This is a genomic window from Solwaraspora sp. WMMD791 (assembly GCF_029581195.1).
Classification (GTDB): Bacteria; Actinomycetota; Actinomycetes; order Mycobacteriales; family Micromonosporaceae; genus Micromonospora_E.
Window position 1 is genome coordinate 4,892,654 of record NZ_CP120737.1, and the last position, 56,779, is coordinate 4,949,432.

At 71.4% G+C, this 56,779-nt stretch carries 51 protein-coding genes and 2 pseudogenes (2 of these 53 cut by a window edge); 27 read left to right on the top strand and 26 right to left on the bottom strand.

The window, feature by feature from the left end:
* The 4 genes from O7623_RS21815 to O7623_RS21830 form a co-directional block, all read left to right on the top strand.
* Positions 1–940, top strand: partial view of an LLM class flavin-dependent oxidoreductase gene (locus O7623_RS21815; RefSeq protein ID WP_282224871.1) — the 3' portion only. 203 nt of this gene lie to the left of the window's left edge; only the last 940 of its 1,143 coding nucleotides appear in the window; its start codon lies beyond the left edge, outside the window; its stop codon occupies positions 938–940.
* Between the two features lie 2 nt (positions 941–942).
* The gene (locus O7623_RS21820; protein WP_282224872.1) at positions 943–1,605 is read left to right on the top strand and encodes a CE1759 family FMN reductase; all 663 of its coding nucleotides are present in this window, start codon (positions 943–945) and stop codon (positions 1,603–1,605) included.
* Between the two features lie 96 nt (positions 1,606–1,701).
* On the top strand, positions 1,702–3,300 hold the full coding sequence (locus O7623_RS21825; RefSeq protein ID WP_282224873.1) for a peptidase: 1,599 nt from the start codon (positions 1,702–1,704) through the stop codon (positions 3,298–3,300).
* Positions 3,301–3,460: 160 nt separating this feature from the next.
* Positions 3,461–4,753, top strand: coding sequence for a serine hydrolase domain-containing protein (locus O7623_RS21830; RefSeq protein ID WP_282224874.1), 1,293 nt, complete (start codon positions 3,461–3,463; stop codon positions 4,751–4,753).
* A 7-nt stretch (positions 4,754–4,760) separates the two neighbouring features.
* On the opposite strand, the gene O7623_RS21835 is transcribed toward O7623_RS21830, so the two are convergent.
* On the bottom strand, positions 4,761–5,324 hold the full coding sequence (locus tag O7623_RS21835) for a Uma2 family endonuclease (protein WP_282224875.1): 564 nt from the start codon (positions 5,322–5,324) through the stop codon (positions 4,761–4,763).
* 158 nt (positions 5,325–5,482) lie between these two features.
* On the opposite strand from O7623_RS21835, the gene O7623_RS21840 reads away from it, so the two are divergent.
* The 4 genes from O7623_RS21840 to O7623_RS21855 all read left to right on the top strand — a co-directional run bounded on the left by O7623_RS21840 (position 5,483) and on the right by O7623_RS21855 (position 11,943).
* On the top strand, positions 5,483–8,665 hold the full coding sequence (locus O7623_RS21840) for a hypothetical protein (RefSeq protein WP_282224876.1): 3,183 nt from the start codon (positions 5,483–5,485) through the stop codon (positions 8,663–8,665).
* Positions 8,666–8,762: 97 nt separating this feature from the next.
* The gene (locus tag O7623_RS21845; protein WP_282224877.1) at positions 8,763–9,230 is read left to right on the top strand and encodes a hypothetical protein; all 468 of its coding nucleotides are present in this window, start codon (positions 8,763–8,765) and stop codon (positions 9,228–9,230) included.
* A complete protein-coding gene (locus O7623_RS21850) occupies positions 9,215–11,233 on the top strand; it encodes a sensor histidine kinase (protein ID WP_282224878.1) in 2,019 nt (672 codons plus the stop codon). Before O7623_RS21845 ends, O7623_RS21850 begins: the two co-directional genes overlap by 16 nt.
* Positions 11,234–11,244: 11 nt before the next feature.
* Positions 11,245–11,943, top strand: coding sequence for a response regulator transcription factor (locus O7623_RS21855; protein WP_282224879.1), 699 nt, complete (start codon positions 11,245–11,247; stop codon positions 11,941–11,943).
* On the opposite strand, the gene O7623_RS21860 is transcribed toward O7623_RS21855, so the two are convergent.
* The 7 genes from O7623_RS21860 to O7623_RS21890 all read right to left on the bottom strand — a co-directional run bounded on the left by O7623_RS21860 (position 11,937) and on the right by O7623_RS21890 (position 20,436).
* Complete coding sequence (locus tag O7623_RS21860) at positions 11,937–12,608, bottom strand: 50S ribosomal protein L11 methyltransferase (protein WP_348775168.1); 672 nt, start codon at positions 12,606–12,608, stop codon at positions 11,937–11,939. The genes O7623_RS21855 and O7623_RS21860 overlap by 7 nt on opposite strands.
* 71 nt (positions 12,609–12,679) lie before the next feature.
* The gene (locus tag O7623_RS21865; protein WP_282224881.1) at positions 12,680–12,883 is read right to left on the bottom strand and encodes a cold-shock protein; all 204 of its coding nucleotides are present in this window, start codon (positions 12,881–12,883) and stop codon (positions 12,680–12,682) included.
* A gap of 299 nt (positions 12,884–13,182) precedes the next feature.
* Positions 13,183–16,083 (bottom strand): DUF5682 family protein, encoded by a 2,901-nt coding sequence (locus tag O7623_RS21870; RefSeq protein WP_282224882.1) that lies wholly within the window; start codon positions 16,081–16,083, stop codon positions 13,183–13,185.
* A complete protein-coding gene (locus O7623_RS21875) occupies positions 16,080–17,195 on the bottom strand; it encodes an AAA family ATPase (protein ID WP_282224883.1) in 1,116 nt (371 codons plus the stop codon). The genes O7623_RS21870 and O7623_RS21875 overlap by 4 nt, the downstream gene beginning before the upstream one ends.
* A gap of 87 nt (positions 17,196–17,282) precedes the next feature.
* Entirely contained in the window at positions 17,283–18,611 is a 1,329-nt protein-coding gene (locus tag O7623_RS21880; protein ID WP_282224884.1) for a VWA domain-containing protein, read from the bottom strand.
* On the bottom strand, positions 18,608–20,020 hold the full coding sequence (locus O7623_RS21885; protein ID WP_282224885.1) for a hypothetical protein: 1,413 nt from the start codon (positions 20,018–20,020) through the stop codon (positions 18,608–18,610). The genes O7623_RS21880 and O7623_RS21885 overlap by 4 nt, the downstream gene beginning before the upstream one ends.
* Positions 20,020–20,436: a hypothetical protein gene (locus tag O7623_RS21890; protein WP_282229508.1), complete on the bottom strand. Its 417-nt coding sequence runs from the start codon at positions 20,434–20,436 to the stop codon at positions 20,020–20,022. Before O7623_RS21890 ends, O7623_RS21885 begins: the two co-directional genes overlap by 1 nt.
* Before the next feature lie 309 nt (positions 20,437–20,745).
* On the opposite strand from O7623_RS21890, the gene O7623_RS21895 reads away from it, so the two are divergent.
* Positions 20,746–21,222 carry a helix-turn-helix domain-containing protein gene (locus O7623_RS21895; protein ID WP_282224886.1) on the top strand — a complete coding sequence of 159 codons (477 nt, stop codon included), beginning with the start codon at positions 20,746–20,748 and terminating at the stop codon, positions 21,220–21,222.
* Entirely contained in the window at positions 21,215–21,574 is a 360-nt protein-coding gene (locus O7623_RS21900) for a DUF4180 domain-containing protein (RefSeq protein ID WP_282224887.1), read from the top strand. The genes O7623_RS21895 and O7623_RS21900 overlap by 8 nt, the downstream gene beginning before the upstream one ends.
* Here O7623_RS21900 and O7623_RS21905 read toward each other — a convergent pair.
* Positions 21,567–22,175, bottom strand: coding sequence for a TetR/AcrR family transcriptional regulator (locus O7623_RS21905; RefSeq protein WP_282224888.1), 609 nt, complete (start codon positions 22,173–22,175; stop codon positions 21,567–21,569). The two genes, O7623_RS21900 and O7623_RS21905, sit on opposite strands and share 8 nt — an antisense overlap.
* A 93-nt stretch (positions 22,176–22,268) precedes the next feature.
* Between O7623_RS21905 and O7623_RS21910 the strand changes: the two genes are divergently transcribed.
* The 6 genes and pseudogenes from O7623_RS21910 to O7623_RS21935 all read left to right on the top strand — a co-directional run bounded on the left by O7623_RS21910 (position 22,269) and on the right by O7623_RS21935 (position 26,803).
* Positions 22,269–23,021 carry an SDR family oxidoreductase gene (locus tag O7623_RS21910; protein ID WP_282224889.1) on the top strand — a complete coding sequence of 251 codons (753 nt, stop codon included), beginning with the start codon at positions 22,269–22,271 and terminating at the stop codon, positions 23,019–23,021.
* A 203-nt stretch (positions 23,022–23,224) separates the two neighbouring features.
* Positions 23,225–23,446 (top strand): annotated as a pseudogene (locus O7623_RS21915) (cyclase family protein); the annotation flags it as partial.
* Between the two features lie 95 nt (positions 23,447–23,541).
* Entirely contained in the window at positions 23,542–23,748 is a 207-nt protein-coding gene (locus O7623_RS21920) for a hypothetical protein (RefSeq protein ID WP_282224890.1), read from the top strand.
* A gap of 95 nt (positions 23,749–23,843) precedes the next feature.
* Positions 23,844–24,530: a DUF2202 domain-containing protein gene (locus O7623_RS21925; protein WP_282224891.1), complete on the top strand. Its 687-nt coding sequence runs from the start codon at positions 23,844–23,846 to the stop codon at positions 24,528–24,530.
* Between the two features lie 223 nt (positions 24,531–24,753).
* Positions 24,754–25,446 carry a response regulator transcription factor gene (locus O7623_RS21930; RefSeq protein ID WP_282224892.1) on the top strand — a complete coding sequence of 231 codons (693 nt, stop codon included), beginning with the start codon at positions 24,754–24,756 and terminating at the stop codon, positions 25,444–25,446.
* Positions 25,436–26,803, top strand: a complete 1,368-nt coding sequence (locus O7623_RS21935) for a HAMP domain-containing sensor histidine kinase (protein WP_282224893.1) — start codon at positions 25,436–25,438, stop codon at positions 26,801–26,803. The genes O7623_RS21930 and O7623_RS21935 overlap by 11 nt, the downstream gene beginning before the upstream one ends.
* A 9-nt stretch (positions 26,804–26,812) precedes the next feature.
* Here the strand turns inward: O7623_RS21935 and O7623_RS21940 are convergent, their stop codons facing one another.
* The gene (locus O7623_RS21940; protein WP_282224894.1) at positions 26,813–27,553 is read right to left on the bottom strand and encodes a VIT family protein; all 741 of its coding nucleotides are present in this window, start codon (positions 27,551–27,553) and stop codon (positions 26,813–26,815) included.
* Positions 27,554–27,743: 190 nt separating this feature from the next.
* Here O7623_RS21940 and O7623_RS21945 point away from each other — a divergent pair, with 190 nt between their 5' ends.
* Positions 27,744–28,199, top strand: coding sequence for a hypothetical protein (locus O7623_RS21945; protein WP_282224895.1), 456 nt, complete (start codon positions 27,744–27,746; stop codon positions 28,197–28,199).
* A 52-nt stretch (positions 28,200–28,251) separates the two neighbouring features.
* Here the strand turns inward: O7623_RS21945 and O7623_RS21950 are convergent, their stop codons facing one another.
* On the bottom strand, positions 28,252–28,875 hold the full coding sequence (locus O7623_RS21950) for a response regulator transcription factor (protein WP_282224896.1): 624 nt from the start codon (positions 28,873–28,875) through the stop codon (positions 28,252–28,254).
* A 155-nt stretch (positions 28,876–29,030) separates the two neighbouring features.
* Here O7623_RS21950 and O7623_RS21955 point away from each other — a divergent pair, with 155 nt between their 5' ends.
* Positions 29,031–30,170 (top strand): transposase, encoded by a 1,140-nt coding sequence (locus O7623_RS21955; RefSeq protein WP_282224897.1) that lies wholly within the window; start codon positions 29,031–29,033, stop codon positions 30,168–30,170.
* Between the two features lie 13 nt (positions 30,171–30,183).
* Here the strand turns inward: O7623_RS21955 and O7623_RS21960 are convergent, their stop codons facing one another.
* Complete coding sequence (locus O7623_RS21960) at positions 30,184–31,341, bottom strand: histidine kinase (protein ID WP_282224898.1); 1,158 nt, start codon at positions 31,339–31,341, stop codon at positions 30,184–30,186.
* Positions 31,342–31,475: 134 nt separating this feature from the next.
* On the opposite strand from O7623_RS21960, the gene O7623_RS21965 reads away from it, so the two are divergent.
* Complete coding sequence (locus O7623_RS21965) at positions 31,476–32,366, top strand: ABC transporter ATP-binding protein (RefSeq protein ID WP_282224899.1); 891 nt, start codon at positions 31,476–31,478, stop codon at positions 32,364–32,366.
* 53 nt (positions 32,367–32,419) lie between these two features.
* Complete coding sequence (locus tag O7623_RS21970) at positions 32,420–33,139, top strand: hypothetical protein (RefSeq protein ID WP_282224900.1); 720 nt, start codon at positions 32,420–32,422, stop codon at positions 33,137–33,139.
* A gap of 45 nt (positions 33,140–33,184) precedes the next feature.
* Here O7623_RS21970 and O7623_RS21975 read toward each other — a convergent pair whose 3' ends face one another.
* Positions 33,185–34,942: a glycoside hydrolase family 3 N-terminal domain-containing protein gene (locus tag O7623_RS21975; protein WP_282224901.1), complete on the bottom strand. Its 1,758-nt coding sequence runs from the start codon at positions 34,940–34,942 to the stop codon at positions 33,185–33,187.
* 148 nt (positions 34,943–35,090) lie between these two features.
* Between O7623_RS21975 and O7623_RS21980 the strand changes: the two genes are divergently transcribed.
* The gene (locus O7623_RS21980) at positions 35,091–36,272 is read left to right on the top strand and encodes a glycosyltransferase (RefSeq protein WP_282224902.1); all 1,182 of its coding nucleotides are present in this window, start codon (positions 35,091–35,093) and stop codon (positions 36,270–36,272) included.
* Between the two features lie 65 nt (positions 36,273–36,337).
* Here O7623_RS21980 and O7623_RS21985 read toward each other — a convergent pair.
* The 3 genes and pseudogenes from O7623_RS21985 to O7623_RS21995 form a co-directional block, all read right to left on the bottom strand.
* Positions 36,338–38,128, bottom strand: a pseudogene (locus O7623_RS21985) (glycoside hydrolase family 15 protein); the annotation flags it as partial.
* A gap of 27 nt (positions 38,129–38,155) precedes the next feature.
* Positions 38,156–39,340 carry a hypothetical protein gene (locus tag O7623_RS21990; RefSeq protein WP_282224903.1) on the bottom strand — a complete coding sequence of 395 codons (1,185 nt, stop codon included), beginning with the start codon at positions 39,338–39,340 and terminating at the stop codon, positions 38,156–38,158.
* Between the two features lie 4 nt (positions 39,341–39,344).
* The gene (locus O7623_RS21995) at positions 39,345–39,896 is read right to left on the bottom strand and encodes a sigma-70 family RNA polymerase sigma factor (RefSeq protein ID WP_282224904.1); all 552 of its coding nucleotides are present in this window, start codon (positions 39,894–39,896) and stop codon (positions 39,345–39,347) included.
* 390 nt (positions 39,897–40,286) lie between these two features.
* On the opposite strand from O7623_RS21995, the gene O7623_RS22000 reads away from it, so the two are divergent.
* Both O7623_RS22000 and O7623_RS22005 read left to right on the top strand, forming a co-directional pair.
* Positions 40,287–40,835, top strand: a complete 549-nt coding sequence (locus O7623_RS22000) for a peptidase inhibitor family I36 protein (protein ID WP_282224905.1) — start codon at positions 40,287–40,289, stop codon at positions 40,833–40,835.
* A gap of 227 nt (positions 40,836–41,062) precedes the next feature.
* Positions 41,063–41,842, top strand: a complete 780-nt coding sequence (locus O7623_RS22005; protein WP_282224906.1) for a trypsin-like serine protease — start codon at positions 41,063–41,065, stop codon at positions 41,840–41,842.
* 71 nt (positions 41,843–41,913) lie between these two features.
* On the opposite strand, the gene O7623_RS22010 is transcribed toward O7623_RS22005, so the two are convergent.
* The 5 genes from O7623_RS22010 to O7623_RS22030 all read right to left on the bottom strand — a co-directional run bounded on the left by O7623_RS22010 (position 41,914) and on the right by O7623_RS22030 (position 47,280).
* Positions 41,914–44,469 (bottom strand): SpoIIE family protein phosphatase, encoded by a 2,556-nt coding sequence (locus O7623_RS22010; protein ID WP_282224907.1) that lies wholly within the window; start codon positions 44,467–44,469, stop codon positions 41,914–41,916.
* A gap of 85 nt (positions 44,470–44,554) precedes the next feature.
* Positions 44,555–45,877: a low temperature requirement protein A gene (locus tag O7623_RS22015; protein WP_282224908.1), complete on the bottom strand. Its 1,323-nt coding sequence runs from the start codon at positions 45,875–45,877 to the stop codon at positions 44,555–44,557.
* 132 nt (positions 45,878–46,009) lie between these two features.
* Complete coding sequence (locus tag O7623_RS22020) at positions 46,010–46,201, bottom strand: phosphatidylethanolamine-binding protein (protein WP_282224909.1); 192 nt, start codon at positions 46,199–46,201, stop codon at positions 46,010–46,012.
* A gap of 201 nt (positions 46,202–46,402) precedes the next feature.
* A complete protein-coding gene (locus O7623_RS22025) occupies positions 46,403–46,828 on the bottom strand; it encodes an organic hydroperoxide resistance protein (RefSeq protein ID WP_282224910.1) in 426 nt (141 codons plus the stop codon).
* Positions 46,825–47,280, bottom strand: coding sequence for a MarR family transcriptional regulator (locus O7623_RS22030; protein ID WP_282224911.1), 456 nt, complete (start codon positions 47,278–47,280; stop codon positions 46,825–46,827). The genes O7623_RS22025 and O7623_RS22030 overlap by 4 nt, the downstream gene beginning before the upstream one ends.
* 133 nt (positions 47,281–47,413) lie before the next feature.
* Here O7623_RS22030 and O7623_RS22035 point away from each other — a divergent pair, with 133 nt between their 5' ends.
* Positions 47,414–47,623: a cation transporter gene (locus O7623_RS22035; protein ID WP_282224912.1), complete on the top strand. Its 210-nt coding sequence runs from the start codon at positions 47,414–47,416 to the stop codon at positions 47,621–47,623.
* Positions 47,624–47,629: 6 nt separating this feature from the next.
* Here the strand turns inward: O7623_RS22035 and O7623_RS22040 are convergent, their stop codons facing one another.
* The 3 genes from O7623_RS22040 to mltG all read right to left on the bottom strand — a co-directional run bounded on the left by O7623_RS22040 (position 47,630) and on the right by mltG (position 51,787).
* Complete coding sequence (locus tag O7623_RS22040; protein ID WP_282229509.1) at positions 47,630–49,930, bottom strand: heavy metal translocating P-type ATPase; 2,301 nt, start codon at positions 49,928–49,930, stop codon at positions 47,630–47,632.
* Between the two features lie 235 nt (positions 49,931–50,165).
* Positions 50,166–50,459 carry a metal-sensitive transcriptional regulator gene (locus O7623_RS22045; RefSeq protein ID WP_282224913.1) on the bottom strand — a complete coding sequence of 98 codons (294 nt, stop codon included), beginning with the start codon at positions 50,457–50,459 and terminating at the stop codon, positions 50,166–50,168.
* A gap of 56 nt (positions 50,460–50,515) precedes the next feature.
* Positions 50,516–51,787 carry an endolytic transglycosylase MltG gene (gene mltG, locus O7623_RS22050; protein ID WP_282224914.1) on the bottom strand — a complete coding sequence of 424 codons (1,272 nt, stop codon included), beginning with the start codon at positions 51,785–51,787 and terminating at the stop codon, positions 50,516–50,518.
* A gap of 177 nt (positions 51,788–51,964) precedes the next feature.
* Between mltG and O7623_RS22055 the strand changes: the two genes are divergently transcribed.
* Complete coding sequence (locus O7623_RS22055) at positions 51,965–53,293, top strand: NYN domain-containing protein (protein WP_282224915.1); 1,329 nt, start codon at positions 51,965–51,967, stop codon at positions 53,291–53,293.
* Positions 53,294–53,355: 62 nt separating this feature from the next.
* On the opposite strand, the gene O7623_RS22060 is transcribed toward O7623_RS22055, so the two are convergent.
* Positions 53,356–53,670 (bottom strand): amphi-Trp domain-containing protein, encoded by a 315-nt coding sequence (locus tag O7623_RS22060; RefSeq protein WP_282224916.1) that lies wholly within the window; start codon positions 53,668–53,670, stop codon positions 53,356–53,358.
* 200 nt (positions 53,671–53,870) lie between these two features.
* Here O7623_RS22060 and O7623_RS22065 point away from each other — a divergent pair, with 200 nt between their 5' ends.
* Positions 53,871–54,827 carry a serine/threonine-protein kinase gene (locus O7623_RS22065; RefSeq protein ID WP_282224917.1) on the top strand — a complete coding sequence of 319 codons (957 nt, stop codon included), beginning with the start codon at positions 53,871–53,873 and terminating at the stop codon, positions 54,825–54,827.
* Between the two features lie 156 nt (positions 54,828–54,983).
* Here O7623_RS22065 and O7623_RS22070 read toward each other — a convergent pair whose 3' ends face one another.
* Complete coding sequence (locus tag O7623_RS22070; RefSeq protein WP_282224918.1) at positions 54,984–56,411, bottom strand: non-reducing end alpha-L-arabinofuranosidase family hydrolase; 1,428 nt, start codon at positions 56,409–56,411, stop codon at positions 54,984–54,986.
* Positions 56,412–56,705: 294 nt separating this feature from the next.
* On the opposite strand from O7623_RS22070, the gene O7623_RS22075 reads away from it, so the two are divergent.
* A protein-coding gene (locus O7623_RS22075) for an SCP2 sterol-binding domain-containing protein (RefSeq protein WP_282224919.1) crosses the window boundary here: on the top strand, positions 56,706–56,779 show its beginning. Its footprint extends 301 nt past the window's final position; 74 of the gene's 375 nt are visible here — the first part of the coding sequence; its start codon is at positions 56,706–56,708; its stop codon lies off the right edge, out of view.

A 56,779-nucleotide genomic window follows, 5' to 3' on the forward strand; every position in this document is an offset into this window, starting at 1 on the left:
GGCGAAGACCGAGCGGCTGCTGCTGTCCACCGCGACCACGCTGATCACCACCAACGACCCGGTGAAGATCGCCGAGGACTACGCGATGCTGCAGCACCTCGCCGACGGCCGGGTCGACCTGATGATGGGGCGCGGCAACACCGGACCCGTCTACCCGTGGTTCGGCCAGGACATCCGCAACGGTATCCCGCTGACCATCGAGAACTACGACCTGCTGCGCCGGCTGTGGCGCGAGGACGTCGTCAACTGGCAGGGCAAGTTCCGTACCCCGCTGCAGAGCTTCACCTCGACGCCGCGTCCGCTCGACGACGTACCGCCGTTCGTCTGGCACGGCTCGATCCGCAGCCCGGAGATCGCCGAACAGGCCGCCTACTACGGTGACGGCTTCTTCGCCAACCACATCTTCTGGCCCAAGGAGCACACCCAGCGGATGGTCGGCCTCTACCGCGAACGGTTCGCCCACTACGGCCACGGCACCGCCGACCAGGCGATCGTCGGCCTCGGCGGGCAGGTGTTCATGCGCCGCAACTCGCAGGACGCGGTGCGCGAGTTCCGGCCGTACTTCGACAACGCCCCGGTGTACGGGCACGGTCCGTCGTTGGAGGACTTCAGCTCGCAGACGCCGCTCACGGTCGGCAGCCCACAGCAGGTCATCGACCGTACGCTGTCCTTCCGCGAGTACGTCGGCGACTACCAGCGGCAGCTGTTCCTGATCGACCACGCCGGCCTGCCGCTCAAGACCGTCCTGGAGCAGCTCGACATGCTCGGCGAGGAGGTCGTGCCGGTGCTGCGCCGCGAGTTCGCCATCGGCCGGCCGGCGCACGTACCGGACGCCCCCACCCACGCCTCGCTCGTCGCCGCCGCCCGGCAGGCAGCCGAGGCACCGGCCGGTGCCACGGCCGACCACGCCGACAACGCTGCGACCCCGGCGGCGGTGTGACGATGCCGGGCCGACGCCGCCTGGCGGTAGTCACCGCCGGCGTGAGCCAGCCGTCGACCAGTCGGCTGCTCGCCGACCAGCTCGCCGCGGCCGCCCGCGCCGAGCTGGTCGGCCTCGGCACCGAGGTCGAGACCACCGTCGTCGAGGTACGCGACCACGCCCACGAGGTCGTCGACAACACACTCACCGGCTTCCCCGCCCCGGCACTCAAGCAGGCGCTGGACGCGGTGACGGCGGCGGACGGGCTGATCGCGGTCAGCCCGGTCTTCAACGCCTCGTACAGCGGACTGTTCAAGGCCTTCTTCGACGTACTGCCGGAGGGCGCCTTGACCGACAAGCCGGTGCTGATCGGAGCCACCGGCGGCACCGCCCGGCACTCGCTCGCCGCCGACCACGCGTTCCGGCCGATGTTCGCCTACCTGCGTGCCGTGGTCGTGCCGACAGCGGTGTTCGCCGCCCCGGAGGACTGGGCCGGTGCAGCTGACAGCGGGCGCGGCGGCGACGACAGGGGCGGGGGTGCCGGTGGGGCGCTGCGTCGGCGGATCGTCCGGGCCGGGCAGGAGCTGGCCCGCGAGGTGCACCGGCGGGAGCCGGCGCAGGTGGCGGACCCGTTCGCCCTGACCACCGACTTCGCACAACTGCGGACCAATTCGAAACTCACCTGAATACCGGGTTACCAAAGGCTTGCCGAGTGTAAATGGGGCAGCGCGACTATGTGCACTGTCGCTATAGTCGCGACTTCCCCCGCACTCAGGAGCAGCATGAAGCTGAATACTGCAAGCTGGGCCCGGATCGGCGCCAGCGCGGTCATCGCCGGCGCCACCGTCGTCGCGGTCGCCGCGCCGGCAGCCGCCCAGGAGCCGAAGCCGGACCTGTCCGCCTCGTTCGACCGGTACCCTGCCGTCGAGGTGGACAACTCCGACCTCTACCTCGGGACCTACGTCAACAACTACGGCGAGGCCACCGCGAGCGACGTCACGATCGTCATCGACGCCACCGGGGTCGACGACCGTGTGGAGCTCGCGTCGGCCGACCAACCCGGCTGCGAGCTCACCGGCCGGACCGTGACCTGCCTGTACGGCTTCCTCCCCGCCGGTGTCGGCGACTACTTCCACCCGGTGATTCTGACCAGCCGGTCCGGCGCGGCACCCGGTGACGCCGGCACGCTGCGCGTGACGATCAGTTCCGCTGAGGAGGACGCCAACCCGGGCGACAACTCCGAGTCGGTCCCGGTGACCGTGCTGGCCTCCGGCCCTGACCTGGTGGCCGTGGCCGACGACCTCAACACGGCGGCGGATCCGGTCGGGCCGGGCGACACCGCCCCGCTCTACGCCGCCGTGGCCAACGAGGGCGACAGCACCGCCGACAGCTGGACGATCGGGCTGAACCTGCCGACCGGTATCGGCTTCGTCGACCAGTACGACGACTGCGAGTACACCTCCTACTGGCCGAACGACCCGAAGCTCGACGGGTACGCGTACGGCCCGAGCCGGGTCACCTGCGCGCTGACCCTGCCGCTGGCCCCGGGCGACGTGCTGTTCTTCGTCGACGAGCAGGGCGAGTCCCTGTTCGACCTGTACTTCGGCAACAACCTGGCCGGCCCGGAGGAGACCAGCGGATCGTTCGAGACCTGGCTGGGCGCCGGCGACCCGTCGCAGGCACGGGCGTCGACGGCCGGCGGAAAGTCGATCAACGAGGCACTGGCGAAGGCACAGGAGTCGGCGGGTCGCGCCGCCGCGTCGCGCCTCGATGAGATCGACACCGACGACAACGTCGCGTGGTTCGCCGTGCACACGAAGCCGAACACGTTGGACGTCGAGGTGACGGCCCCACCGGTGACCGGGGAGCCGGGCGACACGGTGGACCTGACGTACACGGTGGTCAACAACGGTCCGTCCGACGGTGGCGGCCCGGGTGTGACGATCACCGCGCCGACCGGTACGGTCCTGCTGCCGGCCGACTGGTGCTACACCGAGGGTGAGCCGGGCACCCAACTTCCCGAGTCGCCCGCCCTGCGGTGCAACTTCGAGAGCATCTTCCCGGCCACCGCCTCCGGTGCCGGGCGGATCACCCACACCGTACGGCTGAAGATCCTCTCGACGCCCGGCGACGATGGCACGATCACCGCCGGCAGCGGGGGACCGTCGACCGAGTCCGACCCGTCGGACAACACGGTGCCGATCGTCTTCACCGCCCCTGGTGGCGGCCCCGGCGGCGGGGGTGGTGGTGGCGGGGACGACGAGCTGCCGATCACCGGCGCCTCGACCGGGACGATCGCCGCCGTCGGCGGCGCGGCGGTGCTGTTCGGCCTGCTGCTCGTCGCTGGTGCCCGCCGACGGGCAGCGGTGACCACGCGCTGACGGCGCCGACCACGTCCCGGCGGTGGCCGCCCTCCTGACGAGAGACGGCCGGCCCCGTACGGGAAGTGGAAGCCGGATGTCGCGCCAGAGCAGGATGCATCGACCGGCGTGACCCTCCACCATTGGTGGCATGTCAAACATTTTTCGGACACTGAGGATCGTGGCCACCAGCGCGACGCTGGTGGCCACGATCGCTGTCGTACCCGCATCCGCCGCAGCGCGGCCCGGCCCGTCGGCCGGTCCGTCCGTTGGTCCGTCGGCCGATGCCACCACCGGAGGGTCGCCGGCCGGCGGCCAGGGCGCTGACAGGCTCGACCGGGCCGAACTACGGGCCGCGCTCGCCGGCGTGCCCGAAGCCGGCGTGCCCGGCGTGCTGGCCGCTGTCCACGACGGCCGGCACGAGTGGCGTGACGCCGCCGGTCAGGCGTACCTGACGACGATCCGACCGATGCGGCCGCAGATGCGTCACCGCATCGGCAGCATCACCAAGACGTTCGTCGCCACCACGGTGCTGCAACTCGTCGACGAGGGCAGGCTCGGCCTCGACGACCCGATCGGGCAGTGGCTGCCCGAGATCGTGCCCGGTGAGCTCGGGGCCGCCGTCACCGTCCGGATGCTGCTCAACCACACCAGCGGCATCGGCAACTACACCAACGTGATGGTCGACTCGTACGCCGCCATCGACCGTCTGCAGGTGACGACCTACGAGCCGGCGGACCTCGTCGCGCTCGGGCTGGCCATGCCGCCGACCAACGCACCCGGTGCCGAGTACAGCTACTCCAACACCAACTACGTCCTGGCCGGACTGCTGATCGAGAAGGTCACCGGCAACGAACCGGCCGACGAGGTGCAGCGGCGGATCTTGCGACCACTGAAGCTCACCGGTACGTCCTTCCCGGGCACCGAGCCGACCATCCGGGGGCCACACAGCGGCGGGTACTTCGCTCCGTTCGCCGCCCGTGACCTCAGCGAGTTCAACATGAGCTGGCTGTGGACGGCCGGCGAGATGATCTCCACGACGACCGACCTGAACACGTTCTTCCGGGCGCTGCTCGACGGTGACCTGCTGAGCCCGGCCACCCTCGACGAAATGCTCACCACGGTGCCGTACCTGCCGGAGCTTCCTGAACTCGGCGGATACGGGCTCGGCATCTACTCGCTGTCGACCCCGTGCGGCGAGTTCTGGGGTCACGACGGCGTGGTCATCGGCCACCTGGCGTACTCGATGCACCGCCGCGACGGCACCCGGCAGGTCTCCTCGGGGATCAATGTGAGTCACTACGGCATCGCCGGACTTCCCGATCCGCACCCGATCGACCTTGCCTGGCAGACGTTCCTGCTCACCGCGATGTGCCCGAGCGGTGACGTCGCCGGCCGCTCGACTGAGACGGTGCCGCAGCTGCCCAGCGTGACCCGGATGCCCGGCAACGACGCGGTGGTGCCGGTCGGATAGCCGTACGTCAGCAGAGGTCGTACTCAGCTGGGGCGGTGTTGAGCACCCAGGCGAGCGGCATGGTTGCCTTGGCCTGGTAGCGACCCCCGTCATTTCGGAACATCGTCACTGTCTGTCCCGGGTCCTGGCCGATCGTCCAGTACTGCGGGATGCCGGCACCGGCGTACTCGGCCGGCTTCGCGACGGTGTCCGTGGCCTCGGATCCGGGAGAAATGATCTCGACTACCAGCAGGACATCGTCGACTGACAGCCACACGCCGTCGGCCTGTGCCTTGCTCCAGACAACCAGGTCGGGAATGCGGCCACCGACGGTGCCAGCGCCCCCAGGTATGCGTAGGCCGACGGTCTGGGCAATGCGGTCGGCGTGAATGCCCGCGGCGAGTAGCCAGCCGGTGAGCCGAGTGGCGATGACCGCGTGCAGGTACCCGGCCGGTGGCATGACCGACAGCACTCCCTCGGGGCTGATCTCGTACCGATGGTGCTCGTCCTCGGCCATCATCGCGGTGAGGTCGTCGAGCGTGATTACCGAGGGCATGTGCCGGCCGACGGCTTCTGCGCTCATGTCGCCCATCGTAACGGACCACCCAGGCCCGGCGGCGGACATCGGGCGGGGACAGTGTCCCGGTGACGCCGGGACACTGTCCCTGTCCGCCGGGACGACCCACCCGACACCGTGTGCGCCACAGGGAGCGGGCCAGGCAACGGCCCGCCTGGCCGAAGGAGCATGTGGTGCGTACCAGACAGAGACCGCGCGGGCCCGGACGGCCCGGCGCCGGTCGGTGGGGGCGCGGCGTCGCCGCCGTCCTCGCCGGGCTGATGGTGGTGACGGCGCAACAGACACCGGTACGGGCGGCGGACCCGGTGGCATTCGACGAGAGCCAGGCACAGGCGGCACTGTTCGCCGCCGCCGTCGCGTTGACCGGCCCGGACACCGCCGGGCTGAAGAACGCCCTGGTCACCGCCGAGTTGCTGGACTGGCGGGCGGCCAACCCGGCCGCCAGCAGCGGCGACGTGGCCGCACACGCGGCGACCGTCCGGGCCCTGGCCGACCAGGCCGTACCGGACGGTCGGGGCGACCAGCAGACCCGGTTCGCGTTGGCCTCGGCGGTGCTGGCCAAGCTGGCCGCACCGGGCAGCCCGGCCACGATGGACGGCCCGGCGGTCCGGGCGTTCCTGACCAGCACCGTCGGCACCGAAGGCGCCAACGTGGTGCAGAACGCGCTGGACCTGATCCGGGGCGGCTACCAGGACGCCGCCTGGAACACCCAGGTCCGCGCCGTCGCCGGCACGACCTGGCGGACCCTGCACCAGCGGGCGGCCACCGACGACGCCCTGGCCGCCGGCTGGGACGCGGCGTTCGCCGCGCGCACCGGCACCGGGGTGCGGGCCGACGAGTCGACACTGCTGGCCGTCCAGGTGCACCCACCGAGGTCCGGCAACCCCGGCACACTCGGCCACTACGTACCGATGGCGGCGCTGCGGGCCGCGAGCGGTGCCGCCGACACGTACCAGGCGTTGGTCGAACAGCAGGCCACCCGGGCGCTGACGGTGCTGCACGCCGACGGCAACACCCGGATCACCGAGGTGGTCGCCTACTCCACCACGTACGTGCTCAACCAGGATCCGAAGCCGGACGCCGCCACCCGCGAGGCCGAACGGATCAAGACCGAGAGCAACAAGAAGATCTTCGAGGGTCTCGGTGAGACGGTCAACGTGCTGTCCACCCTGATGGGTTTCGTCGACCCGCGCTTCGGCAAGCAGCTGCAGACCATCGGCAAGGCGGTGGTCACCTCGGTCACCGCGATCAACTCGTACCTGACGACGGTGCTCGGGCAGGGGTTGACGGCGGCGGCGACCGCGATGGGCACCGCGGTGCTCACCGGCAACCTGCTCGGCGCGGCGATGAGCCTGGTCACCCTCTTCACCGGCGGCGGCCCCGACCCCAACGCCCTCATCCTCGGCGAGATCGCCAAGCTACGGCAGCAGATCAACCAGCTCGCGACGGGGATGACCCAGCGGTTCGACCGGATCGAGACCGCACTCAACACGATGTACACCGACCTGGTCGGCATGCTGACCGAGCTGACCCGCTCGGTCGCGGAGGTCCGCGCCCGGATCGGCCACATCGCCACTCAGCTGCAGGTCGTCGAACGCAAGGTCGACTCGCTGGCGCTGGCGGTCCACGTCGCCCTGCAGAACATCGCGAAGACCGAGCTGAACACGGTGATCACCACGTACGTGCACCACAAGGAGATCGCCGGGGTGCCGATCCCGGACTACGACACGATCTACTACCCGAAGGCCGAATCTCCGACGTTCCGGTTCGCCACCGTCGACGCCCTGGGCGAGGGGACGTACACCGCGCCGGCCGGCACCAGCCTGACCGACCCGATCCCGGTGCTCGACACCTACCTGCCCGAGGGAGCGATCAACTACCTGACCAGCTGGGCCGCCGACCAGCTCGACCAGAGCTGGCCCAACGAGCGGGTGGCCAACCCGGCGGCGTGGAGCACCGCCGCGCGGACCTACAACATCCTGCAACTGGAGAACCCGCAGTACGCCGCCCGGGTGCACAGTGCCCGCGCGGACGAGGTCGCCGAGACCGGGGAGGACATCAACGACCTGGTACGGCGGTTCAGCGCCCCCGGCGACGACGGTGCCACCAACGAGCTGTTCGACACACTGGTCCAGAACTACCGCGACGCCCTGACCGGCTGGGCCGAGCAGGTGAAGGAGATCGAGGCGGCGGTGAGGTGGAACGGCCACGACGTGCCGCTGCCGCAGTACGACCTGTGGGGCACCGCCGACCAGGCAGTCGCGGCCCGCATCCCGGAGGTGTCGACGATGTCGTCCTGCTCCGGCACCCAGGGCGCCAGGTCCGTACCGGCGACGCTGCTGCGGGCCACCCTGCCCAACGCGTACCACCTGGCCGACCACGGCCTGCCGACCGCGCAGCGGCCCCAGTTCCACACCTGCTACGAGGCGAAGTACGTCAACATCGTCGAGAACGAAGGCCCCCGGTTCCACACCACCAGTGGCGACCTGCAGGTCACCGTACGGTCGCGGGTCAAATGGCACGGCGGTGACTGGCAGGTGGCGCAGACCGCGACCCGGGTCTTCCCGGTCGGTGTCTACTGCTCGTGGGACGTGCGGTCCCCGGAGCCCAGCGGCTACTGCCGGGACGAGGTGTATTACCTCAACCAGCTGTGGAACGCCAGCTACCGGCCGGGCTTCGAGACGGCGCCGGTCGCTCCGGTCGCCGCCGCGACCGCCACCGCCCGCGCCAAGGCCGCCGCCATGCTCGCCGGCCGGCAGCGCTACTTCTACCGGGTGCTGGTCGACGGCAGCGGCGTCACCCCGCCGGCCGGCGGACACAGCTGGGACAACTCGCGGATCCTCTGGGAACGCGGCCGTGAGGTCACCACGGCCGTCCGGATGCTGCAGGCGTACTCGGAGCTGGGTTGGGCCACCGCGCTGGAGTCCGACGACGCGATGAACGGCATGCTGTTCGGCACCCGGGCGCTGCCCAGCGACTGGACCCGGCCCCGCACCGACACCAGCCAGGCACCCAACCAGCACTTCTCCAACGCCTTCCGGCACGCGCTGGGCAACTACGACGAGTGCGTGCAGGGACAGGTGTGGGACCCGTGCGCCGGAGACATGTCCGGGTTCGACCCACGCAAGGATCAGCCGCAGTACGGCAGCGCCTGCCCGCTGACCGAGACGCCCGAGCGGCCACGGGACGCGATCGCCGGCTGCCTGTTCAGTGTCGGCGGCATCCGGGTCGGGCTGCTCGCCGACCGGTACGCGTACTGGTCGGGCCGGATCGCCGCCGGCAGCCACGTCGAAGGCCTGCCGAAGGTACGGGCGTTGGTCGACCACACCCGGGCGGTCGACGCGAACCTGCACTGACGGTCTGACCGGCCGGGGTGGGTCGGGACGACCGGGGGGCGTCCCGACCCACCCCGGCCCAGCACAATCGACATACGATCTTGACGAGGAGCATCCGATGACTCTGGACAGTGGCGCCGGACCGGACGGCCGGATCCTGCTGATCGCCGCCGACGACACCTTCGCGCACACCTACGCCGACCTGGCGGAGCTGCTGGCGGAGCCGGCCGACGGCGACAAGTTCGGCGGCGCCGTCGAGTTCTTCGACACCACCGGCCGCCGACTCGCGCCGATCTTCGACGCGCAGTGGCAGCTGACCGGGCTGGCCCCGGCCGGCGGACCGGTCGACCCGGCCGCCGTGCAGCAGCGGCTGCAGGCCGTCCGCGACCACGTCGAAGGGTTCCTGCTGCGCCACCCGGAGGTGGCGGCCCAGGCCCGGCTCAGCGTCGCCGAGGCGGTGGCGACCCTGCCGCAGCTCGGTGCCAGCCTGACCGACGACATCGACCTGATGCCGTGGCATCAGCACGGCAACCGGGGCAACTTCCTGCACAACGCGATGCACGCCGCCGGATGGGCGACGCACTGACCGGCGACGGCGGCCCGGCCGACGGCGGTACCCCCGCGGTCCTGCGGCCGGCCGGCCGTCGCCCCGGCCGTCGCCGCTGGCTGACCGCCGGAGCGACGGCCGCCGTCGCGGTGCTCACCGTGGCCGGACTGCTGCTCCAGCGGGACGCGGCCCTGATCGGCCCCGGCGCGGTGACGGCCGCCGTCGCGGCGGCGTTCACCGCACTCGGCGCACTGGTGCTCGCCGGGGTCCCCGGCCACCCCGTCGGGCGGCTGATGCTCGCGGCCGGCGCGCTGGCCACCGTCGAACTGGTCGCGTTGAGCTGGTCGTCGTGGCTGCCGGCGGCCTGGACGGCACAGTGGCTGTGGTGGCCCCCGTACACCCTGGTCTTTCTCGCCCTGCTGCTGTTCCCCGACGGACGGCTGCCGGGCCGGCGGTGGTGGGTCGTCGCCGGCGTGCTGGCCGGCGGCGGCGCGATGGTCACCGTGGCGTTCGCGGTCGCCGCCATCGACGCACCGTTCGACCTCCTGCTGCGTGGCGAGACCGCCGCGACCGGCCGGTCGCAGCTGCTGGTACGGATGGCGCTGCTGGCGATCGCCGGGCAGTTGCTGGCGGTGACGGCGGTACTGGCCTCGCTGGCCGTGCGGTGGGGGCGGGCCGTCGGGGTGACCCGCCAGCAGCTGGCCTGCCTGCTGGTCGCCGGCGCGGTGTTCCTGCTCGGTCTGGTACTCGACGGGCTGAACCTGACCGGTGCCTGGGTGCTGATGGTCGTCGCCATCCCCGCCGGGCTGACCCTGGCGGTGTTGCGCTACCGGCTCTACCAGCTGGAACAGGTGATCAACCGGGCGCTGGTGTGGACGGTGATGAGCCTGCTGGTGATCGCCGGGTTCGTCGCCGTCGTCGCGCTGCTGCGCGACGTGCTGCTCGCCGGGGACACCTCGACGGCGTCGCTGGCCGCCACCGGGCTGATCGCGGTGACCTTCGAACCGCTGCGGCAACGGGTGCAGCGCGGGGTCAACCGGCTGCTGTACGGCGAGCGGGACGACCCGTACGGGGTGTTGACCCGGCTCGGCGAGCTGCTGGCCGACACCGTGCAGCCACACGCCGTACCGGCGTTGTTGACCGGTACCATCGCCCGCTCGCTGCAGGTGCCGTACGTCGCCGTCGAAGTCGACGAGCCGGCCGGCACCGACCTGACCGAGGCGGTGCACGGCCAGCCGACCGGGTCGGTCGAACGCTTCGACATGGTCAACCACGGCGAACGGGTGGGCCAGCTGGTGGTGGCGCACCGGCGTCCCGGTGACCGGTTCACCCCGGTGGAGCACCGGCTGCTGGGCGACGTGGCCCGGCACGCGGCAGTGGCGGTGGCGACCGCCGGGCTGATCCGCGACCTGCGGGACTCCCGCGAACGGCTGGTCCTGGCCCGCGAGGAGGAACGCCGCCGGCTGCGCCGGGACCTGCACGACGGTCTCGGTCCGACCTTCGCCGGCATGTCCATGCAGGTACGGGCGGCCAGCAGACTGGCGTCCGGTACGCCGCGCCTGGCGGCGATCCTCGACGGGCTCGCCGGTGACCTGCGGTCCGGTACGGCCGAGGTGCGCCGGCTGGTCGACCAGCTCCGACCGGCGGCGCTCGACCAGGGGCTGGCGTCGGCGCTGCGGGCCGAATGTCAGCGCTTCGACGGCCCGAACCTGCGGGTACGGCTGTGCGTCGACGACGAGCTGAGCCGGTTGCCGGCGGCAGTGGAGGTGGCGGCGTACCGGATCGTCACCGAGTCCCTGTCGAACGTGGCCCGGCACGCCGGCGCCGGCCGGTGCGAGGTCCGGGTCGGCCGCGACGGCGGCGTGTTGCGGGTCGAGGTCGTCGACGACGGAGTCGGCGCGGCCCGGCCCCGGGCCGGCGGGGTCGGGCTGGAGTCGATCCGGCAGCGGGCCGCCGAGCTGGGCGGCGGCTGCGAGATCGGCGACGGGCCAGCCGGCGGGACGGTGGTCCGGGTGACCCTGCCGGTGCCGCACGATATCTGATGGGATGCCACGTGGACGACGCTGTGCCGGACGGGCCGGACCTGGCCCGGGTGTTGATCGTGGACGACCATCCGGTGGTCCGCCGGGGGCTGCGGGCGATGCTCGACGGTGAGCCGTGGGTGGCGCAGGTGCTGGAAGCGGCGTCCTGCGCCGACGCGCTCGCCACGGTCGCCCACGAGCAGGTCACCGTGGTCGCGATGGACATCGCCCTGCCCGACGGTGACGGGGTGCAGGCCGCCGCGCGGATCCTGCGGCACCGACCAGGTACGGCGGTGCTGATGCTGACCATGGCCGACGACGACGCGCTGGTCGCCCGGGCGCTGCAGATCGGAGCCCGGGGTTACCTGCTCAAGGACACCGACCCGGACGTGGTGGTCGACGCGCTGCGTACCGTCGCCGCCGGTGGGCTGGTGCTCGGCCCGGGGGTCCGGCTGGCCGGCCTGGCCGACCCGGCAGGCCGGTCGGCGGCGTCGGCGACGCGGTTGCCGCCGCCGTTGGACCAGCTCACCGCGCGGGAACGGGAGATCCTGCGGCACATCGCCGCAGGTGAGGGCAACGCGCAGATCGCCCGTCGGTTCGGGGTCAGCGACAAGACGGTACGCAACCAGGTGTCGACTGTGTTCGCCAAGCTCGGGGTGAGCGACCGCGTGCAGGCGGCGCTGCTGGCCCGCGACGCCGGAATGGCACCGCCGGGCCGTCAGGATCAGTGACGCGGCAGGAGGGTCAGCACCTGGGTACGGTCGATCAACGAGTCCTCGGCGGCGCCGGTGGCGATCCGGTAGCTGACGACCGGGGCGAGCCGGTCGAGTCCACCGTGACCGCGGCCCGGATCACCCACCAGCACGTGCACGCCACGGTCGGCGAGCCGGTCGAGGAACGGCAGCACCCGGGTGGCGAGTTCGGCGTTGTACAGCGCGTCGCCGACCAGCACCAGGTCCACCTCGGTGACGGTGCCGTCGAGCAGATCGTCGACCGTGGTGGTGAGCACGACGTCGTTGACCACGGCGTTGAGCGCGATCGCGGTCGCGGCGTACGGGTCGATGTCGTTCGCGGTGACCGTCGCGGCACCGGCCATGGCCGCCGCGATGGCGACCAGACCGGACCCGGAGGCGAGATCGAGGACCCGCCGCCCGGCGGCCACCTCGCGGTGGTCGAGCAGGTAGCGGGCCAGTGCCTGGCCACCCGCCCAGGCCGAGGCCCAGTACGGCGGCGGTAGCCGGTGGCCGGCAGCGGCTTCCAGCCGGGCCCACAGCAGCGTCGGATCGTCGGCGAGGAAGAGCCGGATCTCGGCCGCGAGCGGCACACTGGTCAGCCGGAGCTGGTCCGCGCCGCCGGTGTCGGTGCCGGCGGCATCGTGGAAGAGTTGCCGTTGCAGGGGGTCAGGGGAAGGCCCGCCCTGGGACGACGACGCCGTCGACGGCCGCGTCCCAAGGGACGGGGACAACCTCAGATCACCCGGATGTTGGCCGCCTGCAGGCCCTTCTGCCCCTGCTCGACGTCGAACTCCACCCGCTGGTTCTCTTCGAGGGTGCGGAATCCGCTGGACGCGATAGCGGTGAAGTGGGCGAAGACGTCGGCCTCTCCGCTGTCCTGGGTGATGAAGCCGAAACCCTTGTCAGCGTTGAACCACTTCACGGTGCCGGTTGCCATGTCTGCTCCTTGCCGGTGACGGGTCCGCGACGTGCGGACCCCTGTTCTGCCGCACTCATCAATCTCCATCCGGAGAGAGCGGCAGGAACTGCCAAACGCCCGGCTGCTGCCACCTGCGGTCAGGCATGCGGCATGAGGAAATCAACTGCAACGCCGCAAACCTAGCATGTCGCGGAGTTCCGGGTGGGCCCAAGCCGGGGCGTCGGCGCGTTGCGTGCCGGACCCGCCCGGTGACCCCGCACCTGGCAGGTGCGGGGTCACCGGGGCCGTACCTGAGGTGAGCTGTGGCCGGTGTGGCGTCAGCCCACCCCGAGCAGGATGGCCGCCGCGCCGGCCGGCACCGGGTGGGCCTCGAGCAGGGCGACCAGCTCGACCCGGTGCTGCCCGCCGGTCGGCTGCCCGCCGGTCGCCTGGTCGCCGGTCGCCTGGTCGCCGGTCGACCCGTCACCGGTGGGCGGCGCGACCGCGCAGTCGAACAGGTCCGCCACCGCGACCGTTGCCAGCGGGAAACCGGCCAGCAGCTGCGGCACCGGTCCGGTCATCGCGTACCGGACGGGTTGCGCTTCGGCCGGACCCGGCGGCGGTGTCGCCGGGTCCGCCCACGGTGGCGTCCAGGCGTCCACCGCCGGCAGCGCCGCCGGGAACGTCCGACCAGCCTCGCGTACCAGCACCGGCAGCAACTCGCCGGCCTGCTCGCGCAGCGTGGTCAGCAACGTCGGCAACCACGGCAGCAGCACCCGGTCGGGCAGCTTCCCGAACGCCGTCGACAGCACCTCCACCACGAACGGCGCCAACGTCGGCACCGGCTCCAACGCCTGCACGAACCCGCTCAGGTAGTGCGGGAACGCGCCGACGGTCAGCGGACTGGCCAGCAGTTGCGTGCAGCGCTCCCGCAGCTGCGCCAACGGCAGCTGACCGAGCTGGGACTGCGCCGCCCAGAGCAACGCCACCTTCGCCGGGGCCTGCGGATGGGACTGGCGTACCGCCAGCTCCAGCTGGGCCCGGTCGCAGCCGAGCGCCATCGCCAGGCTCTCCATGCTCATCAGGAAGCCCAGCATCGCGGCCACCTGACGCAGCCCGGTCTCGTCGTCGACGAACGCCGTCGGCAGCAGGGTGCAGTAGTGGGCGTACCCGGTGGTGACGAACGCCTGACACCAGGCCGGCAACTCGGCCGTACCGCTGGTGCGGTAGTAGACCAGCAGCCGGCGGATCCGGTGCAGCACCTCCGGGGCGTCGTCGACGGTACGTTCGGCGGCGAGCAGCTGCACCGCGCGGGCCCCGAGCTCGTCGGTGAACCGCCGGTTGGTCAGGTACAGCAGGGAGTCCTCCACGGCGGCGAGGGCCTTCGCCGCCGTGGCCTGCGGATCCCAGGCGGCCTTGCGCAGCCGCTGCTCCAGCACCTGCTCGATGGTGACGCCCTCGTAGCCGAGCTCGATGATCGACCGCTGGTGGCGACCGATCGCGACGTCCCAGCTCTCCTGCACGGACCGTTCACCGAGTCGACGCTCGCCCATGATCGGGCGGACCGCCTCCGGTGGCAGCAGCCGGCGCAGCGTCCACAGCAGATCCGAGCAGGGTTGCAGCTGCGGCTCACCCTGCAGGTCCAGCAATGCCCGCTGGACCGTACGTTTCTGCAGATCGAGGCCGAGCGGCGCCAACCGGTCGTGCACGTCGCGGGCCAACGGTGGCAACGCGTCGTAGCCGACCCGGCCCAGCCGGTCGCCGCCGAACATGATCTCGCAGAGCCGGCGGACGTCACGCCGGCCCGGCACCACGTCCTTCTCGATGCAGGTGACGGCCGCGTCGGCGAAGTCGTACGGCGTCGGCCGGCGGCGGTTACGCATCTCGGCCAGCAACACCGACGTCTCGACCACGGCGATCGCGTCGGCCGTGCTGGCCAGGTAGCCGTTGCGCCGGGCCAGCCGGACGATGTCGACCGACCAGCCCAGCAGCTCGGCCTCGTCGAGCTCACCGGGGCGGGCCGGGGTGGCCAGGAAGCCGCTGAGCCGGTCACCGGCGGTCGCCGTACCGGTAGCGGTCGGCGCGGCGGCCTTCGGCTTGCGGGCCGCCCGCTTGCGGCCACCGGCCTGCCCGGCCAGCCGGTACGGGGTGACCCGGCCGGCGGTCAGCGCCTTCTGCCAGGTGGCGGCGGCGATCGACACCGCTCCACCGGCCAGCCCGAACTGTGCCTCGATCGCCGAATGGCTGGACGGGATCAGCCCGTACCGCCAGACGGTGGCGGTCCGCGCGGTGATCTCGAACGGGGCGTCGGAGTGGACGCCGAACTGCTCCACCCGGCTGGCGGCGTGGGCCGCGCCGCAGACGTACAGGCAGTCGGCCGGGTCGGCACCGGACGCGGCCAGGTGCTCGCGCATCCGGGTCCACATGAATCGTTCCCGGTCCTCGTCGCGGTCGGCGCGGGCGGCGTCGGTCGGCCGTAGCCGCCGGAACAGGCTACCGATCATGACCATGACCTGCCGGTACGTGTCATGGTCGGCGCCGATCAGCGGCTGTTCGACGTACTGGTCCCACCACTCCGACCAGTGCCGCACCTTGCCGTGGTGCAGCAGGTACGCCTCCAGCTCGGCGAATCCGGGCCGCAGGTCGCCGATCTCCAGCCCGACGGCGTCACCGTGCAGCGCCTTCTCGTCCGCCTGGGTCGGGTCACCCGCGTCGTCGGGGTCCGTCGTGGTGGCCGCCGGCGCGTCCTCGTCGGGCGGCGACTGCCACTGGAACACATGGTCGGCGGAGCGGTCGACCAGCAGCAGCTCCACCCCCGGCGTCTCCAGGGCGTACGCGATCGCCTGGTACTCGGCCGACGCCTCGGTGATCGGGGCGATCACACTCAGCGGGCCGGACCCGGCCGGGAAGCCGGCCAGGTCGCTGGCAAACGCCTGCAACGCCACCGGCAGTTCGCAGTTGCGCAGCTCGGTCAGCAGCGGCTGCAGGTCCTCGCAGAGCTCCAGGTAGATCACCTTGGGCTGTTTCTCGCGCAGCCGGCGGACCATCGCCAACGCCGAGGACGGCGAATGGTGACAGACCGGGAAGATCTCCAGCTCCTCGGCGAGCGCCCGGTCGACGTCGTCGACCATGCCGGCGAGGATGCCGGTCAGCGCGTCCGGGCTGTCGGCGAACGCCGTCGCGGCGTCCGCCAACTGCTCCCGCAACGCCCCGAACCGACCGTCCGACGACGCGCTCATGACAGGGTCGCGATGCTCTGGCGGCCGCCTTCGAGGAACGCCGGCCACTCGCCGCCGTCGGCCTTGCTGCGCGGCTCGATCACCCCGTGCCAGAACTTGTTCAGGATCGCCAGGTCCTCCGGGCTGCGCCGGGCCAGCGAGCCGACCATCGAGCTGGCCAGGGTCTCGGCGCGCAGGGTCCGGTCGCCGAAGAACTGGCTGTGCAGGATCGCGTCCTCCAGCACCCCGATCTGCTCGGCGGTGGACAGCGCCGACTCCAACTTCTCGTCGTCGCTGGTCGCCGACGCGGCGGCGGTACGCAGGTCGGCGAAGCTCTGCAGCAGCACGTCCAGCAGGGTCGGCGGCACCTCCAGGTCGATCTGGTGGCGGCGCAGCAGTTCGGTGGTCCGGAACCGGACGATCTCCGCCTCGCTGCGCTTGTTGGTCACCACCGGGATCCGGACGAAGTTGAACCGTCGCTTCAACGCCGACGACAGGTCGTTGACGCCCCGGTCGCGGCTGTTGGCGGTCGCGATGATCGAGAAGCCGGGCTGGGCGAAGACGATGTTGTCCGAGTCCAGCTCCGGGATGGAGACGTACTTCTCGGACAGGATCGAGATCAGCGCGTCCTGGACGTCGCTGGTGGAGCGGGTCAGCTCCTCGAACCGGCCGATCACGCCCTGCTCCATCGCCGTCATGATCGGCGACGGGATCATCGACTGCCGGGACTGGCCCTTGGCGATGACCATCGAGACGTTCCACGAGTACTTGATGTGGTCCTCGGTGGTGCCGGCGGTGCCCTGCACGACCAGGGTCGAGTTGCGGCTGATCGCGGCGGCCAGCAACTCGGCCAGCCAGCTCTTGCCGGTGCCCGGGTCGCCGATCAGCAGCAGGCCACGGTCGGAGGCGAGGGTGACGATGCTGCGTTCGACGAAGCTGCGGTCACCGAACCACTTCTGCGGGATCTGCCGGTCGAGGCCGTCGGCCGGCTCGGAGCCCAGGATGAAGGTGCGCACCATCTTCGGGCTGAGCCGCCAGCTGAACGGCTTCGGGCCGTCGTCGATCGACTCGAGCCAGTCGAGCTCCTCGGCGTACTTGATCTCGGCGGGGGCGCGCAGCATCTCTGCGGTCATGGTGCGGTTTCTCCTAGTCGAAGGTGCTCGTACGGCGAGCGGTGTTCGTACGGCGAGCGGTGTTCGTACGGCGAGCGGAAAGGGGGATCAGGTGAGGAAGTTCTTGAGCTCGACGACGAGCTTGCGGACGTGCCCGGACAGCACCGGGGTGCCCTGGTCCTTGAGCCGTTGGCGGAACCACGGGTTGACGCTCTGCTGGCCGCCGCTGGAGACCGAGCCGACCGGGATCAGCTTGGCGCCGCTGCGGTGCACCGACTGCAGCCCGTCGAAGACCTCCTGCGACTTCCACTCGTAGAAGTCGGAGATCCACACCAGCACGGTGTTGCGCGGGTCGACGATCTTGGGTCGGGCCAGCTCCAGTGCAGCCATGCCGTCGGTGCCGCCACCGAGCTGGGTACGCAGCAGCACCTCGAACGGGTCGTGCACCCACGGCGTCAGGTCCAGCGCCCGGGTGTCGTACGCGACCAGATGCACGTCCACCTTGGGCAGACCGGCGAAGATCGAGGCCAGGATGGTGCAGTTGACCATGGCGTCGACCATCGAGCCCGACTGGTCGACCACGACGATCATGCGGGCCGGAGTGGTCCGCTTCGCGGTCTGCTTGTAGAACAGCCGGTCGACGTAGAGCCGCTCGTCGCTCGGGCTCCAGTTCGGCAGGTTCTTCCAGATGGTGCGGTCCAGGTCCAGGTTGCGGAACACCCGCTTCGGCGGGATCGACCGGTCGATGGTGCCGACGCTGGTCTGCTGCACCTGGGTCTTGAGCACCTCGGCGACCTCGTCGACGAAGCGCCGGATCAGCGCCTTGGCGTTGGCCAACGCCACCCCGGACAGGTTCGACTTGTCCCGCAGCAGCTGCTCGATCAGCGACATGCTCGGGGTGAGCTGACGGGCCAGCGCCGGGTCGGCCAGCACCTCCCGCAGCCGCATCCGGCGGACCAGGTCGGCCTCGATGGTGCCGAGCAGCCCGTCGCGGCGGCCCGGCTGCACACCGCAGGCCTGCTGGTACCAGCCGGCGTCGGACTGCCAGCAGGCCAACTGGGTCGCGGAGACGTCGCCGCTGCCGGTGGCGAAGATGTTGAGCAGCAGCTTGGAGGCCAGCGCGGCCCGCCGTACCTCGTCGGCACCGACCTGGCCGGTGTCGGTGTCGGCGTCGGTGTCGGTGTCGGCAGTGTCGTCCTCGGCCGGCGGTGCGAGCAGTCCCGGAAGCTCCTCGGCCAGCTCCGGGAACCGCTGCACGACCGTGTCGATGGAGACCGACGGGTCGAGTACGGCGGCCGGCAACCCGATGTCGTCGACGATCGACACGCTGGCCCGCTCCAGAGCAGCCTGCTCCTGCCCGTCGAACAGCCGGGCCAGCAGCCGCCAGTAGAGCACCTGCCGGCGGTTCTCGTGATGGTTCCTGATGTCAGTGGTCATTTCCGCAGCAACCGTCCCGCCCGTTCGCGGAGCACGGCGATCGGGTCGCCGGAGCGGGCCACCGCCTTGGCCACCTTCGGGTCGGTCGGGCCCTGCGCCCAGTCGCCGGTGTGGACGGCGACCTTCTTGCGTTTCACCGTGGCCTGTACGCCGATCGGCTGCACCGACCAGCCGCCGCCGTCGAGGTCGCCGGCACCGGCTTCCCAGCGCAGCAGCCCGAGGCAGGCCGTCGAGGCGGCGACCAGGTCGACGGTGAGCGGGCCGCAGGCCGGCAGCCGGTCGGCGGCGACCGCGATCCGGGCCCCGTCGACGTCGAAGGTCAGGCCGCCGTCGGTGTCGACCGTGTAGCCCTCCAGCAGCACCGGCTCGGCGATCGTGGCCGGATGCCGGTCCAACGGCGGTACGGCCGGTGCCAGGGCCTCACCGAGCTGCACCCGGGCCACGGCGAACGGATCGGCCGGCTCGCCGGGCCGGGCCTGCTCGTCGCGCCACACGAGGTCACCGCTGGGGTGCAGGAGCAGGTCGGTGACGTCGAGGCTGAGCCGGCCGGCGAGCGCGGCCAGCAGCACCGGATGGTCGCTGAACAGCTGCCAGAGCACCGGGCCGACGATGGTGTCGACCTTGGCTGCCGAGACGGTGACCCGGACCAGCCGCGGCGACTCGCCGCCGGTCTCGAGCAGGGCGTGCACCTGGAGCGCCACGGCGGTGCCGTGCTCGTGTACGTCGACGCCGAGCGGCAGCAGCCGGCCGGAGACCGGCTCCGGTGCGGTCGGCGCATCCGGCGGGCTGGTCAGCAGCATGCTCCGGGTCCACAGGTCGGCCCACCGGCGCACCGGCAGCCGGTCCAGGGTGGCGACCGGGCTGGCGTAGGCCAGCTCGGCGGCGAACCCGTCGAGCAGCACCGCGCAGCGGCGCAGCGTCGGCTCGGCCAGCAGTGCGTGCAGCGCCTGCTGGCTGGTCGACACGATGTCGTGGTCGACGTTGCGCCAACCGGTGATGACGAGTTCGGCCAGCCAGGAGCGGGCGGCGAGCAGCCGGCCGTCGACCGCACCGGTGGCGGCGGTCGGCACCGGCCAGTCGGCCCGGGGCCGGCCGAGTGCGGCGTCGAGCTGGTCGCGCAGCGCGTCGTGGACGGCACCGACGATCGCCGTACGGGCACCGGCGAGCCGTAGCAACTGCTCGTCGCCGACGGAACCGGCCGCCACCTTGTCGACAGCTTCGGCGACGGCGGCACCGAGCGGCGTCGCGGCGAGGGCGCCGGCCACCTCGGTCAGCGCGGCTGTCTGCTCCGGGCCGAGCCGGCTCAGCCCGGCGACCAGGGCGCGGTCGAAGCCGTCGACGACGTCCCACGCCTGCGGCACCCCGGCCGGTACGCCGCCGGTCAGGTCGGCGAGCTGTGCGCCGCGCATCAGGCAGCCACCGCCCCGGCCGGGAACCAGTGCAGCTCGGGCAGCGGCTCGGCGCTGCCGGGCAGCTCCAGGTAGGACAGGTGGCGCAGGAACCGGCTGAACACGGCGGCCGCCGGTGACTCTGCGGCGGTCTTGACGTAGCGGTCCAGGCTCCAGACGATCTGGTGGCCCATCGTGACCTCGCCGTCGATCTCCATCCGGAGGAAGCGGAGTACGGGTTCGGCGCCGTACTGCACGATCGCCTCCTCGGCGAGCAGGACGATGTGGTTGCAGGCCGCGCCGTGCAGGCCGCCGCAGGGCCGGTTGTTGTTGGTGCTGCAGCTGAGCTCGTGCGTGCCGGCGGCGATCGACGACACGTAGACGCGCCCGATGTCCGATCCGCTGGACACGACGCCCTGCAGGCGACCGTCGGCCATCTCGACGAAGGGCACCTTCGTCAGTTTGCGGGGTCGTGTGGCGGGCACCACCCGCGCCGTGCTGCGCCGCTCGACCGCGGCGTCGTCCGCATCCACTGAGTTGCCCTCCAGGCATGTCGACCGCAGCGGTCACCCGCCGTCACCGGCGACGGCTCCGCTGCGGATCGGGTGATCCGTACGCGAGAAGTTGTATCGAACCGGTGCGACAAATCGAGGTGACCGGCGGCGACGGGGGCGGCGAAACTGGCGGCACAGCCAGTGCCCGCTATACTTCCCTGTCAGCATGTATTGAGGCCATGATAGGGAACAATGAGTAAGCAGTGGCTGTCCGTTGAGCAGGTCGCGGAGCGCCTTGACCTGCACGTGCGTACGGTGCGTGGTTACATCCGTGACGGACGGCTGCCGGCCGTACGGATCGGGAAGCAGTACCGGATCGCGGCGGCCGACCTGGATGCCTTCACCGGTCGATCACCGAATGTGACCGCTCCGGACCGCCCGGTTGTCGAGGTGTCGGCCGTCGTCGACCTCGACGGTGTCGACGCGGGCGACGCCGACCGGCTCGGCACCCTGCTTGTCGCCGGGGCGGAGAGCGGCAGCGGGGCGTCGGCCGAGCCGCCGCTGCGGCTGCAGACCGGGTACGACCCGGCGCGCGCCCGGCTGAAGATCGTCGTCTTCGGCGGCCCGGCTGACGTCGCGGCGATCCTGTCCACCATCGACCTGATGACGAGACCGGGCAGCGGCATGTTCCACTCGAGCACTGCTGAAGGGGCAGGGGAGGATGGCTGACGAGATCGTCGAGGTGGCCGGCGTACCGGTGCTGGTCTGCGCCGCCGACGGGCCGCCCATCGCCAGCGAGCAGGACGCCCTCGACGTCATCGGTGCGGCCTTCGCCGGTGCCGAGATCGTCGCCGTCCCGGTCGGGCGGCTGGACGAACGCTTCTTCGCCCTGCGCAGCGGGGTCGCCGGCGGCATCATGCAGAAGTTCGTCAACTACCGGCTGCGGCTGGTCGTGGTCGGCGACATCACGGAGCACACGGCCGGCAGTACGGCCCTGCGTGACCTGGTCGTCGAGTCGAACCGGGGCCGGCAGGTCTGGTTCGTCGACGACCTCGACGCCCTCGCCACCCGCCTCAGCTGAGCGGCCAGTTGCGCAGGGCGGCGTCGGCCATCGCCTGGAGTTCGTCGCGGCCGATCCCGCTCGCGGCCTGGACCGCGATACCGAACGCCAGGGTCGTGACGTAGCGGGCCAGTAGCCCAGCATCGGTCTCCGGAGGCAGTTCGCCTTCGTCGACTGCGCGCTGGAACCGTTCCCGGACGGCGGTGCAGCCGTTGTTGCGCCAGGCGGCGAGCAGGTCACGGGCTGGCTGCCCGGGGTCGCCGGTGGCCAGGGCACCCTGTACGCCCAGGCAGCCGTGGGGGTGGGCGGGGCGCGTGGTGGTGCGAACGGTGCCGGCCAGGATCGCGGTGGCGACGCCGAGCGCGGTTGGCTCCGCCAATGCCCGGGACAGGTAGCCGCCCGGCCCCTCGGTGTAGCGCTCCAGCGCCTTGCGGAACAGCTCCTCCTTGTTGCCGAAGGCCGCGTACAGGCTGGTGGTGGAGATGCCCATCGCCTTGGTCAGGGTGGCCAGGTTGGCCCCCTCGTAGCCGTGCTCCCAGAAGACCAGCACCGCGCGATCGAGTGCCGCGTCGGCGTCGAATCCCCGCGGCCGGCCGATCGGGCCGGTCTGTCGCTCCCCCACCCTCCCAGCCTACCGCTTTTGCAGCGATCGCTGCAGAAGTGCTAGCCTCCTGGTTCTGTAGCGATCGCTGCAGAAGTAGAAGGGGTTTCTCACGTGGGACTACTTGAAGGCAAGACCGCTCTGGTCACCGGCGGCAGCACCGGCATCGGCCTGGCCAGCGCCGTACGCTTTGCTGCTGAGGGCGCACACGTGTTCATCACCGGCCGGCGGAAGACCGAACTCGACGCGGCCGTCGAAGCGATCGGCCCGGCGATGAGCACCGCAGTGATCGGCGACATCGCGAACCTGGCCGACCTCGACCGGCTCTACGAGACGGTCCGTAGCCGGGGACGGGGCCTGGACGTACTGTTCGCCAACGCCTCCATCGCTGAAATCGTGCCGCTCGAGCAGATCACCGAGGAGCACTTCGACACCATCTTCGGCATCAACGTCCGGGGCACCCTGTTCACCGTGCAGAAGGCCCTGCCGTTGCTCAACGACGGCGCCTCGGTGATCTTGAACGGCTCTACCAACGTGGACGTCGGAGTGGAGGCGTTCGGTGTCTACGCGGCGTCCAAGGCGGCGACCCGATCGTTCGCCCGGACGTGGGCCAACGAGCTCAAGGGACGTGGTATCCGAGTCAATACGATCACGCCCGGCCCGACCGACACCCCAGGTCTTTCCGGGCTCGCCGCCGACCCTGAGCAGGCCGCCGGCTTCCGGCAACACCTGGCTGGTCAGGTGCCGCTGGGTCGGCTAGGGCGCCCGGAGGAGATCGCCGCTGCCGTAGCCTTCCTCGCCAGCGCCCAGAGCAGCTTCATCACTGGCTCCAGCCTCTACGTCGACGGCGGCCTCAACCAAGTCTGAGCAGCGCAGGCGCCTACCCGCGAAGTGCGCACGGAACTCCGGGGGGACGTGATCTGTAGGAGGACCACTTCCGCCGGAGTTCCGTGTCTCCACCCTGGCGACCCGGCTGAACGGGCGATTCCCATACTTTTCGGGCGGTCACCTCCGTGCATGTGTCATTGCCCGGAATGGCGCGATACTGCCGCGATGCTTGCCGACGCCGGGCCCGGCTCGTCGGCATCGACAGCGTCAACATCGATGACATGTACAGCGGCGGGCAGCGACCGGCCCACTCGATCCTGCTCGACGCGGGTGTGCCGATGCTCGAACACCTCACCGGCCTGACCGACCTCCCCAACACCGGGGCCCGCCTCCATGCGGCACCACCACGGGTACGCGGCTTCGGTACGTTCCCAGTGCGGGCCTACGCCGTCGTGCCGCAGTAATGGCGATGCCTGTCACCGACGCCGTTGGCTGGGTCGGCGCAGCCTGACTTCTGCTCGCCTACGCCCGACTTTCCAGCGGACGGCTCGCTGTGGGGATGCGGTACCACCTGCTCGATCTCGCGGGTGCCGGCGGGCTCGCAGTCAACGGCGCGTTTCACCAGGCATGGCCGTCGACCGCGCTCGACCTCATCTGGCTGGGCATCGGCCTCACCGCATTGCGTGGTGGCCTGCCTCGACGGGAGGCACTGCGCTCACCCGCAGGCCATCCGGATCTGCTCGGTGACGGCATCGACGACACGTGAAGTCTCCACACGTTCTGCACATGGGCACCACAGCACGTGCACCGCGGCGAGCGACGGTGAACGTGTTGGTGACCGACGCGAACGGAGGAGGAGTCATGAACAGGAAGACTCGGCTGGCGACAGCGCTGGTGGCCGGTGGCGTCCTGACCGTCGGAGCGGTGACGGTGACCGCGCCGGCGATTGCCGGCGCTGGACCGTTCGGCAGGCCGACAGCGAGCACATCGTGGTTCGGGACGGGCCAGGGAACGGCCGGCAACGGCATGGGGACCGCCGCCGGCAACGGCATGGGGTCGGCCCTGCGTGACGGCAGCTGCCTGTCGCCGTCGGCGAGCGTGCCGTCAGGCACGTTGAGTGAGCAGCAGAAGACCACCCTCGCCAGCATGGCGCAGGAGGAGAAGCTCGCCGGTGACCTGTACCGGGCGTTCGCCGACACGTACCCGGCGGTGGTCTTCGACCGCATCGCCGCCGCCGAGGACCAGCACCTCGAAGCGGTGCGTACCCTGCTGGCCCGCTACGGGATCGGTGACCCCACCGCGGACCGGCCGGCCGGCCAGTTCTCCGACCCGGCCGTGCAGGCGACCTACGACCGGCTGCTTGCCGAAGGCTCGGCCAGTCAGAGCGCGGCGTTCGGCGTCGGGCAGCAGGTCGAGCAGGCCGACATCGCCAGCCTGCAGCAGGCCCTCACCGGGCTCGACGCGGCTGACGTGGCCCAGGTGTACCGGCACCTGCTGGCCGCTTCGCAGCACCATTTGACCGCGTTCACCACCTGGGCGACCCGGTAGCTGCGCACGGGACCGGTCGGTGGGCCCGCGCCCGTACGGTGCGGGCCCACCGACCGTGGCTGCGGCCGGACCGGCGTCAGCCCAGGTGCCGTACGGCGTCAGCCCAGGTGCCGTACGGCGTCAGCCCAGGTGCCGTACGGCGTCAGCCGAGGTGCCGTACGGCGGGTGCCGACGGGCCGGCCGGCTCTGCCGCCCACCCGCCCGCCCACGATGGGATGAGACCATGGCCGGCACGGTGCTTGTCGTCGAGGACGATCGGGAGATCCGCGAGCTGTTGCGTCGCTACCTGGAGCGGGCCGGCTTGACGGTCCACACCACCCACTCCGGAGCCGAAGCCGTCCGCCTGCTCGACGAGGGCGGCATCGACCTCGTCGTACTCGATCTGGGACTGCCCGACATCGACGGCCTCGACGTGCTCGCGGCGGCCCGTGGCACCGGCGGTGTGCCGACCATCGTCCTGACCGCCCGCAACGCAGTGGAGGACCGGATCCGGGGGCTGCGGCACGGTGCCGACGACTACGTCACCAAGCCGTTCAGCCCCACGGAACTCGTCCTCCGGGTGCAGGCCGTCCTGCACCGCCTACGCGGTGGTGCCACCGAGCCGGGCCCGGCCTCCTACGGGCACGGCCGGCTCCGTATCGACGAGGCCCGGCACGAGGCATGGCTGGCCGGCCGGCTGCTGGAGCTGACCCCGACCGAATGGGGACTGTTGACCACCATGGCCGCCGCGCCCGGCCGGGTCTTCTCCCGTTACGAGCTGGTCAACCGGGTCCGGGGCTACGAGTTCGCTGGATACGAACGGACCATCGACTCGCATGTGAAGAATTTGCGCCGCAAGCTCGCCACCGACCCTGGCGAGGTCATCGCGACCGTGCTGGGCGTCGGATACCGGCTGGTCCTCGGCCGTGACCGGTGATCCGACCGCTGTCTTCGGCCCGCTCGGCCGGCGGTTGCTCGCCGCCTTCGCCACGGTGGCCCTCTCCTCGGTCCTCATCCTGACCATCGCGGCGCTCATCGGCACCGACCGTGGGCTGGCCACCGCCGAACGCGCCAACCGTGCGGCGGTCGCCGCGCGTACGGCGGACGCGGCCGCCGACGGCTACTCCGCCACCGGCGGCTGGGCCGGTGCCGATCTGACCGCCGCACAGGCCGTCGCCGAGGCGGCCGGTGCCCAGCTGGTGGTCCGGGACGCCACCGGCGCGATGGTGTGGCCCGGCCGGGCTCCCGTCGGCGCCGGCCCCGGGCGGGGTGCCCACGACACCACCAGCTTCGGGGCGACCGCCACCGTCCGGGTCGCCGGGCAGAACGTGGGGACCGTCGAGCTTCGCTTCGGCCATACATCTGTCGCTGGCGGACGCGCGGTCGCCTGGCAGTGGGTCGCCGTCGCTGCCGCTGCCGCGCTGCTGCTCGCCCTGGCCGTGAGCTGGTACGTCGCCCGCCGGCTCAGCGTGCCACTGGTCGCGGTCACCCGGGCCGCCCGTGCCTTCGCACGCGGCGACCGGGCCGTACGCGCCCGGCTGCGTGCACCCGGCGAGTTCGGCGAGCTCGCCAGCGCCGTCGACGCGATGGCCGATCAGGTGACGCAGGCGGAGCAGCTGCGCCGGCAACTGTCCGCCGACGTCGCCCATGAACTCCGTACCCCGTTGGCCTGCCTGCAGGCCGGCCTGGAGGAGCTCCGCGACGGCCTGGCCGAGCCGGACCCGGTCCGGTTGGCCAGCCTGCACGACCAGAGCCTGCGGCTGGGACGGGTGGTGGAAGATCTCGCCGAGCTGTCAGCGGCCGAGTCCGCGGCGCTGTCGTTGCGCCGCACCGAGGTCGATCTCGCCGACGTCGTCACCGCTGCGCTCACCGGCCAGGAGTCCCGGCTGCGCAGCGCCGGCCTGCACATCCACCGTGACATCGGCTCCCGGGTCGTGGTGGACGCCGATCCCGACCGGCTGCACCAGGCCGTGACCAATCTGCTGACCAACGCCGCCCGGTACTGCCGACCCGGCGACCACGTACACATCGGAGTGGACACCGTCGGCCAGCAGGCGCGGATCCGCGTCACCGACACCGGACCTGGCATCGATCCCGCTGACCTGCCGTACGTGTTCGACCGCTTCCGACGCGGCCGCAACAGCCGGTCTGCGGTCGGCGCCGGAATCGGCCTCGCGGTGGTCCGCGAACTCGTTGCGGCTCATGGCGGTACCGCTGACGTGGCGTCGCGATCCGGCCACGGCAGCACCTTCACCATCCGGCTTCCGCTGCGTAGCGCCGGCTCCAGCGGTTGACTGGTCCGCTCAGAGCACCGTCGCGCCAACCAGCTGCCCGATGGCGAAGGTGACGGCCATGGCCAGGGCACCGCCGGCCACGAGTCGGACGACCGCCCGACCCAGGCGGGCCGAGCCCAGCCGCGCGCTCACCGCACCCGTCGCCGCGAGCGTGAGCAGCACGACGACGAACGTCACGGGAACCCTCGCGTCGGGCGGCGGCAGCAGGATCGCGACGAGCGGCAGCAGCGACCCGAGGGTGAAGGCGATCGCCGAGGCGGCAGCCGCGTGCCAGGGGTTGGTCAACGACTCCGGGTCGATCCGCAACTCGACGTCGGCGTGCGCGGCGAAGGCGTCCTTCGCGGTCAGTTCCTCCGCCACCAGCCGTGCGGTCCCGGCGGTCAGGCCCTTCGCGACGTACAGCGTGGTCAGCTCGTCCAGCTCCTGCTCGGGGAAGCGTTCGAGCTCCATGCGCTCCTTCGCCAGCAGCGCCCGTTCGGAGTCACGTTGGCTGCTGACCGACACGTACTCGCCCAGGGCCATGGAGACGGCGCCCGCCGCCACCCCCGCGACCCCGGCGGTCAGGACCGGTCCGGTGGCGACCGTCGCGCCGGCCACGCCGACGACGAGACCCGCCGTCGACACGATGCCGTCGTTGGCACCCAGCACCCCGGCTCGCAACCAGTTCAACCGGGTGGAGATCCCGCCGGCGTGCGGCTCGTCCAGGTGGGTCACACCGGATCGACCGGCTCCCGTACCTTCGGCATTCATTCAGATCACCTGCCACCGCAACGGTACGGCGGGCGTCCCGCCACGGCAACGAAGCCAAGCCTGTGCTACCGCAGTGGTCCGACGGTGCAGTTGGTGTCTGCCGGTACAGCCGTGACCGGGCCGGCTAGCCGGCCCGGCGGATGTGGTGGTGCCGGGTTAGCTCGCGCAAGCATCGGGTACGCGCGCCGACATGCGGCGAATCTGGAGCGGGTTGCTGGCCGGTGCCGCCGGCACCAGCGCCCTCAACATGGTCACCTACCTCGACATGGCCGGGCGGGCCCGGCCGGCGAGCAGTACGCCGGAGCGCAGCGTCGGCCGGCTCGCCGAAACGTTGCACGTCGACCTCGGTGACGAGCAGACCGCCAGCAACCGGCGGGCCGGGCTGGGGCCGCTGCTCGGCTACGCGACCGGGCTCGGGGCCGCCGCGTTGTACGCGGTGGCCGGCCCCCGCCGGGCCCCGGTCTGGGCGGCCACCGGGCTGCTCGCGGCGTTGGCGATGGCTGGCTCGGACGCGCCGATGACCCTGCTCAAGGTGTCGGACCCGCGGCAGTGGAGCGCTGCCGACTGGGCGTCGGACATCGTGCCGCACCTGGCGTACGGCCTGGTCGCCGCCGCCGCACTGCACCGGCTGCAGCACCGCGACTGACTGCGCGACTGACGACGGACGCCGCGCCGGCGCACGGCGTACCGCCGGATTTTCAGAGCCAGTCGTGTTCGCGGGCGTAGCGGGCGGCGTCGTGCCGGGTCCGGGTCTGGGTCTTCTGCATCGCGTTGGACAGATAGTTTCGGACGGTGCCCTCGGCGAGGTGGAGCCGGACGGCGATGTCGGCCACCGAGTAGCCGTCGCCGGTCGCCCGCAGCACGTCGACCTCCCGATCGGTGAGTGGGCAGTCGTCGATGACGGCGAGCGCCGAGACGTCCGGGTCGACCCACCGCTTGCCCGCGTGCAACGTGGCGATGACCGAGGCGATGTGCGCTGGCTCCGCCGACTTGCTGACGAAGCCCTGGACGCCGAGCCGGAGCGCCTTCCGGAGCACACCTGGTCGGGCGTGCCGGGTCAGCATCAGGATGACCTGTTCGGGCCGGGTCTGCCGGATCTGGGCGACGGCGCCGAGCCCGTCCACGCCGGGCATCTCCAGGTCGATGACGAGGACGTCGGGCCGGTGCTGGAGGGTCGCGGCGACGGCCGACGCGCCGTCGGCGGCCTCGGCGAGCACGGTGATGTCGCCTTCGAGCGGCAGCAGCGCGGCCATCGCCTTGCGCAGCAGCGCCTCGTCGTCGGCGAGCACCACGGTGGTCGCTGGGGCGTCGGCCTGCGTCATCAGAGTCCTTCCGTGGATACTCCGGCCTGCAGGCCGGAGAGGAAACGGAACCCCTGCGGAGCAGGGCAGGGATAGCCGATCCGCCGCCAGGGCGGATCGGCGTCCGTCCACACGCCACCGCAAGGCTCACCGGTCGGATTGTTGGACTGTGGACTGTGTCCAGGACCGTGAAGCGGGCGTTCAGGTACCGCTTCCACCCGACCCCCGGGCAGGCGTGGACCCTGGGTCGGGAGCGGGTCACCTACCACGCCACGTCGGCGATGCTGACCGGGTGGAAGAAGACCGACGAGTTCGCGTTCCTCAACGACGTCTCCTGCGTCCCTCTGCAGCAGGCGCTGCGGCATCTGCAGGTCGCGTTCACCAACTTCTGGGCGAAACGGGCCCGGTATCCGTCGTTCAAGTCGAGGAAGCGGTCGCGGCGGTCGGCGGAGTACACCGCGAGCGCGTTCTGCTGGCGCGACGGCCGGCTGACCTTGGCGAAGATGTCTGATCCGTTGGACATCGTGTGGTCGCGGCCGTTGCCTGCTGGTGTGGCGCCGTCGACGGTGACGGTGTCGCAGGACGCGGCGGGCCGTTGGTTCGTGTCCCTGCTCTGCGACGACCGGATCGAGCAGGCCCCGGCCACCACTGCTGTGGTGGGGGTCGACGCCGGACTCGACAGCCTGTTCACCCTGTCGACCGGGGAGAAGGTCCCCAACCCGGGGCACGAACGCCGCGACCGGGCCGCCCTGGTCCGTGCCCAGGGGAACCTCGCCCGTAAGGCCCGAGGTTCGGCGAACCGGGCCAAGGCCCGACTGGCGGTGGCCCGGGTTCATGCCCGGATCGCCGACCGCCGCCGCGACCACCTGCACAAACTCACCACTCGGCTCGTTCGTGAAACCCAAACGATCGTGATCGAGGACCTGACCGTCCGCAACATGATGGCCAATCACAGTCTGGCCCGCGCCATCTCGGATGCGGGCTGGCGGCAGTTCCGCACCATGTTGGGGTACAAGGCGGACTGGTTCGGCCGGGACCTGGTGGTCGTGGACCGCTGGTTCCCGTCGACCCGGCTGTGCTCCGCCTGTGGTGCGCTGGCTGACCGGATGCCGTTGACGGTCCGGTCGTGGACCTGCCGGTGCGGGCGGACCCACGACCGGGACGTCAACGCGGCCCGCAACATCCTCGCGGAGGGGCTCTCCGTGATTGCCTGTGGAGGCGGTGTAAGACCTCACCGGGAGTCCTCCTCTCGGACGGGGCGGTCGTCGGTGAAACAGGAACCCCCTGGGGCGACCCAGGGAATCCCCGTCGGTTAGGGCGGGGAGGAAGTCAACGGTCCTCCACGGGTGCTCCGGCCGGCGCACCGGGGCCGGGGCGCGGAAAGGTGGCGGCAGTCGGGAAGGTCGCGGCGGTCAGGAAACGTCCGTCGGTCTGCTCCACGGTGAGCTCACCGGCGCTGCCGGCCACCCGTTCGCGCAGCGTGGCCAGGCCGTGCAGCTCGGGTAGCGGGCTGGACGGTGCGCCGTCGTTGACGACGGTGATGCCCGATCCGGTCAGGGTGATCTTCACCTGGGTGGCCTGCGCGTGTCGCAGGATGTTTGTCGTCGTCTCGCGCAGGACCTGGCCGAGCAGTTCGTCCGCGTGGGTGTCGACCTCGGCCTCGCGGTCGACGTGGACCCGGATGCCGGCGGCTTCGAAGAGGTTCTTGGCGTTCTCCAACTCGGCGGAGAGGTTGAGTCGCCGCTGCGCGTAGGCGAGTTCCTTGGTCTGTCTGATGGTGTCGCTGACCAGCGCGTAGATCTCCCGCAACTCGTTGTCGGCCCGGTCGGGGTCGCTGCGGACCAGTTTGCGGGCCAGCGCGATCTTCAGCTTCACCACGTGCAACGTGTGGCCCTGGATGTCGTGCAGGTCGCTGGCGAACCGGACCCGTTCCCGGATGACGGCCAACTCCGCCTCCCGTCTGCGGGACTCCTGCAACTCCTCGACGACGTCGTAGAACCGCTTGTTCGGAAACATCAGGCCGGTGATCACCGCGACGGCACCGGCGGGCAGGACGACGTACTGCAGGAGCACGTCGGAGACGCCCTCGGACGACACCAGCAGCCGCGTCGCGCCGACCGCCGCGACGTAGCCGACGAGACCGACGGCCGCCGCGGCCCGGTACCGCTTCAGATTGGGGACGACGAGGGAGCCGGCGAGGGCCAGGCCGTAGGACGCGCGCGGGCTGTCGATCATCAGTACGCCGAGCGGCCAGACGGCGGCGGTGACGATCAGACAGTACGGGGCGAACCGGGGCAGGTCGCGCGCCGTCCATCGCTCGAAGGCGACCAGCGCCGCGACCACGCCCGAGGCCAGGATGACCGCGTCCCACCAGGTGCGGGAGTCCGCCACCACCACGGCAGCCCCGCCGACGGTGAGCGGCGGGACCAACATGACGAGGTTGAGCTTGCGCAGCCGTCGTCGCGTGGGCTCGGTGTGCTCGGGCATCTCCTGAGTATTCGTCCGGATCCGGGCAGGCCACCAGTGACACTACGTCACGGGTTCACCAGCGGGAATGTCATCGTGAAGTGGTGACACGGCCGCACTGACCGGTGGGCGCGGTGAGGGCTGGAATTGACGGCATGTCCACCACACCAGTCATCGACGTCGAACGCCTCAACGTCTCCTACGGCGGTTTCCACGCCGTCAAGGACCTTTCCTTCCAGGTACGCCGAGGTGAGCTCTATGCCCTGCTCGGCACGAACGGGGCCGGCAAGACCTCGGCGCTGGAGACCATCGAGGGCCACCGTACGGCGACCTCGGGTGTCGTACGGGTCTTCGGGCGCAACCCCGGCGACCGCGCGGCCGTGCGACCCCGGACCGGCATCATGCTCCAGGAGAGCGGATTCTCCCCGGACCTCACCGTGCGGGAATCGGTCCGGCTGATCGGCAAGCTCAGCCAGCGGGTCGACCACGTCGACCGGGTGCTCGACCTGGTCGGCCTCACCGGCAAGGCCGGCACCCTGGTCGCCCAGCTCTCCGGCGGGGAGAAGCGGCGGTTGGATTTCGCCACCGCCGTGTACGGGGCACCAGAGTTGATCTTCTTGGACGAGCCGACCACCGGCCTGGACATCCAGTCCCGTGACGGCCTGTGGGAGGTCGTCGACAACCTGCGTGCGGACGGCTCGACGGTCGTGCTCACCACCCACTACCTGGAGGAGGCGCAGCAGCGCGCCGACCGGATCGGGCTGATGCACCAGGGGACCCTGCGCCGGGAGGGGACCGTCGCCGAGCTGACCCGGTCCCTGCCGGCCGTGATCAGCTTCTCCCTGCCGGCGTCCGTATCGAGTCCGGCGCTGCCGCTGCCGGCCGAGCCGGGCGACGGCGGCGCGGTACGCATCGAGACCCTCGACCTTCAGCGGGACCTGCACACCCTGCTGCGCTGGGCGCAGGACCACGACGTGGAGCTGCGTGGCCTCGAAGCCGGGCCGACCCGGCTCGACGACGTGTTCCGCGCCATCGGCACCGACTGACCCCCGCGTCTACTGACCCCGTACCGACCTTCTCCCGAACGGACCGTGTCGCCATGCTCTCCATCGCCGGCAGCGAACTCATCCAGATCTTCCGGAACCGGCTCGTGCTGGTCACGAGCTTCATCATGCCCGTCGTCGTCAGCGCCTTCTTCATCTACCAGCACGAATCGTTCGCGACCCTCGGCAGCCTCGGCTACATCGCCGGGGTGGTGGTGTTCACCGTGGGCGCGTTCGGGCTGTACGCCACCACGGTCACCACGCTGGCCTCCCGTCGGCAGAACCTCTTCCTCAAGCGGCTGCGCTCCACCACCGCCACCGACGCCACGATTCTCGCCGGCCTGCTCACCCCGGCGACCGTCATCGCCGGGGTCCAGGTGACGGCGATGCTGTCCGTACTGGGGGTGGTGTCCGACCGACCGGCGAACGTGCCGCTGCTGGCGGCGGCCGTCCTCGCGACGATGATCATGTTGATCGGTCTCGGCCTGGCCACCGCCGGGCTGACGAACTCCCCCGAACACGCCCAGGTGACCACGCTGCCGGTCAGTCTCGGCGTCATCGCCGTGACGAGCTGGGTCGGTATCAGCGGCACCGAGAATCTCACCCTGCTCAAGCGGATTCTGCCCGGCGGCGCGGCCACCGAACTCGTCGTCGACGCGTGGAACGGCGGCGTCGCCGTGACCGATTCGCTGGCCCTGCTCGCACCCACCCTGGGCTGGGTCGTCGTCGCCCTCGCCCTGGCCGCCCGACTCTTCCGCTGGGAACCGCGCCGCTGACGGCACCCGTCGCCGGTCGCGCCGTCGACGGCATCCGACGAGATCTCAGTACGTCAGCCCATGGCCGTAGCGGAACAACGGGTCCGGGTCGTCGAACGGCGTGTCCGGCTGCCCGACGAGCACCGCCTGCTGGCTGCGCGGCAGGTCGAACGGCAGCCGGCCGGCCGGCGGTGCCTGCCCGGCGAGCACGTCGACCAGGGCGGCGTCCTCGACACCGAAGCTGACCAGCAGGGCGGCGACCCGGTCGACGAGTGCGGTGAGCACCGCCGGCCGGTCCAGGTAGACGTCCACGACGGTCGGCACCCGTGCGGCGATCGCCAGCACCCGGTCCAGGGCACCCGGTGGATGTTCCAGCGGGCCGGCGTGGAAGTACGCCTCGATCTGGCCGGTCCGCCGCTCGAACGGCGCCGCCAGCCGCAGCACCGCCACGTCGGCCTGGCCCGGATCGGTCACCACCGTCCAGCGGGGTGACAGGGCGGCGCGCAGCGGGCCTTCGGCGTACACCCGCAGGCCGGCGGCGAGCGGCAGCCGGGCGCACCCGCCCGGCGCGGCGTTGCGCAGCAGCGTCACACAGGCCCGCTGGGCGGCCAGCCCGTCGGCCCGGGCCGCCGCGTTGCCGACCTCCTGCGCCGCCTGCTCCGGGTCGACGTACCGGTGGTCGAACAGCCCGAGCCGCACCTTGTCGGCCAGGATCCGGGCGGCCGAGGAGTCGATCCGGTCCTCGGTGACCTGGCCGGTACGGACCAGGTCGACCACCAGGTCCGGGCGGGCCTCGCCGCCGAACTGGTCGACCCCGGCGTGCAGCGCGGCGCGCAGCCGCTGCGCCGGGTCGAGATGCTCGACACCCCAGGCGCGGGCCGGCCGGTGTTCACCCCGGAAGCAGGCATCGGTCAGCACCCCCCAGTCGGCGCAGATCACCCCGTCGAAGCCGAGCTGGCGGCGCAGCAGACCGGTCACCACCTCGTGGTTGAAGGCGAACGCGACCGGCGGCAGTTCGGTGCCGACCGGCAGCCCGTAGCCGAGCATGACCTGCGCGGCACCGGCCCGGACGGCGGCCACGAACGGCGCCAGGTGGGCAGCGAGGCGGCCACCCGGGTAGGCCTGTTCGGCGCCGTACCGGAAGTGGGGGTCCTCGCCGGTGCGGACCGGGCCGCCGCCAGGGAAGTGCTTGACCAACGCGGCGACGCTGCCGGGTCCGAGCGTCGGGCCCTGCAACCCCTGCAGGTACGCCACCGTCAGCCTGCTGACCAGCTCCGGGTCCTCGCCGAAGGTGCCCAGCACCCGTGGCCAGCGCGGATCGGTCGCCACGTCGGCCTGCGGATGCAACGCGGCCCGGATGCCGACCGCCAGGTACTCCCGGCGGACCGTGTCGGCGTGTCGGCGGACCAGCTCGGGGTCGCCGATGGCGGCCAGGCCCGCCGGCTCCGGCCACGTGGAGAAGGCACCGGCCAGGGCAGCGGTGTTGGGGTTGGCCGACCGGGAGTGCCGGGGATCGGTGGAGACCGTCACCGGTACGCCGAGCCGGGTCGACGCCGCCAGGTCCTGCAGGTGGTTGTGCCACCGGGCGAGCTCCTCGGCCGACGCGGTGCCGACCAGGTTGACGTGGTTGATCCGGCGGCACAGCACCAGATCCTCGGCGGCGAGAAGCCCGGCGTCGGGGTCGGCGGCGGCGAGGGTGCCGCCCGACCCGATGCCGATCATCGGATGGAACAGCAGGCCCGCCTTCTCCGGCAGGCTCATCCGGGCCAGCAGGTCGTCCACCTGGGGTGCCGAACGGGTGATGGTGCTGGTGCGCAGGGTCACCGGGTCGACGCTAGTGCGCGCGGTGGCCGGGGGAGCGGTGGTTGCGCCACGACCGCCGGTTTGGGTCACCGACCGCAGGGAAACCGCGCCTCGGCCGGGTACCGACCACGCTCGCCGGCCGGGGAACCGGGCGGGGTGGGAGGCAGGGATGCCGCGACGACGGGTGCTGATCTTCAGCATTCCCAACGAGGGTCACCTGAACATCCTCAAGCGCCTGGTCCGGGACCACCGGACCGAGGAGACGTTCCGGATCGTGCTGGTCGACCGGCAGACCACGGTGCCCCGACTCGGTGACCTGGCCGGGTTGACCGTCGACCTACCGGGGTGCCGGGTCTTCCGCAACACTCCGGCCGACCAGGTGTTCGCCCGGGCGTACCGATTGTTCGACGAGTGCCTGGCGGCGGGCCGTGACTTCCGTCCGGACCTGGTGGTGTACGACTTCTGCGCGGTGGAGGGCCACCTGGTCGCCCGGCGGCTGGGGGTGCCGGCGTGGAGTTCGGTGCCGGGGCTGGTCGGGCCGATGACCGACACCGGCTACCTGCGGCGGGCGCTTGCCTCGCCAGCGAACGCGGCGGCGCTGTCCCGGCTGCGCCGGCGGTACGGCGTCGACGTCGACCCCGCTACGGTCGAGCTGGTCTCGAACAGCCTGCACCTACCCGGTACGCAGAACATCCTCTGGTCGTACCCGTCGGTCACGCCACGCGACTTCGGCCGTGGCCGGGCACCGGCCCGCTACCGGTTCGCCGGCTACCTCTCCGACGGCTGGCGTCGACCGGACCGGCCGGCCAACCGGCCGCTGATCTACCTGTCCTTCGGCACGGAGGTGCTGGACAACCTGTGGCACAGCGACCCGCCGCTGGTCGGCGCGCTGCGCCGGTGCCTGGCCGGCCTGGCCCGGCACTGGTCCACCGCCGACGTCCAGGTGGTGTTCCCGACCCGGGGCCGGCGGATCCTCGACCGGTACCCGGCCAACTGGACCGTGACACACGTCGTCGACCAGCAGCAGGTGCTGAGTCGGGCCGACGTGTTCGTCACCCACGGGGGCAGCAACAGTTTCCACGAGGCGATCCTGGCCCGGGTGCCGATGGTCGTGGTGCCGTTCTTCGGTGACCAGCCGCTGGTGGCCCGGCAGGTGCAGCGGCTCGGGATCGGCATCGACCTGGACGCGGGCGCGGACACCGACCGGGACGCGGCGCACCGGCTGCTCGACGCCGGCTGCGCCGACCGGATCGCCGGCGCCGTGACCCGGGTCCTCGGCGACCGGTCCTACCGCGACAACCTGGACCGGCTTTCCCTGGCCGGCGTACTACCGTCGCCGCTTCCGGTCTGACCGGCATCGTCGATGTCGGCCCGACCGGCATCGCCGTCACCGCTCTGACCGGCGGGTGCGGCACCGGCCTGTTCGACCTGGGAGATCGTCCACGCCGCGTTGATCAGACCGATGTGCGACAACCCTTGCGGGAAGTTGCCGATCAGGCTGTCGTCGCGGCGGTCGACCTCCTCGGCGAGCAGCCCCAGATCGTTGGCGCAACGGGTGGCCCGGTCGAACACCCGCCGGGCCCGGTCCGGCCGACCGGCCAGGGCGAGGGCCTCGGCCAGCCAGTACGAGCAGATCAGGAAGGCCCCCTCGTCATCGCCTCCGGTCCAGCGCTGCACCAGGCCGTCGTGGCCCAGCTCCCGTTCGATGACGTCGACGGTCGACACCACCCGCGGATCGCTGCCGGGCAGGAACCCGGTCATCGGCATGATCAGTACTCCGGCGTCCAGGTGCGGCGAACCGAACGCGCCGGTGAACGCCTGCCGGTCGGCGTCCCAGCCGTGGTCGAGGATCGCCGCCCGGACGTCCTCGCGGGCCCGCCGCCACCGGCTCACCTCGGCGTCCGCGCCGAGCAGCCCGGCCAGGCGCACCCCACGGTCCAGCGCCACCCAGCACATCAGCTTCGAGGTGACGTAGTGGCGGTCACCTTCCCGGCCCTCCCAGATCCCGGCGTCGGGCTCGGCCCAGCCGGTCGCCGCCCGGTCGGCGACGGTCCGCAGGAACCCGGCGGTGCCCGCCGACAGCCCGCCCAGATAGTCCCGCATGATCCACGCGCCGTGCAGCACCTCGCCGAGGACGTCGAGTTGCCGCTGCCGCCAGGCGTCGTTACCGACCCGCACCGGCCGGGAGCCCTGGTATCCGGCGAGGTGGTCCAGGGTGTGTTCGGTCAGGTCCCGCTCACCGCCGACCCCGAACATCACCGGTACGGGCTGACCGGCCGGCAGCCCGTGCCCGTCGGTCGGGACACCCGTGGACCCGGCCATCCAGTCGAAGAACCGTTGCGCCTCGTCGGGGCAGGCGGCCACCCACAGGGCCTGCATGGTGAAGGCACCGTCACGCAGCCACCCGTACCGGTAGTCCCAGTTGGCGCCGCCGCCGACCTCCTCCGGGAGCGACGTGGTGGCGGCGGCCACCACCGCCCCGGTCGGCTGGTACGTCAGCGCCTGCAGCACCAGCGCGCTGCGCCGTACCTGGTCGCGGTAGGGGCCCTGGTAGCTGTGGTGCAGGTCGTCCCAGGACTGCCAGCCGGCGACGGTGTCCGCGAGCGCCGCAGGCGCAAGCGGTACGGCCGGTGGGGCATCGGCCGGCGAGTGGGCCAGCGTGAAGTGGACGGTCTCGCCGGCGGTGAGCCGCAGCAGCGCGGTGGCACCGCCGGCGACGACGGTCAGCGGCGCGTCGCCGGTCAGGGTCAGCCGGTCGGCGCCGCCGGTCAGCTGGATCAGCCGCCCGTCGCCGGAGACCACCGGTGTGACCAGTCCGTACGACGGCCGGGCCGCAAGCTCGACCTGCACCGCCACCGTGCCGGTGAGGGCCTGCACCTGGCGCAGCAACTGGTGTGGCGCGGCCGTCCCGATGTGGTGACCGCGTTCGCCGCTGCCCAGGGCCAGGGCGTCGGTGACCCGGACGTCACCTGTCGGGGTGTGGAAGTCGGTCTGCAGCACCATCGTGCCGTCGAGGTAGCGCCGCGACGTCGCGTACGGGCCGACCGGGGCGATGCTCCAGTGCCCGGCCTGCGGGTCGAGCAGCCGGGCGAAGACGCTCGGTGCATCGAACCGGGTCGGGCACCACCAGTCGACCGACCCGGTCCGCGACACCAGGGCGGCGCCCTGGCAGTCACTCAGCAGCCCGTAGCCGGCGATGTCGGTCACCTCGTCGGCTACCCCGCCGGTGCGGGTTCATGCCGGCGGTGTCTGCCCGACCGTGGCACCCGGGAGCGGGCCGGTGGCACCGGGCTCCGCGCCGAGCTGGGTGACCCGACCCGAGTCCAGGAAGACCACGTAGTAGGCGAGGGTCCCGGCCGCGTCCGGGTCGTCCGCCGGCAGGTCGACACGTTCGTAGCCGAGCAGCCGACCGGTCGCGCTGTCGACGACGATCGTGTCGCGTGTCGGTGTGCCGTCCATCGTTCCGGTCGCGCTGATCGCCACCCCGGACCGGCCGGCCCGGTCCAGCACCGGCCCGTGGGTGTACAGCTCGGCGTCGGCGAGCACCGCCAACGCGGCAGCCCGGTGCGGCGCGGACAGGTCGTGGAACCGGTAGAGGCCGACCACGGAGCGCAGGACGGCCTGCGGACCTTCGTCCAGCGGCTGTTCCTCGGCGAGCTGGCCGGCCAGTACGGTCCGGTCGGCGGACGGGTCCGGCACGGCCACGCCGAGTGTGCCCGGCCGGTAGCGCACCAGCTCCGGCGGCGCCTGCGGGTCAGCCGGGTCGGTACGGGTCTCCTGTCCGGAGCGGTCGCCGGTCCACCACAGGCGTTGGTCGTAGGAGCCGGTGGTGAGTCCGGTGGCCGGGTCGTCGCCCCACCAGGTGCGCAGGTGGACGTAGGTGTACCGGCCGCTGGCCGTGAGGTCGGGCTGGCTGTCGACGTGCCGGGCGATCCCGGCGAGCTGGTGCCGGGCCGGCGTGACACCCCGTCCGGTGGTCAGCGGCAGCGGTGCGTCCCGGGTGCCGGTGGGGTCCGCTGCGGTGGAGCCGGGTTCAGGTGGGCCGCTGACGCCGTACGGCCGTAGGGCGCCGATGCCGCCGACCAGCAGCACCACGACCGCGGCGATGAAGACGGGCGGACCCCACCGTCGGAGCCGGTGCGGGCCTGACCGCAGCCGCGCAGGCCGGGACTCCCCCGGCGGGCCGGTCCAGCGGGTGCGCGGCCGGTCCGGCAGCAGCGGGCGCGGCCGGTCGGCCCAGGCGCCGTGCAGCAGGGTCGCCCAGCGTCGCGCGGGGCGCCGGTGGGCGGCCACGATCAGTCCGACGACGTCGATGTCGGGTGGTGGCGGAATCCTGCCCGACCTGGGCAGCAGGACCTTGCCGGCCAGCTGTACCAGCTCGTCGCGGCGGAAGTCTTCCTCGCTGGTCTGTCGATCCATCGGATCATCCCCTTCCGTGTGCCGGAGCCCGCCGCCGGGCCTGCCGGCGGATCACCTCGTCGCGCACTTTGTGCAGGGCACTGCGGGTGCGGTACAGCGACTGCCGGACCGCTGCCGGGCTCATCCTCAGCATCGCCGCGATGTCGGCGGTGCTGACGTCGCAGATCGTGAGCCGCAGACACTCACGGTCCTTCTCGCTCAGCCGCCGGCACACTCGGGACACGTCCTGGCGCAGCTCGCTGGCTCCCATGTCGCCGTCGTTGCTGACGACCAGGGACAACGCGACGAACTGCCAGGCGCTCCGGTCCTGCCGGCTCTTGGCGAGGTGGCGGGCGGCCAACCGGCAGGCGACCCGGTAGAGCCACGCCTTCGGGTGTCTGATCCGGTGTCCGGCCCGGCGGTACTGCCATGCCCTGATGAACGTCTCCTGCAGAAGATCCTCGGCGTCGCCGGTGTCGCCCAGCCGTTGAACCAGTACCGTCCACAGCAGAGATCCCTGCTCGCGTACCTGATCCGCGAGCCATGCGTCGATCTCTGCCGCATCCTCTGCGTCCACAACTCTCCTTGCTCCTCGTCCGGCGGAAGGTCGCGGCCGGGGGTGCCGTCGTCGACACCCGCCATATAAGAGGCGTCAGCGTGCCCGATCGTGATGAGGAAATCTCGTCGATCTTGGTGGAATCGTCCACCATGTGGACCATGAAACCCGTACGCATCTGAAATCGATCTTGGTTCTCGCAAACCTGCAGGTGATACCCGGAAAAGCGGATGCGATACAGTCTCATCTATTTACCAGCAACAATATGCGGATATTGATGGAACACTGGAGTGGTGGGCGATGACCTGCTGTCCTCGTCGTACCTGCTGATCGCCCTGAGCGCGGCGACAGTGTCCCGTCAGTCAGTCAGTCGGCCGGTCGGACCGGCCGACACCAACCGTGGAGATCGACATGGCGCTGCCCATCCGTAACCATCGTCCCGGCCGGTGGCTGCTTCCCGCCGCCCTGATCCTGACCCTGCTGGCCACCGGTGCCCCCGCCGTGGCGCGACCAGTGGCCGATCCCGACCCGGCCAACCCGACCATCGAGCAGCAGATCGCCGAATACCTCGCCGCACACCCCGGCGGTGTCCGGATCAACGAGACCGAGCTCGCCTACTCCGACGGTCGGTTCATCGTCAGCGTGGCCCGCCCGGCCGGCACCGCGCCCCTCGCCGGACCCGACTGCCCGAGCGGATGGTTCTGCTTCTACGACGGCACCAACTACGGCTACCCCCGAGGGCGGCTCAGCGACTGCGGCTGGCAGGACCTCGGCAACTGGGGATGGCGCAACCGCACCGAATCAGCGCACTACCATCTCGGCTACGGCAGCACCACGTTCCTCGACGAGACCGGTGCCACCGACAGCAAACTCTTCGTGATCAGCGCCGCGAACCGGGCCGTCGCCGACGTCAGCCCGCACCGCAACCGGGCCGACTACGTCTACCGCATCTGCAGCTGACCGAACCGCCCGGGCCTGTCCGTAACCGATCGAGCCCGCCGGTGTTCCGCAGCCGCCGATACGGTCAGTGATGTCTCTGCGAACATGATCCGTTGTTCTCCGTGTCCGAATAGGTAGGCGATAGCCCGTGTCCGGTGGGCGGTGAATCGTTCTAGGGTCGGTGGAGCCCATCGATCCCAAGCTGTCGTCGGGGGCGCGCCGGCGGCACCATCTCCAGAGGAATCCACGTGTCCCGTACGCTCGTCTCCCGCCTGACGAAATCAGCGCTGGCACTGGCCGTCGCGGCCGGTCTCGCCGCCACGATCGCCGGACCGGCCGCCGCCGTCGCCAACGGGGAGATCGTCCCCGAAGGCCAGTACCGGTTCTCGGTGAAGCTGACCATGACCGGTATCCCGACCGCCGACGGCGGCCGCCGCGACAGCGCCTGCTCCGGGGCGCTGATCGCCCCGCAGTGGGTGGTCACCGCCGGTCACTGCTTCCGGGACTACACCGGTACCCGCGTCGAGCGGCCGGTCGCCGACCTGACCACCGCGACCGTCGGGCGCGCCGATTTGTCCGGCGACAACGGTACGGTCCGCACCGTCGTCGCGGTCCGCCAGTCACCCACCAACGACCTGGCCCTGGCCAAACTGGACGCCCCGGTATGGCATATCGCACCGGTCGCGTTGAGCAAGCGGGCCCCGAAGGTCGGCGACCTGGTGCGACTGACCGGGTACGGGGCGGTCGAGTCGGTCGCGCCGACGCCCTCCACCGTGCTGCGTACCGGTCAGTTCCGGGTGACCACGATCGCCGAATCGACCATCGGGGTGACCGGCCACCAGCCGGCGGCGGACACCAGCGCCTGCCCGTACGACTCGGGCGCGCCGTACTTCCTCGAGCCGAAGTACGGCCCGCCGAAGCTGATCTCGATCGAGAGCTTCGGCCCAGGCTGCCCGCACTCGGACGTCGAGACGACCTCCCGGATCGACAACATCCTCGGCTGGATCTGGCAGGCCATGCGGAGCTGAGCGCGCCGGCCGACCACGCGGCGCCCCGCTGACCACGCGACGCCCCGCTGACCACGCGGCGCGCCGCGTGGTCAGCGTCCGGGCAGGGTGATGGTGACCCGGGTGCCGCCGCCGCTGAGGTCGAGCACGAGACGTCGGGCCATCCGGTTGATCAGATCGAGGCCGCGACCCCGTTCCGAGCCGTTGTACGAATGCCCCCGCCAGTGGCCGCGGTCGGTCACCTCGATCCGGACCTGGTGCCGGTCGAGCAGCATCACCTGCAGTGCGACCGGCCCGGTCGCCCGACCGTGGTAGGCGTGCTCCAACGAGTTGATCAACGCCTCGTTGCAGGTCGCCAGCAACGCATCCACCTGGTCGGGGGAGAGTTCGTTCCCGGCGGACCAGTCCCGCAGAGCCCGCCGGGCCGTCGACAGGTCGGCCGGAGAGGTCAGGGTCAGGCGCAGCACCGGTGCGTTCGCCGAGTCAGCCGGCAGGCCGCCCAGACGGACACAGGCCACCACGGTATCGTCGACGATCACCCGGTCGTCGGCCATCGCCTCGATCAGCCGGTCGCACCAGACCTGCGGCTCGGTGCCGGACAGACCGGCTGCGGCCCGCCGCAACCGGTCCAGTCCGGCGTCGATCACCTGATCGCGGCGCTCGACCAGACCGTCGGAGTACCAGACCAGCATCGCCGGCTCGGGCACCGTGAGCTGTGCCTGGGTGCGTGCCTGGGAAGTCAGCCGCAGCGGCAGGGAACGTGCCTCGGTCAGGTACCGGCCGACACCGTCGGCGACCAGCAGCGGCGGCAGATGCCCGGCGCAGGCGTAGGTGAGCAGCCGGTCGGTCGGGCTGTACTCGGCGTACCCGACGGTGGCGAAGTCGGCACCGTCGATCGTGTGGCAGGCGATGTCCAGCGCTTCGAGGACCTCGACCGGGGTGGCCCCGGTCTGCGCCACCGACCGCAGCGACTGCTGCAACCGCCCCATGGTGATCGCCGAGGCCAGACCGTGGCCGACGACGTCGCCGACCGCGATCCCCACCCGGTTGCCGGGCAGCTCGAACACGTCGTACCAGTCGCCACCGACGTCGCGGCCGCGTTCGGCGGGCCGGTAGCAGACCGCGGCGGTGACTCCCGGCAGGTCGGTGGAGATCTGCGGCAACAGGGCCCGCTGCAGCTGGTGTGCGGCCGCGTGCTCGGCCTCGTACAGCTCGGCCCGGTCGACCGCCTGGCCGGCGAGTTCGGCGAGGGTCTGGGCGATCGAGGCGATCTCCGGGGTGATCGCGTCGTCGCGGTGGAAGCTGAACGCCAACGCGCCCAGGCACCGATCACCGACCCGGACCGGCACCACCAGCAGGCTGCGGGTGCCGGTCTGCGCCTGAGTCTGGGCCACCGCCGGGTATCGGGCGGTGACGGCGGCGAGGTTCGGCAGCCGGATCGGCTGGCCGGTGCGGACGGCGTCGACGATGGGCAGCCGGCCGGCCTCGGTCAGCGGCAGCTCGGAGAAGCGGACGGCGAGCTGCTCCGGTACGGCGCTGGTCGTCCAGGTCCGCAGTTGCGCCCCGGCGGCGTCGACGATCGCCACCGCGCCGTGGTCGGCGACCAGACCGACGCCCCGGTCGACGAGGACCCTGATCATCTGGTCCGACGTGGCAGCGGTGGCCAGGCCGGCGGTGACGTCCTGCAGGGTCTGCAGGCGGCGGCGGGCCGCCACCTCACGTCGGGACTCGGCCTGGGCCCGGTCCCGTTCGGCGACGGCGATCGCCAGAGCCCAGGCGCCGAGGACCACCACGGCGAGGTAGACCTGGAGCGAGGCCGCCTCCAACCGCGGCTGGCCGGCCAGCACCGACCACGGTCCGTGGCCGGCGGCGCTGAGCAGATTGGCGGTGAACGCCATGACGAATCCGGCCGCGCCCACCGTCGCCACCCTGCCCCGGAAGCCGACCGCCAGCAGTACCGGCACCGGCAGGTAGGCCAGCGGCACCTCCCGGGGCCAGAAGCCGATCGTGGTCAGCGCACCGGTCGCGGCGAGCGTCGCCCCGCCGCGCGTCAACTGTCCGGCGTGCAGCCGGCCGCGCAGCGAGTCGAGTCCGACCAGCGCGGCGCCGAGGGTGAGCACGGCCAGGCCGTCGCCGGCCCAGAACTGGCCGAACGCCTCCCACCAGCTGGATCGCATGGCCAGCGCGCTGGTGCTGGCCCCGATCACGGCACCGACCAGCGGGCCGGCGCCGACCCCGCAGAGCAGGAACGCCAGCGCGTCACGGTAGCGGGTCAGGTCGATCCGCTGGGGGCGTAGCTGCCGGAGCAGGGTGGCACCGACCAGGGGCTCGGCCACGTTGGTGACCACGAAGCCAGCGGCGGTCAGCGGATCGAGCCCTTGCCACAGGTCGATACCGAGCTCGGTGACACCGGCCGCACCGAGGATCCACGGCCAGTGCCGCCGATGGGCCAGCACCAGCGCGCCGAGGGTCACCCCGGCTGGCGGGAAGAAGACCGCGCCGACGGCCGAGGCGTGGAAGAACAGCCAGGAGCAGCCGGAGCCGAGGGCGTACCCGACCGCGACGGTCGCAGCGATCAGGAGGGAGGTGCGCAGCCGCCGGCGGCGATCGGGGTGCCGGCCGGCCGGGGAGCCGGCGACTGGTGTCATGGACTCACCCTGCCACGTACGGTGGGCGGGCCCAAGTCGGCGCGTTCCTGGCTGCTCGGGGCGGCAGGCGTACACCCGGGATGGTTCACAGGTGGCGGCGGCGCCAGTCGGTCTCTTCGCTCTCCAACGCCTGCTGCTCGGCGAGCCGGGCCTCGCGCAACTGCTGCCGCTCGCCGCTGGCGTGCCGGTTCTCCAGCACCGTGGCGGTGACCGTGACCAGGCTGAGTACGGCGAGCGCCGCCAGCGGCGGGACGTGCTCGGCGACCGGCAGCAGGGCGCCGAGGAGCAGGACCGGTACGACGGAGACCGGCCGTACCGTGCGGATCGTGCGGGCCTGGAAGGCGAGCAGGGCGATCAGGTAGATCAGCACGCCGCCGTAGAGCACGCGCAGGTGGACCGGGTCGAGCACCGCGGTCTGCTCACCGCTGCTGGCGACACTGGAGAGGTGGGCGAGGACCTGCTTGACACCGAGGGAGAGCAGGATGATGCCGAGCACCATCGGGAAGTGCAGCAGGGTGTACGCGTCGCGGGCCAGCCGGATCCGGGCGGTGCCCTGGGTGCGGTGCAGGACCTGCTCGGCGGCGATCGACCGGGCGTCGAAGTAGGTCCACCACAGGGCGCAGATCAGCGCGATGCCGAGGACGACGGCGCTGATCAGCTGCAGGGTCAGCGGCGTACCGGCGGTCAGATCGGCACCGATGCCGATGGAGATGACCGTCTCGCCGAGGGCGATGAGGATGATCTGGGCGTGGCGTTCGGCCCAGTGCCCGGCTGAGACGATGGCGAGGGCGCTGGTGCGCAGGACGGCCAGGTAGGCGACGGCGATCGCGGCCACCCAGGCCCCGACGAAGACGGCCAGCCGGGCGTTGCCGTCGAGCCGCGGCGGCACGATCGCGCCGAGGACGAGCAGTACGGTACTGAGTGTCAGCGCCGGGGCGCTGCGCAGCCAGATCTGGCGCAGCCGGGGGTAGCCGCGGGCCGCGTACCGCAGGGCGAGGATCTCCAGCACCCAGATCAGGCAGAAGCAGGCCGGGAAGACGAACTCCCCAGGTAAGGACAGCGGGGCCCGGTCCGGGGCTGGCGGCGCGGACTCCTCGGTGCTCGTGTCGGGCAGGATCGTGACGGAGATGAAGATCGCGGTCATGATCGCGAAGCCGACGATCGGCATGACGCCCTGGTCGGCCCGCAGGTTGTTGCCGAGTACGGCGAACCGCGACCAGACCAGCCACAGAGCGGCGAGCAGCAGGGTTATCGCGATCAGGCTCGACCGGTCGAGATGGTCGACGGTCAGCGTGTTGAGGTGGATGAAGGCGAAGACGAACACCAGGTCGAAGAAGAGCTCCAGCCGGGTGACCTTGGCACCGGGTGCCGCCGACCGTACGCGTACCGCAGGGCCCGCACCGTCCACTTCTGGAGAATATGCGGGGATCAAGGTGGCTTGTCAGATTATCCGCCCTTTGGTGAAGCGGGTGATCTGCCCGGAGCACACCCTGGCCGGACCGGAGTGCGCCGTCCACGCATCCGGTCCGGCCAGGGCTGACTAGCGCGCGCCCTTTGGCCCGAGGCCGCGTTCGGTGCGCACCACGCCCTGTCGACCCCGCTCGTCCTGCAGGATCTCGTTGGCGCGTTCGTCCGCACCGCGGTCGTTGGCCTGCCCCGAGTCCTCGAGTTCCTTGCGGAGGCGGGCGCGCTGGATGTCGTACCCCTTGCTGCCGGGCCGCTTACCGGACATGGCTCCTCCTCGGTTGCTCCTGGATGCGGGCGTACCCACGATCCGGCGAGGTATCCGGGCCGCTGTACCGGCGCCGACCGGGTTATATCGTTCAGTATCTATCTAATGGGGTTCTGGTGCAACCGTTCGAGTCACCGGTGGAAACGTTTCGGGTGCCACCGGGTGGGCCGCCGGGACGGCAGCGAGGGTGCCGCCGGACCGTCAGGTGGCGCTGGCGACCGAGAGCGTGACGTCGATGTTGCCGCGGGTGGCGTTCGAGTACGGGCAGAGCTGGTGCGCGGTGTTCAGCAACTCCTCGGCGGTCGCCCGGTCGAGCGCCGGTAGCTCGACGGTGAGCGCGGCGGTGAGCCCGAACCGACCGTCGGCCAGCTGGCCGATGCCGATCTGCGCGGTCACCGTCGAACCGGTCACGTCGGCCTTCGACTGGCGGGCGGCGGCGCGCAACGCGGAGTGGAAGCACGCGGCGTAGCCGGCGGCGAACAACTGCTCGGGGTTGGTGGCACCACCGGCGCCGCCCAGTTCCTTGGGCATCACGACGTCCAGGTCGAGGATCCCGTCGGAGCTGCGGACATGACCGTTGCGGCCGTCGCCGGTGGCCAGCGCCTCGGCGGTGTAGAGCGGGTTCATCGGGATCGGGTTCCTTCCGTGGCATGGATGTGTTCGGTCAACCCGGTGAGGGTCTGTCGCAGCTCGACGAGCTGGTCGAGGGTGAGGCCGGTGGCCGTGGCGACCTGGAACGGCACGTGGGCGGCGCGTTCGCGCATCGCGTGACCGTCGGCGGTCAGGTGGATCCGGACCTGCCGCTCGTCCTGACTGGCCCGTTCCCGGCGGACCAGTCCGGTCGTCGCCATGCGTTTGAGCAGCGGTGACAGGGTGCCGGAATCGAGTCGCAGTGCTCTGCCCAGCTCGGTGACGGTGGGCGGCTGCGCGGGTCGCTCCCAGAGGGCGAGCAGCACCAGGTACTGCGGGTAGGTCAGGCCGAGTTCGTCGAGGATCCTGCGGTAGAGGTCGGTCATCGCGCGGGACGCGGTGTACAGCGCGAAACAGACCTGGTGCCGCAGCTCAAGACCGGTCTCCATGCCCCGAAAGATAGTGCACAATTAAGTTGTGCACAATCCATCGAGACGGTCGGTGGCGGGGCTCACCTCCTATACCGCATCGGGGTACGGGTATACGATCGACGATCGGACCACGAGTACCGAGGAGGCCGACATGGTCGTCAGCACCTACACCGTCCAGGGCATGACCTGTGGCCACTGCGTGACAGCGGTGACCAACGAGGTCGGTCAGGTCGCCGGAGTCACCGACGTCGCCGTCGACCTGGCCGCCGGCCAGCTCACCGTGACCAGTCAGGAACCGGTGGACGACCGGTCGGTGGCCGCAGCCGTCGAGGAGGCGGGCTACCAGGTCGTCGCTGGCTGAGGCCGGCTACCGGGTCGCCGCCGGCTGGCCACGTCCCGCTGCCGGCCGGTCGGTGACCCGGTCGGCCGGCAGCGGACGGTGCTCCACCCCGCCCGTCCGGAAGCGACGCAACCGCAGGCTGTTGGTCACCACGAAGACCGAGGACAACGCCATCGCGGCGCCGGCGATCATCGGGTTCAGCAGCCCGGCGGCGGCCAGCGGCAACGCGGCCACGTTGTACGCGAAGGCCCAGAACAGGTTCACCCGGATCGTCCGCAGGGTGCGCCGCGACAGCCGGACCGCGTCCACGGCGGCGGTCAGGTCGCCGCGTACCAGGGTGATGTCCGACGCCTCGATCGCGGCGTCGGTGCCGGTGCCCATGGCCAGGCCGAGGTCGGCCTGGGCGAGCGCCGCGGCGTCGTTGACCCCGTCACCGACCATCGCGACGACCTTGCCGTCGGCCTGCAACCGCCGTACCGCCGCCACCTTCTCCGCCGGCAGCACCTCGGCGACCACCCGGTCGATGCCGACCTGGTCGGCGATGGCCCGGGCCACGGTGGCGTTGTCGCCGGTGAGCAGGACCGGCTCGAGTCCGAGCTGGCGCAGCGCGGCGACCGCCTGCCGGCTGGTGGGCTTGACGACGTCCGCGACGGCCAGTACGCCGCGGGCCGCACCCGCCCAGCCGACCATGATCGCGGTCTGCCCGGTGGCCTCGGCGGCCGTCGCGGCGACGGTCAGCTCGGCCGGCACCCGCAGGCCCTCCGTGGCCAGCAGCGCGGGCCGGCCGACCAGCACGGTGTCGCCCTCGACGGTGCCCCGCACGCCCAGCCCGGGCAGGTTGGCGAAGTCCCGTACGTCCGGCAGGGGCCCGTGGTCGGCGGCGGACCGCGCCACCGCCCGGGCGACCGGGTGTTCCGAGGCCGCCTCGACGGCTCCGGCGCGCCGCAGCAGCGTCGCGTGGTCCTCGCCGGCCGCCGGATGTACGTCGACCAGCGTCATTCGGCCAGTGGTGACGGTGCCGGTCTTGTCCAGCAGGACGGTGTCCACCCGCCGGGTCGACTCGAGGGTCTCCGGCCCCTTGATCAGAATGCCGAGCTGGGCCCCGCGGCCGGTGCCGACCAGCAGCGCGGTCGGGGTGGCCAGGCCCAGGGCACACGGGCACGCGATGATCAGGACGGCCACGGCGGCGGTGAAGGCGACCGTCGGCCCGGCGCCGGTGCCCAGCCAGTAGCCGAGGGTGCCGGCCGCGAGCAGGATCACGACCGGTACGAAGACCCCGGAGATCCGGTCGGCGAGTCGTTGGACGGCGGCCTTGCCGGCCTGGGCCTGCTCCACCAGCCGGGCCATCTGGGCCAGTTGCGTGTCGGCGCCGATCCGGGTCGCGGTCACCACCAGCCGGCCGCCGACGTTCACGGTCGCGCCGACGACCGGGTCGCCGACGCCGACCTCGACCGGGACGGACTCGCCGGTGACCATGCTGACGTCGACGGCCGAGGAGCCGTCGGTGACCACCCCGTCGGTGGCGATCTTCTCGCCCGGCCGGACCACGAACTGGTCGCCGACGACGAGCTGGTCGATCGGGACGCGTACCTGCGCGCCGTCGCGCAGCACCGTGACGTCCCTTGCGCCGAGCTCCAGCAACGCCCGCAACGCGGCCCCGGCACGTCGCTTGGCCCGCGCCTCGACATAGCGCCCGATCAGCAGGAACGTGGTGACCCCGGCGGCCACCTCCAGGTAGATGCTGGCGGTGGCCATGCTGCGGTCCACCGCCAGGCTGAACGGATGACTCATCCCCGGCATGCCGGCGTCGCCGAGGAACAACGCCCAGAGCGACCAGCCGAACGCCGCGAGGGTGCCCATCGAGACCAGGGTGTCCATGGTCGCCGCGCCGTGCCGCAGATTGGTCCAGGCGGCCCGGTGGAACGGCAGACCGCCATACACCACGACCGGGGCGGCCAGTGCCAGCGACGCCCACTGCCAGTAGGTGAACTGCCAGGCCGGCACCATCGCCAGGACGACGACCGGCACGCTGAGCGCCAGCGAGACCCGGACCCGGGTCCGCAGCGGCCGCAACTCGGCGTCGACCGGGTTCGCGTCGACCGGCCGGTCGACGTCGTCGGACCGGTCCGCCGCCGGTCGACTGGGCGGCGGCGGTAGCTGCGCGGTGTAGCCAGTGCTCTCGATGGTGGCGATCAGTGCGTCGGCCGTCACCGCGGGATCGTCGATGGTGACGGTCGCCTTCTCGGTGGCGTAGTTGACGGTCGCGGTGACACCGGCCATCCGGTTGAGCTTCTTCTCGATCCGGGCCGCACAGGATGCGCAGGTCATGCCACCGATGGTCAGTTCGACGGGGGCGCTCACGGACGATCACCACCTTGTCGTGTTCGGGGTGCGTGTCCCGTTCGGCGCGCCGAGGGGCGGCGCGGAGATACCCTGGCGGGGTACGAAAACGAGGTTATCATACCCCCAGGGGGTAATCGCGGTGCGGCGGCGGTCGGCCGTCCACCCGCCGCTCGCGTCGTCGGTCCGGCGTCGTCAGCCGCGCTTCGTCAACCGCGCTTCATCAGCCGCGCTTCATCAGCCGGCCGACCGCAGCCATCATCTCGGCGGCCATCTCGTCGGCCCGGCCCGCGACCGACCCTTCATGCATGCAGTGCCGGGCGTGCCCGTCGAGCAGGCCCAGCGCGACCTTGTCCAGGGCGGCCTGGATCGCTGAGATCTGGGTCAACACGTCGATGCAGTAGCGGTCCTCGTCGACCATCCGCTCGATGCCGCGTACCTGCCCCTCGATCCGGCGCAGCCGGGCCTGCAACTGGTCCTTGGAAGCGGTGTAGCCGCGTACGGGTTGGCTGGTCATCCCTGCAGGTTAACAACCCCCCAGGGGTATCGGCGACTCCTCGCCTACCGGATCGGTCACAGGACGCCGTTGGCCCGGGCGGTCGCCTCGTTGCGCAGGTGCTCGTCGTAGGTCTCGGCGAACGCCGACCGGCCGTCCTTGTCGATCGCCACGAAGAAGAACCAGTCCCCGGCGGGCGGAGCCATGGCGCCGTTGAGAGCGAGCCGGCCGGGGTTGTTGATCGGGGTGGGGATCATCCCGCGCAGCTTGCGGCTGTACGGGTTGTCCACCCCCAGCAGTTCGTCCTGGGTCATCTCGGCGGAGGTCTTGGTGGGCTGGCCGGTCGCCTCCAGCCAGTAGTTGACGGTCACGTCCATCTCGAGGCAGCCGCACGGGAAGTCGCCGTACGCCCGGTTGTAGGCCACCCGGGCCACCTTGCCCAGGTCCTCCTCGGTCCCCGCCTCCGCCTGGGCCAGCGAGGCGACGATCAGCGCCTCGTACGGGGAGATGCCACCCCGTTCGGCGGTGACCCGCCCGGCGAAGTCCAGCTCCTCGGTGACGGCCAGGAAGCGGCGCACCATCGCCTGCAGGATCTGCGCTGCGGTCATCTCCGGCTCCAGCGCGTAGGTGTCCGGGTAGAGGAAGCCCTCGACCGATCGGACCGACTCCTTGCCGTCGGTGCGGGTGAACCACGACTCCGGTACGCCGAGCGCCACCGGATCCTCAGCCGCCTCCTGGAACTGGGCGACCGGTATACCGGTCGCCTGGGCCAGCAGGTCCAGCGTCTGCACGGTGCTGCGCCCCTCCGGCACGGTCACCTGGTTCGTGGCCTTGTTGGCCAGGTCGAGCAGCATCGCCAACGCCGCCTCGGCCTTCATCTCCCGGCGCACCGTGTACCGGCCCGGTTGGATGCCCTGGCTGCGCGGCTCGGCGGCGGCAGCGGCGACGAAGGCCCCGGTGCTGCGGACCACGCCGGCGGCGACCAGGGTCTCGGCGATGTCGGTTGCGGTCTGCCCGGCCTGGACCTCGATGGTCGTCTCGCCGGTGCCGGTGCCGCTGTAGTCCAGGGTGAACACGGCGCCGATCAGCCGGTCCGGGCCGTACAGGTAAGCGCCACCGCCCAACCCGGCGAGGGCGACGGCGACGACCACGCCGACGGCGACGGCCCAGCCGCGACCACCGGTGCTCCGCCGCCGGGCACCGCGCCGACGATTTCCGCCGTCGGATCGGGGCCGGCGCTCGCCGGCGGTGGCCCGACCGGCAGTGGCTCGCTGTCTGCGGTCCCCGGCGCGGGGCCGGCGGGCAGCGGCCCGTGGTCGCTCAAAGGAGAGATCCAGTTCGTCGGTCACCGTCGTCTGCCTCCGGGTACGGCCACCCTGCCGATGTGGCGTCAGCCTATTGCAGTGCCGGCCGCGCCGTACGGTGTGGTGGGTCGGTCGTCAGCCGGCCGGCGCGCCGGTCGACCCAGGGCCCACCTGTCATCGATGAATGACGATGAAGTGTCACCGGCTTGGTACGTTCTACCTGTGGATCATGTGCGGGTCGCGCTCTACCTTGATTTCGACAACGTGTTCATCGGCCTGTTCAAACTGGATCCGGCGGTGGCGATCCAGTTCGCCAGCAACCCGGGCGACTGGTTGGCCCGGCTGCTGTCGTTGCCCGCACCGGGCGGCTCCCGGCGGTGGCTGATCCTGCGCTGCTACCTCAACCCGGCCGGTTGGGTGGCGCACCGAAACGCGGCAGGCGAGCAGGAACGGGTGTACTTCTCCCGGTTCCGGCCGTCGTTCGTCCGGGCCGGCTTCGACGTGATCGACTGCCCCCGGTACAACGCGACGAAGAACGGTGCCGACATCCGGATCGTCATCGACGCGATCGACGCCCTGACCGCAGACACCCCGTACGAGGAGTTCGTCATCGCCTCGGGCGACTCCGACATGACGCCGCTGCTGCAGCGGCTGCGCCGGTCCGACCGGCGGACCATGATCGTGTCCCCGGCCGACGCGGCCGACGCCTTCGTCTCGATCGCCGACCGAGTGCTCGACAGCGAGCAGCTGCTCGCCCTGGTCCAGGGCGAGCCGGTCACCCTCGACGGCGACATCCGCGAACCGGACGGCGACGACCGGGACGCGGACGCGGCCGACCCCGGTGCCGTCCCCCGCCGGGACACCGGCCCGAGCGCGGACGACGACGTCCGATCGGCGGCGTACGCCACGCTGCGGACGATCGTCACCACCGAGTACGACGCCACCGCGACCCCGATCAACATGGCGTCGCTCGCCCAGCGGCTACGCGGCGAGCTGGGTCAGGTGATCACCGAGAGCAACTGGTTCGGGTTCGGCAGCTTCGCCCGGGCGGTGGAGAGCCTGCGGCTGCCGAACCTGCGGATGTCGCAGCACCTGATCTGGGACGACGACCGGCACCAGGCACCGGAGCAGGGGACCGTCACCGGTCACGGGGGTGTCCTGCCCGAACCGGTGGAACGCCTGGCCGAGCTGCTCAACCTGCCCCGGATTCCGCAGGACTGGTGGCCGCCGATCTACCAGACACTGGCCGACTACGCCGCCTCGCACCAGTTCAACCTGACCCAGTGCACCAGCTGGTCCCGGGACCAGCTGCACGACCAGGGGGTCCCGGTCAGCCGGGGGGCCGTCGCGTTCGTCGTGCGCGGCACCTCGTACGGCGGCCGGCCGCTGCACGGGCAACCGCCGCCGTCGGCCGACCAGATCGGCGCGGCCTTCGTGGCCAACGTACTGAACCGGGCGGACGCCGCCGGGATCGCCTTCGACGAAGGGGAGAGCGGGCAGGTCCGCGACTGGCTGGGCGCCGCCCGCCCCGGCCCGGCCGACCCGGACTGAGGCTGCCGGCCGGTACGGCCCGCGCGGGCCGTACCGGCCAGCTCGCGAACCGGTACGTCGGGTCAGTCCCCGGCCGGGTCCTCGTTCCCCGACGAGGACTCGGCCGGCGCTGGCGCCTCGTCAGCGCCCGCAGCCTCGACCGGCTTCGGCGCCTCAACCGGCTTCGGGTTCACCCAGGAGAACTCGATCTCGATGGCGAACTCGTCCGGCCCTTCCTGCTCGATCTCCAGCTCGCAGCGGACCTGGTCCGCGACGCTGATGGTGCCGCCAGCGCCGTAGAAGACCTGACCGCTGGCGTCGAGCTGGCTCGCCAGCTGTCGCAACCAGGCGGCCAGGTCGGCCCGGGAAACGGTCCGGGCGTCCTCGTAGATGTCCATCCGGCCATCTTGTCATTCCACCCCGGACCGTCCGATGCCGACCTACGCCGTGGACGACCCCCCCGCCGTCCGACGCGGCACGCCGCCCGCACCGCTCCGGTTCACGTTTCCGCTGCTGGACGTCCGGGTAGACAGCGACGGACGGGGAGATCGGCGGCAGACGTCGTCGGTTCGGGACGAGGCAGCGGTGGGAAGCGGTCATGCGTACGCTGGGCGGCCGGTACCGGCTCGACATCCGCATCGGTGTGGGCGGGATGTCCGAGGTGTGGCACGCCCACGACGAGGTGCTGGACCGTCCGGTGGCGGTGAAACTGATCGCCCCGCACCTGGTCGACGACGTTCGGCTGGAACGGGTGCGCTGGGAGGCGCGGGCCGCCGCCCGGCTGGCCCACCCCAACGTCGCCAGCGTGCACGACTTCGGCGCTACGGTCACCGCCGACGGTCGGCCTGAGCCATACATCGTGATGGAGCTGGTGCGGGGCCGCACCCTGTCGGAACATCTCGCCGCCGGGCCGCTGGACTGGCGGATCGCGGTCCGGGTCTGCGCCGAGGTCAGCGCCGCGCTGGCCGCCGCCCACGCGCACGACATCGTTCACCGCGACATCAAACCGGCCAACGTGGTGCTCACCGCAGCCGGGGCGAAGGTCCTCGACTTCGGGATCGCGGCGGCGGTCGGTGGTGTCGACGCCGACCCGGACGGCAGCCTGCCGGGGACGCCGGCCTTCGTCGCGCCGGAGCGTTGGGACGGTGGGGTGGCCACCGCGGCGAGCGACAGCTACGCCACCGGGGTGCTGCTCTACCTCTGCCTGGCCGGTCGGTTGCCCTGGTCGATGGAGCCCGGCCGGCGGCGACCGCCCCGGCACGTCGCGCCGGAGCCGCTGCCGGCGATCGACGGGCTGCCGGTCGAGGTCGCGCAGGTGTGCCGACTGTCGTTGTCCCGGAATCCGGCGGCCCGGCCGAGCAGTGTGGCCGCCGCCCTGCTGCTGGCCGAATCGGTGGACGCTCAGGTCTACGTGCCGATCGCCGACCTGGCGGTGCCCCGACACCGGCCGGTTCCGGCCCAGCGCACTGGGGCGCGGCCGGCGGTGCCGCGCTGGGACGAGCGGGCCGCGCAGGCGCCGACCGACGTCGCCGACGGCGACGCGTGGGCGGTGTGACGCGTGGGCGGTGTGACACGGGCGGCGGGCCCGACTGTCAGTCGGGCCCGCCGCGCCGGTTGATCGCATCCGTTGACCCACGGTGATAGCGCGAACACGGATCCCGTTTCAGTAGCGCCGGGAAACGTCAGGGCATCCGGAGAATCAGTGGTGTCGTCAGCGTTGCAGGGTCAGGACACCCGGCCGGTACGGCAGCAGTCCGTAGTCGCCGCCGGAGTTGGGGGAGCGTCCCTGGTAGAGGAACTGGAGGTTGCAGGGGTCGATGGTCATGGTCTGGTCGGCGTTGGTGCGGATGAGTTCGCCGTGGCTGATGTCGTTGGTCCAGGTGGCGCCGCTGTTGGCCTTTCCGGCGAAGGGGTTGGATTCGGTGGTGGCGTTCGGGGTCCAGGTGCCGCCGAGGTTGGTGGCGGTGAAGGAGCGGAAGTAGCGGCCCTGGGAGCCGATGGCTTCGACGATCATGAGGTAGCGCTGTTGGCCCTGGAGTTTGTAGACCTGGACGCCTTCGAAGAGGTTGTTGGTGGTGTCGGTCATGATGGTGGTGTAGTTGGAGCCGAAGCTGCCGGGGAAGTTGCCGATGGGCATGCTGGCGCGGTAGATGCGGCCGTTGTCGCCGGCGAAGAAGAGGTACATGTTCTGGTCGTCGCCGATGAGTGCCTGGTCGATGGGTCCGGTGCCGGAGTTGGAGATGCTGCCGGTGAACAGGGTCTGGTGGGCCGACCAGCTGTTGACGTTCGTCGGGTCGGTCGACGTCCGGTAGGAGAAGGCGGGGCCGCCCCACTGGTAGGCCAGGACCCAGACGTTGCGGGGGGCGAAGTAGAACAGGCTGGGTGCGACGGCGGAGAACGGCATCCGGTTCTGGCTGGCCGAGCCCATCTGGTTCCAGTTCGAGAAGAGGCCGAAGTTCATCGAGCCCCACGAGGTGCCGAAGTCGTGGGTGGTGGCGTAGACGAGGTGCTGGCCGTTGTACGGGGCGTGGGTGAAGTCCTTGAGTGACACCCAACCCGAGGCGGGTTGCGCCAGCGCGCCGGTGGACGACCAGCGGTACGTCGACGGCAGGTTGCAGGTCGTCGGGGGCGGCGTGGTGGGTGGTGCGGTCGTCGGCGGTGCCGTGGTGGGCGGTGCGGTCGTCGGGGGCGCCGTGGTGGGCGGTGCCGTGGTCGGGGCAGTGCCGCCGGTGCAGGTGACGCCGTTGAGAGCGAAACTGGTCGGCACCGGGTTGCTGCCGTTCCAGGATCCGTTGAAGCCGAAGGCGGCCGTACCGTTGGTCGCGATCGAACCGTTGTAGCTGACGTTGCGTGCGGTGACCGCGGACCCGCTCTGGGTCAGGGTCGTGTTCCACGCCTGCGTCACCGTCTGGCCGGCACCGAACGACCACGTCAACGTCCAACTGGTCACTGGATCGCCCAGGTTCGTGATCGTCACGTTGGCGCCGAATCCGCCCGGCCACTGCGACGAAATGGCATAGTTCACCGAGCAGCCTGCCGCTGCGGCGCCGGCGGGCGCGGCCACGACGATGGCCGCCGACACCAGCAGCGCGGCACCGGCCGATGCCAGGCCGACATTGGTTGCTCTGGATCTGATCATCAATCATCCTCCGGACGCGGTGGCGACCGTTGCATTGGCGACGGCCGCTGTGAAGTGAGCGTTAACATTGGTATCGGGTATGTTACGGGAGCGCTCCCAGTGGCTCAAGACACAATCGGCGTACGTCGATCGAATCTGTCGTGGTGCACGGAGCTGGCACCTCGATCCGCCCGGCCGCACTCCGGCCGCGCTTCCGGATGAGCCCCGACCGGGTGACGTCGGCTGACTGACCGGGCGGCCGCGCCGAGGGCTGCACATACTGCCAGGTGCTGGCGACGACCCGGGGGTGACCAGATGTCGGTGGCGCAGGACTTCTTCGCTGCGGTCGACGCGGACCCTGCCCCCCGGGTGCCGCCCGGACTCAACGG

What these genes read in the sequence shown, in the direction of transcription:
- O7623_RS21820 (WP_282224872.1), top strand. Translation starts at nt 943, where the DNA reads ATGCCGGGCCGACGCCGCCTGGCGGTAGTCACCGCCGGCGTGAGCCAG.
- O7623_RS21825 (WP_282224873.1), top strand. Translation starts at nt 1,702, where the DNA reads ATGAAGCTGAATACTGCAAGCTGGGCCCGGATCGGCGCCAGCGCGGTC.
- O7623_RS21835 (WP_282224875.1), bottom strand. Translation starts at nt 5,324, where the DNA reads ATGGGCGACATGAGCGCAGAAGCCGTCGGCCGGCACATGCCCTCGGTA.
- O7623_RS21845 (WP_282224877.1), top strand. Translation starts at nt 8,763, where the DNA reads ATGACTCTGGACAGTGGCGCCGGACCGGACGGCCGGATCCTGCTGATC.
- O7623_RS21850 (WP_282224878.1), top strand. Translation starts at nt 9,215, where the DNA reads ATGGGCGACGCACTGACCGGCGACGGCGGCCCGGCCGACGGCGGTACC.
- O7623_RS21865 (WP_282224881.1), bottom strand. Translation starts at nt 12,883, where the DNA reads ATGGCAACCGGCACCGTGAAGTGGTTCAACGCTGACAAGGGTTTCGGC.
- O7623_RS21870 (WP_282224882.1), bottom strand. Translation starts at nt 16,083, where the DNA reads ATGAGCGCGTCGTCGGACGGTCGGTTCGGGGCGTTGCGGGAGCAGTTG.
- O7623_RS21875 (WP_282224883.1), bottom strand. Translation starts at nt 17,195, where the DNA reads ATGACCGCAGAGATGCTGCGCGCCCCCGCCGAGATCAAGTACGCCGAG.
- O7623_RS21880 (WP_282224884.1), bottom strand. Translation starts at nt 18,611, where the DNA reads ATGACCACTGACATCAGGAACCATCACGAGAACCGCCGGCAGGTGCTC.
- O7623_RS21885 (WP_282224885.1), bottom strand. Translation starts at nt 20,020, where the DNA reads ATGCGCGGCGCACAGCTCGCCGACCTGACCGGCGGCGTACCGGCCGGG.
- O7623_RS21890 (WP_282229508.1), bottom strand. Translation starts at nt 20,436, where the DNA reads ATGGCCGACGGTCGCCTGCAGGGCGTCGTGTCCAGCGGATCGGACATC.
- O7623_RS21895 (WP_282224886.1), top strand. Translation starts at nt 20,746, where the DNA reads ATGAGTAAGCAGTGGCTGTCCGTTGAGCAGGTCGCGGAGCGCCTTGAC.
- O7623_RS21900 (WP_282224887.1), top strand. Translation starts at nt 21,215, where the DNA reads ATGGCTGACGAGATCGTCGAGGTGGCCGGCGTACCGGTGCTGGTCTGC.
- O7623_RS21920 (WP_282224890.1), top strand. Translation starts at nt 23,542, where the DNA reads ATGCGGTACCACCTGCTCGATCTCGCGGGTGCCGGCGGGCTCGCAGTC.
- O7623_RS21925 (WP_282224891.1), top strand. Translation starts at nt 23,844, where the DNA reads ATGAACAGGAAGACTCGGCTGGCGACAGCGCTGGTGGCCGGTGGCGTC.
- O7623_RS21930 (WP_282224892.1), top strand. Translation starts at nt 24,754, where the DNA reads ATGGCCGGCACGGTGCTTGTCGTCGAGGACGATCGGGAGATCCGCGAG.
- O7623_RS21940 (WP_282224894.1), bottom strand. Translation starts at nt 27,553, where the DNA reads ATGAATGCCGAAGGTACGGGAGCCGGTCGATCCGGTGTGACCCACCTG.
- O7623_RS21945 (WP_282224895.1), top strand. Translation starts at nt 27,744, where the DNA reads ATGCGGCGAATCTGGAGCGGGTTGCTGGCCGGTGCCGCCGGCACCAGC.
- O7623_RS21950 (WP_282224896.1), bottom strand. Translation starts at nt 28,875, where the DNA reads ATGACGCAGGCCGACGCCCCAGCGACCACCGTGGTGCTCGCCGACGAC.
- O7623_RS21960 (WP_282224898.1), bottom strand. Translation starts at nt 31,341, where the DNA reads ATGCCCGAGCACACCGAGCCCACGCGACGACGGCTGCGCAAGCTCAAC.
- O7623_RS21965 (WP_282224899.1), top strand. Translation starts at nt 31,476, where the DNA reads ATGTCCACCACACCAGTCATCGACGTCGAACGCCTCAACGTCTCCTAC.
- O7623_RS21970 (WP_282224900.1), top strand. Translation starts at nt 32,420, where the DNA reads ATGCTCTCCATCGCCGGCAGCGAACTCATCCAGATCTTCCGGAACCGG.
- O7623_RS21980 (WP_282224902.1), top strand. Translation starts at nt 35,091, where the DNA reads ATGCCGCGACGACGGGTGCTGATCTTCAGCATTCCCAACGAGGGTCAC.
- O7623_RS21990 (WP_282224903.1), bottom strand. Translation starts at nt 39,340, where the DNA reads ATGGATCGACAGACCAGCGAGGAAGACTTCCGCCGCGACGAGCTGGTA.
- O7623_RS22000 (WP_282224905.1), top strand. Translation starts at nt 40,287, where the DNA reads ATGGCGCTGCCCATCCGTAACCATCGTCCCGGCCGGTGGCTGCTTCCC.
- O7623_RS22010 (WP_282224907.1), bottom strand. Translation starts at nt 44,469, where the DNA reads ATGACACCAGTCGCCGGCTCCCCGGCCGGCCGGCACCCCGATCGCCGC.
- O7623_RS22020 (WP_282224909.1), bottom strand. Translation starts at nt 46,201, where the DNA reads ATGTCCGGTAAGCGGCCCGGCAGCAAGGGGTACGACATCCAGCGCGCC.
- O7623_RS22025 (WP_282224910.1), bottom strand. Translation starts at nt 46,828, where the DNA reads ATGAACCCGCTCTACACCGCCGAGGCGCTGGCCACCGGCGACGGCCGC.
- O7623_RS22030 (WP_282224911.1), bottom strand. Translation starts at nt 47,280, where the DNA reads ATGGAGACCGGTCTTGAGCTGCGGCACCAGGTCTGTTTCGCGCTGTAC.
- O7623_RS22035 (WP_282224912.1), top strand. Translation starts at nt 47,414, where the DNA reads ATGGTCGTCAGCACCTACACCGTCCAGGGCATGACCTGTGGCCACTGC.
- O7623_RS22040 (WP_282229509.1), bottom strand. Translation starts at nt 49,930, where the DNA reads ATGACCTGCGCATCCTGTGCGGCCCGGATCGAGAAGAAGCTCAACCGG.
- O7623_RS22045 (WP_282224913.1), bottom strand. Translation starts at nt 50,459, where the DNA reads ATGACCAGCCAACCCGTACGCGGCTACACCGCTTCCAAGGACCAGTTG.
- O7623_RS22060 (WP_282224916.1), bottom strand. Translation starts at nt 53,670, where the DNA reads ATGGACATCTACGAGGACGCCCGGACCGTTTCCCGGGCCGACCTGGCC.
- O7623_RS22065 (WP_282224917.1), top strand. Translation starts at nt 53,871, where the DNA reads ATGCGTACGCTGGGCGGCCGGTACCGGCTCGACATCCGCATCGGTGTG.
- O7623_RS22070 (WP_282224918.1), bottom strand. Translation starts at nt 56,411, where the DNA reads ATGATCAGATCCAGAGCAACCAATGTCGGCCTGGCATCGGCCGGTGCC.